Origin of the sequence: Pseudanabaena sp. UWO310 (genome assembly GCF_006861605.1) — a bacterium.
Lineage (GTDB): Bacteria > Cyanobacteriota > Cyanobacteriia > Pseudanabaenales > Pseudanabaenaceae > Pseudanabaena.
The window spans coordinates 1-57,671 of the sequence record NZ_SELU01000020.1 but is presented as its reverse complement, the minus strand read 5'-3'; the positions used below and the strand labels follow the sequence as shown (position 1 = coordinate 57,671).

At 44.0% G+C, this 57,671-nt stretch carries 46 protein-coding genes, 2 tRNA genes, 4 pseudogenes and 1 CRISPR repeat array (1 of these 53 running past the window's edge); of the genes and pseudogenes, 32 read left to right on the top strand and 20 right to left on the bottom strand.

The window, feature by feature from the left end; all coding sequences use genetic code 11:
• The 5 genes from PseudUWO310_RS08710 to PseudUWO310_RS08690 form a co-directional block, all read left to right on the top strand.
• Positions 1-409, top strand: partial view of an ABC transporter permease gene (locus tag PseudUWO310_RS08710; RefSeq protein WP_142600286.1) — the 3' portion only. Its footprint begins 500 nt before the window's first position; the window shows 409 of its 909 coding nt (coding positions 501-909); the start codon falls outside the window, past its left edge; the stop codon is at positions 407-409.
• Positions 399-1,199, top strand: coding sequence for an ABC transporter permease (locus tag PseudUWO310_RS08705; protein ID WP_009626012.1), 801 nt, complete (start codon positions 399-401; stop codon positions 1,197-1,199). Before PseudUWO310_RS08710 ends, PseudUWO310_RS08705 begins: the two co-directional genes overlap by 11 nt.
• Before the next feature lie 375 nt (positions 1,200-1,574).
• The gene (locus PseudUWO310_RS08700) at positions 1,575-2,018 is read left to right on the top strand and encodes an ATP-binding protein (RefSeq protein WP_009626013.1); all 444 of its coding nucleotides are present in this window, start codon (positions 1,575-1,577) and stop codon (positions 2,016-2,018) included.
• Positions 2,015-2,365, top strand: a complete 351-nt coding sequence (locus PseudUWO310_RS08695) for an STAS domain-containing protein (RefSeq protein WP_009626015.1) — start codon at positions 2,015-2,017, stop codon at positions 2,363-2,365. The genes PseudUWO310_RS08700 and PseudUWO310_RS08695 overlap by 4 nt, the downstream gene beginning before the upstream one ends.
• Positions 2,366-2,622: 257 nt before the next feature.
• A complete protein-coding gene (locus PseudUWO310_RS08690) occupies positions 2,623-4,002 on the top strand; it encodes an OB-fold nucleic acid binding domain-containing protein (protein ID WP_142600285.1) in 1,380 nt (459 codons plus the stop codon).
• Between the two features lie 60 nt (positions 4,003-4,062).
• On the opposite strand, the gene PseudUWO310_RS08685 is transcribed toward PseudUWO310_RS08690, so the two are convergent.
• Together PseudUWO310_RS08685 and PseudUWO310_RS08680 are read right to left on the bottom strand one after the other, a co-directional pair.
• Positions 4,063-4,512, bottom strand: coding sequence for a tRNA (cytidine(34)-2'-O)-methyltransferase (locus PseudUWO310_RS08685; RefSeq protein ID WP_142600284.1), 450 nt, complete (start codon positions 4,510-4,512; stop codon positions 4,063-4,065).
• Positions 4,513-4,672: 160 nt separating this feature from the next.
• On the bottom strand, positions 4,673-5,068 hold the full coding sequence (locus PseudUWO310_RS08680; protein ID WP_055077620.1) for a hypothetical protein: 396 nt from the start codon (positions 5,066-5,068) through the stop codon (positions 4,673-4,675).
• A 338-nt stretch (positions 5,069-5,406) separates the two neighbouring features.
• Between PseudUWO310_RS08680 and PseudUWO310_RS08675 the strand changes: the two genes are divergently transcribed.
• Positions 5,407-5,490 (top strand) — tRNA-Leu (locus PseudUWO310_RS08675).
• Between the two features lie 177 nt (positions 5,491-5,667).
• Here PseudUWO310_RS08675 and PseudUWO310_RS08670 read toward each other — a convergent pair.
• From PseudUWO310_RS08670 to PseudUWO310_RS08655, 4 genes are all read right to left on the bottom strand, one after another.
• The gene (locus PseudUWO310_RS08670; protein WP_142600283.1) at positions 5,668-6,567 is read right to left on the bottom strand and encodes a CoB--CoM heterodisulfide reductase iron-sulfur subunit B family protein; all 900 of its coding nucleotides are present in this window, start codon (positions 6,565-6,567) and stop codon (positions 5,668-5,670) included.
• 219 nt (positions 6,568-6,786) lie between these two features.
• Positions 6,787-7,452 carry a response regulator transcription factor gene (locus tag PseudUWO310_RS08665; RefSeq protein WP_142600282.1) on the bottom strand — a complete coding sequence of 222 codons (666 nt, stop codon included), beginning with the start codon at positions 7,450-7,452 and terminating at the stop codon, positions 6,787-6,789.
• Between the two features lie 555 nt (positions 7,453-8,007).
• A complete protein-coding gene (locus PseudUWO310_RS08660; protein ID WP_142600281.1) occupies positions 8,008-9,111 on the bottom strand; it encodes a sensor histidine kinase in 1,104 nt (367 codons plus the stop codon).
• Positions 9,112-9,198: 87 nt separating this feature from the next.
• Positions 9,199-10,533 carry a serine/threonine-protein kinase gene (locus PseudUWO310_RS08655; protein WP_142600280.1) on the bottom strand — a complete coding sequence of 445 codons (1,335 nt, stop codon included), beginning with the start codon at positions 10,531-10,533 and terminating at the stop codon, positions 9,199-9,201.
• Between the two features lie 362 nt (positions 10,534-10,895).
• Here PseudUWO310_RS08655 and kdpA point away from each other — a divergent pair, with 362 nt between their 5' ends.
• The 5 genes from kdpA (at position 10,896) to PseudUWO310_RS08630 (ending at position 16,869) form a co-directional block, all read left to right on the top strand.
• The gene (kdpA, locus tag PseudUWO310_RS08650; protein WP_142600302.1) at positions 10,896-12,617 is read left to right on the top strand and encodes a potassium-transporting ATPase subunit KdpA; all 1,722 of its coding nucleotides are present in this window, start codon (positions 10,896-10,898) and stop codon (positions 12,615-12,617) included.
• Positions 12,618-12,715: 98 nt separating this feature from the next.
• A complete protein-coding gene (gene kdpB / locus PseudUWO310_RS08645; protein WP_055077139.1) occupies positions 12,716-14,728 on the top strand; it encodes a potassium-transporting ATPase subunit KdpB in 2,013 nt (670 codons plus the stop codon).
• Positions 14,729-14,746: 18 nt separating this feature from the next.
• A complete protein-coding gene (locus tag PseudUWO310_RS08640) occupies positions 14,747-15,022 on the top strand; it encodes a potassium-transporting ATPase subunit F (RefSeq protein WP_190315956.1) in 276 nt (91 codons plus the stop codon).
• Positions 15,023-15,026: 4 nt separating this feature from the next.
• Positions 15,027-15,659, top strand: a complete 633-nt coding sequence (gene kdpC / locus PseudUWO310_RS08635; RefSeq protein WP_142600278.1) for a K(+)-transporting ATPase subunit C — start codon at positions 15,027-15,029, stop codon at positions 15,657-15,659.
• Between the two features lie 91 nt (positions 15,660-15,750).
• Positions 15,751-16,869 carry a universal stress protein gene (locus PseudUWO310_RS08630; protein WP_142600277.1) on the top strand — a complete coding sequence of 373 codons (1,119 nt, stop codon included), beginning with the start codon at positions 15,751-15,753 and terminating at the stop codon, positions 16,867-16,869.
• Positions 16,870-17,410: 541 nt separating this feature from the next.
• On the opposite strand, the gene PseudUWO310_RS08625 is transcribed toward PseudUWO310_RS08630, so the two are convergent.
• Positions 17,411-17,875: a low molecular weight protein-tyrosine-phosphatase gene (locus PseudUWO310_RS08625; RefSeq protein ID WP_055077142.1), complete on the bottom strand. Its 465-nt coding sequence runs from the start codon at positions 17,873-17,875 to the stop codon at positions 17,411-17,413.
• Between the two features lie 302 nt (positions 17,876-18,177).
• The gene (gene pyk, locus PseudUWO310_RS08620; RefSeq protein ID WP_142600276.1) at positions 18,178-19,950 is read right to left on the bottom strand and encodes a pyruvate kinase; all 1,773 of its coding nucleotides are present in this window, start codon (positions 19,948-19,950) and stop codon (positions 18,178-18,180) included.
• A gap of 329 nt (positions 19,951-20,279) precedes the next feature.
• Here pyk and PseudUWO310_RS08615 point away from each other — a divergent pair, with 329 nt between their 5' ends.
• Positions 20,280-21,215 carry a bifunctional riboflavin kinase/FAD synthetase gene (locus PseudUWO310_RS08615; RefSeq protein ID WP_142600275.1) on the top strand — a complete coding sequence of 312 codons (936 nt, stop codon included), beginning with the start codon at positions 20,280-20,282 and terminating at the stop codon, positions 21,213-21,215.
• 90 nt (positions 21,216-21,305) lie between these two features.
• Here the strand turns inward: PseudUWO310_RS08615 and PseudUWO310_RS08610 are convergent.
• Positions 21,306-21,710: pseudogene (locus PseudUWO310_RS08610) on the bottom strand (DUF697 domain-containing protein); the annotation flags it as partial.
• Between the two features lie 116 nt (positions 21,711-21,826).
• A complete protein-coding gene (locus PseudUWO310_RS08605; RefSeq protein ID WP_142600273.1) occupies positions 21,827-22,138 on the bottom strand; it encodes a hypothetical protein in 312 nt (103 codons plus the stop codon).
• Between the two features lie 291 nt (positions 22,139-22,429).
• Here PseudUWO310_RS08605 and PseudUWO310_RS08600 point away from each other — a divergent pair, with 291 nt between their 5' ends.
• Positions 22,430-22,729 (top strand): type II toxin-antitoxin system RelE/ParE family toxin, encoded by a 300-nt coding sequence (locus tag PseudUWO310_RS08600; RefSeq protein ID WP_142600272.1) that lies wholly within the window; start codon positions 22,430-22,432, stop codon positions 22,727-22,729.
• 13 nt (positions 22,730-22,742) lie between these two features.
• A complete protein-coding gene (locus PseudUWO310_RS08595; protein ID WP_142600271.1) occupies positions 22,743-23,834 on the top strand; it encodes a HigA family addiction module antitoxin in 1,092 nt (363 codons plus the stop codon).
• A gap of 12 nt (positions 23,835-23,846) precedes the next feature.
• Here the strand turns inward: PseudUWO310_RS08595 and PseudUWO310_RS08590 are convergent, their stop codons facing one another.
• On the bottom strand, positions 23,847-24,428 hold the full coding sequence (locus PseudUWO310_RS08590; RefSeq protein ID WP_142600270.1) for a GNAT family N-acetyltransferase: 582 nt from the start codon (positions 24,426-24,428) through the stop codon (positions 23,847-23,849).
• 268 nt (positions 24,429-24,696) lie between these two features.
• Here PseudUWO310_RS08590 and petB point away from each other — a divergent pair, with 268 nt between their 5' ends.
• From petB to PseudUWO310_RS08560, 6 genes and pseudogenes are all read left to right on the top strand, one after another.
• Positions 24,697-25,344, top strand: a complete 648-nt coding sequence (petB, locus tag PseudUWO310_RS08585; protein WP_142600269.1) for a cytochrome b6 — start codon at positions 24,697-24,699, stop codon at positions 25,342-25,344.
• A gap of 97 nt (positions 25,345-25,441) precedes the next feature.
• Positions 25,442-25,741 (top strand): annotated as a pseudogene (gene petD / locus PseudUWO310_RS08580) (cytochrome b6-f complex subunit IV); the annotation flags it as partial.
• Between the two features lie 175 nt (positions 25,742-25,916).
• Complete coding sequence (locus PseudUWO310_RS08575; RefSeq protein ID WP_009627563.1) at positions 25,917-26,510, top strand: LexA family protein; 594 nt, start codon at positions 25,917-25,919, stop codon at positions 26,508-26,510.
• Positions 26,511-26,878: 368 nt separating this feature from the next.
• Positions 26,879-27,409: a hypothetical protein gene (locus tag PseudUWO310_RS08570; protein ID WP_142600267.1), complete on the top strand. Its 531-nt coding sequence runs from the start codon at positions 26,879-26,881 to the stop codon at positions 27,407-27,409.
• Positions 27,410-27,678: 269 nt separating this feature from the next.
• Positions 27,679-28,977 (top strand): TldD/PmbA family protein, encoded by a 1,299-nt coding sequence (locus PseudUWO310_RS08565; protein ID WP_142600266.1) that lies wholly within the window; start codon positions 27,679-27,681, stop codon positions 28,975-28,977.
• Between the two features lie 169 nt (positions 28,978-29,146).
• Positions 29,147-29,220 (top strand) — tRNA-Arg (locus tag PseudUWO310_RS08560).
• 153 nt (positions 29,221-29,373) lie between these two features.
• On the opposite strand, the gene PseudUWO310_RS08555 is transcribed toward PseudUWO310_RS08560, so the two are convergent.
• On the bottom strand, positions 29,374-29,952 hold the full coding sequence (locus PseudUWO310_RS08555; protein ID WP_142600265.1) for a hypothetical protein: 579 nt from the start codon (positions 29,950-29,952) through the stop codon (positions 29,374-29,376).
• Between the two features lie 434 nt (positions 29,953-30,386).
• On the opposite strand from PseudUWO310_RS08555, the gene PseudUWO310_RS08550 reads away from it, so the two are divergent.
• Both PseudUWO310_RS08550 and psbV read left to right on the top strand, forming a co-directional pair.
• Positions 30,387-31,337: a FecR domain-containing protein gene (locus PseudUWO310_RS08550; protein ID WP_142600264.1), complete on the top strand. Its 951-nt coding sequence runs from the start codon at positions 30,387-30,389 to the stop codon at positions 31,335-31,337.
• Between the two features lie 241 nt (positions 31,338-31,578).
• Positions 31,579-33,008: direct repeats of the CRISPR family, unit length 36 nt; unit sequence TCCCCTACTCGCTAGGGGACGCGATCGATTGGAAAC.
• Between the two features lie 497 nt (positions 33,009-33,505).
• Positions 33,506-33,997, top strand: a complete 492-nt coding sequence (psbV, locus tag PseudUWO310_RS08545) for a photosystem II cytochrome c-550 (protein ID WP_142600263.1) — start codon at positions 33,506-33,508, stop codon at positions 33,995-33,997.
• Between the two features lie 158 nt (positions 33,998-34,155).
• On the opposite strand, the gene PseudUWO310_RS08540 is transcribed toward psbV, so the two are convergent.
• The 3 genes from PseudUWO310_RS08540 to PseudUWO310_RS08530 form a co-directional block, all read right to left on the bottom strand.
• A complete protein-coding gene (locus PseudUWO310_RS08540; protein WP_142600262.1) occupies positions 34,156-37,203 on the bottom strand; it encodes an ATP-binding protein in 3,048 nt (1,015 codons plus the stop codon).
• Between the two features lie 216 nt (positions 37,204-37,419).
• Positions 37,420-40,197, bottom strand: coding sequence for a hybrid sensor histidine kinase/response regulator (locus PseudUWO310_RS08535; RefSeq protein WP_142600261.1), 2,778 nt, complete (start codon positions 40,195-40,197; stop codon positions 37,420-37,422).
• A gap of 124 nt (positions 40,198-40,321) precedes the next feature.
• A complete protein-coding gene (locus tag PseudUWO310_RS08530; protein WP_142600260.1) occupies positions 40,322-43,105 on the bottom strand; it encodes a hybrid sensor histidine kinase/response regulator in 2,784 nt (927 codons plus the stop codon).
• Between the two features lie 639 nt (positions 43,106-43,744).
• Between PseudUWO310_RS08530 and PseudUWO310_RS08525 the strand changes: the two genes are divergently transcribed.
• From PseudUWO310_RS08525 to PseudUWO310_RS23900, 4 genes and pseudogenes are all read left to right on the top strand, one after another.
• Positions 43,745-44,446, top strand: coding sequence for a DUF1345 domain-containing protein (locus tag PseudUWO310_RS08525; protein WP_142600259.1), 702 nt, complete (start codon positions 43,745-43,747; stop codon positions 44,444-44,446).
• A 164-nt stretch (positions 44,447-44,610) separates the two neighbouring features.
• Positions 44,611-45,684: an LD-carboxypeptidase gene (locus PseudUWO310_RS08520; protein WP_142600258.1), complete on the top strand. Its 1,074-nt coding sequence runs from the start codon at positions 44,611-44,613 to the stop codon at positions 45,682-45,684.
• 85 nt (positions 45,685-45,769) lie between these two features.
• Positions 45,770-47,122, top strand: a complete 1,353-nt coding sequence (locus tag PseudUWO310_RS08515; protein WP_142600257.1) for an endo-1,4-beta-xylanase — start codon at positions 45,770-45,772, stop codon at positions 47,120-47,122.
• 158 nt (positions 47,123-47,280) lie between these two features.
• Positions 47,281-47,478: pseudogene (locus tag PseudUWO310_RS23900) on the top strand (hypothetical protein); the annotation flags it as partial.
• On the opposite strand, the pseudogene PseudUWO310_RS23895 reads toward PseudUWO310_RS23900, so the two are convergent.
• From PseudUWO310_RS23895 to PseudUWO310_RS08480, 5 genes and pseudogenes are all read right to left on the bottom strand, one after another.
• Positions 47,475-47,636: pseudogene (locus PseudUWO310_RS23895) on the bottom strand (cation transporter); the annotation flags it as partial. The pseudogenes PseudUWO310_RS23900 and PseudUWO310_RS23895 sit on opposite strands and share 4 nt — an antisense overlap.
• 47 nt (positions 47,637-47,683) lie before the next feature.
• Entirely contained in the window at positions 47,684-48,169 is a 486-nt protein-coding gene (locus tag PseudUWO310_RS08500) for a GNAT family N-acetyltransferase (RefSeq protein ID WP_142600256.1), read from the bottom strand.
• A gap of 245 nt (positions 48,170-48,414) precedes the next feature.
• A complete protein-coding gene (locus PseudUWO310_RS08495; RefSeq protein ID WP_142600255.1) occupies positions 48,415-48,912 on the bottom strand; it encodes a hypothetical protein in 498 nt (165 codons plus the stop codon).
• 176 nt (positions 48,913-49,088) lie between these two features.
• The gene (locus PseudUWO310_RS08490; protein WP_142600254.1) at positions 49,089-49,520 is read right to left on the bottom strand and encodes a Spy/CpxP family protein refolding chaperone; all 432 of its coding nucleotides are present in this window, start codon (positions 49,518-49,520) and stop codon (positions 49,089-49,091) included.
• Positions 49,521-49,853: 333 nt separating this feature from the next.
• The gene (locus PseudUWO310_RS08480) at positions 49,854-51,053 is read right to left on the bottom strand and encodes a helix-turn-helix transcriptional regulator (RefSeq protein WP_142600252.1); all 1,200 of its coding nucleotides are present in this window, start codon (positions 51,051-51,053) and stop codon (positions 49,854-49,856) included.
• Between the two features lie 178 nt (positions 51,054-51,231).
• Between PseudUWO310_RS08480 and PseudUWO310_RS08475 the strand changes: the two genes are divergently transcribed.
• The 6 genes from PseudUWO310_RS08475 to PseudUWO310_RS08450 all read left to right on the top strand — a co-directional run bounded on the left by PseudUWO310_RS08475 (position 51,232) and on the right by PseudUWO310_RS08450 (position 57,537).
• A complete protein-coding gene (locus PseudUWO310_RS08475; RefSeq protein ID WP_142600251.1) occupies positions 51,232-52,809 on the top strand; it encodes a Cas10/Cmr2 second palm domain-containing protein in 1,578 nt (525 codons plus the stop codon).
• Positions 52,794-53,879, top strand: a complete 1,086-nt coding sequence (locus PseudUWO310_RS08470) for a type III-B CRISPR module-associated Cmr3 family protein (protein ID WP_142600250.1) — start codon at positions 52,794-52,796, stop codon at positions 53,877-53,879. The genes PseudUWO310_RS08475 and PseudUWO310_RS08470 overlap by 16 nt, the downstream gene beginning before the upstream one ends.
• Positions 53,879-54,715: an RAMP superfamily CRISPR-associated protein gene (locus PseudUWO310_RS08465; protein ID WP_142600249.1), complete on the top strand. Its 837-nt coding sequence runs from the start codon at positions 53,879-53,881 to the stop codon at positions 54,713-54,715. The genes PseudUWO310_RS08470 and PseudUWO310_RS08465 overlap by 1 nt, the downstream gene beginning before the upstream one ends.
• Positions 54,715-55,110: a hypothetical protein gene (locus tag PseudUWO310_RS08460; protein WP_142600248.1), complete on the top strand. Its 396-nt coding sequence runs from the start codon at positions 54,715-54,717 to the stop codon at positions 55,108-55,110. The genes PseudUWO310_RS08465 and PseudUWO310_RS08460 overlap by 1 nt, the downstream gene beginning before the upstream one ends.
• Before the next feature lie 17 nt (positions 55,111-55,127).
• Positions 55,128-56,858 (top strand): RAMP superfamily CRISPR-associated protein, encoded by a 1,731-nt coding sequence (locus PseudUWO310_RS08455; RefSeq protein WP_142600247.1) that lies wholly within the window; start codon positions 55,128-55,130, stop codon positions 56,856-56,858.
• A 73-nt stretch (positions 56,859-56,931) separates the two neighbouring features.
• Complete coding sequence (locus PseudUWO310_RS08450) at positions 56,932-57,537, top strand: hypothetical protein (RefSeq protein ID WP_142600246.1); 606 nt, start codon at positions 56,932-56,934, stop codon at positions 57,535-57,537.
• The last annotated feature ends 134 nt before the right edge of the window (positions 57,538-57,671 follow it).

Genomic DNA, 57,671 nt, shown 5'->3' with positions numbered 1-57,671 from the left:
TGAGGGTGTAATTATTGGCATGATCTATACCTATCTGCCCTATATGGTTTTGGTGCTCTATACCTCGCTCGAACGCCTCGATCTGCGCTTATTAGAAGCCGCCGCCGATCTTGGTGCGAATTCGCGCCAAACTTTTTGGAAGATTACTATCCCCCAAGTATCGTCAGGAATTATTGCGGGACTTGCGTTAGTGTCGATTACTAGTTTTAGTGATTATATAAATCCTCAACTCTTGGGCGGGCCCGGAAGTCGGACGATCGCCTCGATTATAGAATTGCAATTTTTGGGGGCAAGTAGTAACAGGGGGTTTGGTTCCGCCTTGAGTATGGTCTTGATCCTTGCGGTGACAATTGTCATTGCTTTGCTACTCAAATATGGCGATCGCAGGGTGGTGAGTGATGGCGAATGAAATGAATGCGGCTCCCATTAAGCGTTGGCAAACTTGGTATGCCTTGATTGCCTTTCTGTATATGTACTTGCCGATTGCCGTTCTGACTATTTTTAGTTTTAATAAATCTCCTTCCCCATCACAATGGACGGGTTTTACTTGGGAATGGTATGCCAAGTTTCTGCAAAATCCTACCCTATTAGCAGCATTAAAAAATAGCCTAAGCGTTGCCTTAACGGCAGTATCCGTCGCCGCCGTCCTTGGGACGCTCACCGCCGTCGGATTGGCAAGGTATTATTTTCCAGGAAAAAATCTCTATCGCGGAGCCACCTACCTACCCTTAATTATTCCTGACATTGCGATCGCAGTGGCAACCCTTGTATTTTTTGCGGCGATCAAGATTCAACTCAGTCTGGTCACAATTGTGATTGCCCATATTGTTTTCTGCTTAGCCTATATTGCCGTAGTTGTCTCCAGCCGACTTGCGACGATCGATCCGAAACTAGAGGAGGCGGCGCTAGATCTGGGGGCTACTCCCGTCCAAGCATTTTTTCGAGTTTTACTCCCACAGCTTTTGCCAGGGATTTTGTCGGGCAGTCTCCTCGCATTTATCCTGAGTATGGACGACTTTGTGATTGCCTATTTTACCGCAGGCGTTGGTTCCACCACATTACCGATCGCAATTTTCTCCTCCCTCAGAAATGGGGGGGTAACACCAGAATTAAATGCCCTAAGCGTATTACTAATTATTGCCTCCGCCTCGATCGCCTCGATTGCTGAAGTGATTAGAAGTTCGGGAACGCATGACTGATATCACTTTTGTGAATTAAACCTCAATTCCAGTAAGGTTTTGAGATTCCCAAAATGGCGTTGCCATTTTGGGAATTGGTATTAGCGACAAATATGAGTAAATTTCTTAAATCATTTAGAATTGCTAGAGATATAAAAAATAGATGTTAAGCTAACTTTGAGAGAAATATTGCTTTAGCAATTTAGAGTTTTTTGCTAATATAAATCTGCAATTGTGATTTGAGAATTGACGATATCTGTAATCCTTAACCCAATTGGATTTGCGCAATTTTTTGTCAAAGCTTTATCAAAAAATAATTGGTTTTGCTAACATAGGCTAAAAACGTGTGGTATATTACATCTGGCAAAGCTAATCAAAGCTACAGAATGACTCCCCATGAGTGAGAAGCCTTTAAAGCTGCGAATCTCAATTCCACCCGTTGAGGGAATCGAGGACATTCCCATCGCAGCGGTCGAAGTACTCGCTACAAAAATGGGGTTTAGTCCCGATGCTGTGCAAGATGTCGTACAAGCTCTTACGGAAGCTTTAGTTAACGCAGTTCTTTACAGTACATCTGATCTTGACGTGGAAGTTGTAGTTTTCGCGGCACATACTAGCCTAGTTGTAGAAGTCCACGATCGTGGATCAGGTTTTGATGTTGATAGTGTGCCACCTCCTGATTTTGATTTGATATCCGAGATTGGTGTCAAAAACGGTGGTTTTGGTATACATATGATCAAAGCACTGGTTGATAAGGTCGAGATCGAGTCTACTAATCAAGGTACAACCGTTCGCATGAGTAAGTTTCTGTCTGTCCACAAACCCATTCTCCAATCATGACTCATTCCTCATTTTTACAAGATGAACTCAAGATCGTCGAACAAATTGACGGCGATCAAGTTATTCTCAAACTGAATGGTGCTTTGAGTGTAACCACAGTGCCCTATTTCCGACAAGCTGTACAACCGTTTATCGATCGTAAGCTAGTAGCGATAGTCTTAGATTTTGAAGGAGTGACCAAGATTGTCAGTAGAGGTGTAGGTGCGGCGATCGATATGGCCGTTCAAGCCAAAAAGCAAGGTGGTAAGTTGCGATTAGAGAATGTTGGTAAATATGGTCGTTCTCTTTACATTCAAGGCGTGCATTTAGTGGCGGAAGTGCCCGAACTAGAAGGCTTCGAGCCATAAATGCCCTAAAAAAATCCACTGAAAATCCACTAAAATCCATCAAATTATTAAGTTGGGTTGAATAATATATCTGCTGTTTGTAGAAGTTTTCAGGCAAGTGAGGTGTAGCGGGTTGAGGATACAACTCCTTATTTCATTAGATCGGGAAATGACTTAACGGCAGATATATTTTTGTTGAGGCTTACTTTTTGAGTCATAAAAAATAAGCCTCAACAAAAATAAGTCATAAAAAATAAGTTACAAAGTAAATCATCAAAATGAAAATTGTCAGTCGCAAATCGTTGGGGGGGCAATGTGTTTTCGATATTGGCTTAGCTCGTGATCATAATTTTTTATTAGCTAATGGTTACATCGCCTCAAATTGCTTTAACAAGTCTCACAGTGTAGCCTACGGATATGTAACTTACCAGACTGCCTATCTCAAGGCAAATTATCCTGTTGAATATATGGCGGCGCTGCTGTCCTCGGTCAGTGGTGACCAAGACAAGGTGCAGCGATATATCGCCAACTGCCGTAGCATGGGGATTCCTGTGGTTCCGCCTGATGTGAATAGTTCGGGGGAAGATTTTACCCCACGCGGGCAGCAAATTTTATTTGGTTTGGCGGCGATTAAAAATCTTGGTGCGGGACCGATCGCTGCGATTTTACAGGCTCGGCAAGACGGAGGAGCGTTTACTTCGCTTGCGGATCTATGTAGCCGTCTGGATTCGCGATCGCTTAACAAAAAAGCCTTAGAAGCATTAATTCAGACGGGAGCCCTCGACCTGCTCGAGCCCAATCGTCATCAATTGATGAATGATTTGGACATGACAATGGAATGGGCTTCGCGCCGTGCTAAGGAGCAAGCTTCGGGACAGGGTAATCTTTTTGATTTTTTTGGCGAAAGTAGTAATACTAAAACCTTTGATACCGCTCCCAAGTCTTCCCCCGTGCAGGACTATTCCTCCCAAGAAAAACTACGGCTCGAAAAGGAATTACTTGGCTTCTATATTTCCGATCATCCTCTGAATGGAGTTAGTCGTTCGGCAAAATTAATGGCTCCCATTAATCTTTGCGATATTCCTGACTCTTCAGAAACCAAAATGGTTACGGCGATCGCCTTAATTCTGGATATCAAAGAAGTCGTTACTAAAAAAGGCGATCGCATGGCAATCTTGCAGATTGAAGATCTGACGGGCAGTACGGAGGCTGTAGTTTTTCCGAAAACCTTTGATAAGGTGAAACATCTGCTTGAGAAAGACAAACGCTTGATGGTGTGGGGAAAAATCGATCGCCGCGACGAACAGACGCAATTGGTTGTGGATAATATGCAGCCAATTGAGTCGGTAAGGATGGTCAGAGTTGAGCTTACTCGCGAGCAGGCAAGGGATCGCCAAGTTTTAGAACAACTCAAACAGGCTTTAAATCCCAATCCGAATAATGGTAATTTCTCCCAAGGTAATTCCCATAATGGCAATTCTAGTTACAACAAAAACGAACCCGATCGGTCGGCTAAAATTCCCGTCATTGCTGCGATCGAATATATGCCCAAGCTAGTCCGCCTCGGCAATCAGTTCTGGGTCGAGGATGAAGAAACTGCCGTTAAGTCCTTACAGAATGCTGGATTTAAAGCAACTTATGATTCCTTAGTTACTTAAACCCTCAAAGTAAAAAAAAGTAAAAAAAGTAAAAATTGGTAACCCTTGGGGCTGAGCGTTCTAATTTAGTCCTAATTGTCTGCGGGCTTCAAATAATCCGAGGGCAGCGCTTACTGACAGGTTGAGGCTGCGGACTTTAGGATGTTCCATCGGAATATACACCGCAGGATTGTTGATGACGATTTCTTCGGGTAATCCCTTTGACTCACTACCAAATAGGAGCCAGTCCCCATCTTGAAATTGAAATTCACGAAAGTTTGTGGCTCCGCGAGTACTAAAGCAGATCCATCGAGCATCTTGAGATGCTTGGCGTAGAGATTCAATGTTTGGATGGACTGTAACGTTTACATATTCCCAATAATCTATACCCGCCCGCTTGAGTTGGCGATCGTTAATTTCAAAGCCTAAAGGCTCTACTAAATGGAGGTGTGTATTTGTAGCGGCGCAGGTACGAGCGATATTGCCAGTATTGGGCGGGATTTCGGGATAAATGAGGGCAACTTGTAGCATTGACTATGAGTATATTAAAAGACTGCGTAAACAACGCAGTCTTTTAATATAGCAGTCCTAAATCATTTATAGATTTTTGGGTTTGTGGAAGCGCACCCCGAAGGGGTGCGCTTCCACAAACCCTTTAGGATTGCTATATATAGCAACTTATCGCATTCAATTACTGTTTGGTACGTTCTTCAATATCTTCAATGGTCTGAAGTACGAGGCGTTTGGCTTGAAGTTGCCAACCCCATTTCTGTAAGGCGATCGCGATAATTGTGCCAATAATAGTGGCAATAAAATCGACGGGTTGATTCATTGATATCCCCAATAGTAGTCCTAGTCCCGCAATGCCCCAAAAAGGTAAGGAAACAGTTTGACGATTTTTTTCAACTATTTGGCTAATATCATTGGTGGGTAGGGTTGCCAGTAGTTCGGCTTTGACTTGCTTTTGTTCGGCAACATTTAGCAATAGACCGATCTTCTGACGCAGTTTTTCGATTTTACGGGCGGGAGTACTGTACTGCACTAGTTCATCTTCCGCCATCATAATGAGGCGCTCTAGCTTTGCCATAGGTCAATCTATCTCTTAGTTATTAGTGAAATTAGTAAATTATAGCGATCGCAATTACTATTAATTAACATATAAAACCCTAAAAGCTGCGGTGCACGTTGCGCGTGCACCGCAGCTTTTCTGAGTTATTTAGCTACAGTCATTTGATTTAGGACAAATCAAACCGTAAGAATTGACTGGCGGCGCTTCGCGCCGCCAGTCAATTCTTACGGTTTAGGTTCTCCACTGAGCGACAGCTATAGAAGTGCGAGCCTTTGGAAAAACATCAAAAAAATATTTGCAAAAATAGTTTGACAAGATGCGCCATCTTCAGTGTAAGATATAAATCTTGAAAAAAAGGGCGAATGGCGGAATTGGTAGACGCATCAGACTCAAAATCTGACGACAGCGATGTCATGAGAGTTCGATTCTCTCTTTGCCCATAAAAAATAACTACAAGAAACCTTTTAAAAATGCTGCAAAGCAACACTTTTGAAAACCTTCTTGATTTGGATTTGAGCACGAAGCGCTGTAGGGCAAATCAAATCTTGCTCAAAGCCCAAAAGTAGAAGCCTTGCTACGCAAGGCTTCTACTTTTGGGCTTTTAAAATTTTTCAGGGCTATAGCAAAGCGAGTTTTTGTAAAACAGAACTGGTAGAGACAATGTGACGATCTAGACCGAGAACTTTAGGATCGAGTCCGATCGCTAGTCCGATCAACTGGGGTAGGTGCAATATGGGAATTCCCAGTTTTTGACCGATCGCTTGTTCGACTTCGGGTTGTCGTGAGTCGAGATTGAGATGACATAGGGGACAGGGAGTCACGATACAGTCCGCGCCAGCCGCGATCGCGGCGGTAAGATGTCTGCCCGCCATCGAGAAAGATTCTTTAGGTGCATAGCTGGAGATCGGCCAGCCACAGCACTGGACACGACCTTCATAATAGACAGGAGTTGCTCCGACGGTACGAAAGACATTTTCCAAAGACTCAGGACGGAAAGGATCGTCAAAACGAGTAACCGTTTGAGATCGCAATAAATAGCAACCATAGAAAGCCGCACAGTTTAAATTGGCTAAGGATCGGCTTACTTTAGTTGCAAGTCTTTTCAATCCGTAATCGCGGATCAAAATCCAGAGTAAATGCAAAACTTCGGTGGAACCTTGGAAATGATGTCCTTGGGTGTTAAGGATTGCATTTACCTCTTCTTTGCGATCGGTATCGACGCTTTTGAGCCGATCATTGACGCGACCGAGTACTCCCTGACAGGTGCTGCATTGCGTCATTACCGTGAGATTTAATTCTTCGGCGAGGGCAATATTGCGGGCATTGATTACGTCCTCCATGAGTTCATCAGTTTCTTTGAAGGTTCCCGAACCACAACAGGTTGCTTTGTGCAGTTCTACTAGTTCAATACCTAAGGCTTGAGCGATCGCTGTGGTGGAGGCATGTAACTCTTTACATGCACCTTTAGCAACGCATCCAGAATAGTAGGCGTATGTCAATGCTTTAGTTTCTGTCATTATCTCTCGATTGCCAAAATCGGTCTCATTTTGCTTAATATAGCAACGTAAGGTTTGCTTAGAACATAAAACCCCAAAGATAGGTGGCAGCGCTCCGCGCTGCCACCTATCTTTGGGGTTTTGATTTTTCCTAGCCACTAGAGAAATAGGGGGGTAGTTTTGTATGGTAAGAATGGGCAGCGCAAAGCGCCGCCTATCCTTACCATATAAATTTTTTCCTTATAAATAATCGTTCTGAATAGCATAGGCAATCGCTTGTTTGCGATCGCTTACGCCAAATTTATGTAGGATCGCGTGAATATGCACGCGTACTGTGCCAGCAGAAATATAGAGCAGATTGGCAATTTCTTGGTTGGTTTTATGCTCAGAAATTAAGAGGAGAATTTCTTTTTCCCTGCGGGTTAAAAGATTTGCCCTCGCTCCAGATGTATCCTCTGAAGTTAGTTCGGAGGATTGGTTTTGAAAAATATTATGAATTTCAGCGGTGGCATTTGCGTCCCACCAAGAAGCCCCAGCAACTACCGATCGCATTGCCAGAATTAACGTTTCCGCAGCAACCCCTTTAAGACAATAGCCCTGTGCGCCTGCCGTGACTAAACGCGAAACCAGCGATCGCTCGTTACGAGAAGTTAGGGCTAAAATTGGTAAGCTGGGATGATTGAGTTTGAGTTGGCGACAGGTCTCCAAGCCACCTAGCCCTGGTAAGCCAATATCGAGAAGAACGAGATCGAAGGGCTGTTGTTTTGCAAGATCGATCGCCGTTTCTCCGTCGCTTGCCTCCACTAAAGAGGCTATTTGCCTTTCCTGTTGCAGTCGTACCTGTAGTCCGAGACGAAATAGTTCGTCATCTTCCACTAAAAGTATTCTCAGATGATCCAAGGTCATGTTTTTTCCTAAGGCTTGTTGGCAGGGGATGACGACAGGCTTTACAGTGCTTTTCTTTGTAAGTAGCTAGGCATAAGTAAACTTAAAACCTAGAAGAGCATACCGCCCGCTACGCGGGCGGTATGCTCTCTGGTTTTGGTTTTAATTATGCCGAACTACTTATTATTCCTACCAAAAATATTTTGCGGCTTTATGTAGTTAAATGGATGTCAATATTTAGGGGATTTTAGCGAATTAAGGAAAGACTTTAGACGATCAGGAAGGGTGGCGCTTTGCGCCACCCTTCCTGATCGTCTAACAATTCCCAAAATGGCAATGCCATCTTGGGAATCTCAAAATCTGTCAGGGTTTGATTTAGCTGTCGCCAAGGGTATTACCGTAATTTTCATCGCAATCCACGTAATACCAATTTCCAAAAGTGTAGCTACACTTTTGGAAATTGAAAAGCAAACCTAGTAAGGGTTTTAAAATCACAAAATGGCTACGCCATTTTGTGATTTGGTATAAGATGAATGGCGGCGCGAAGCGCCGCCATTCATCTTAACGTTTCCAGATTTACGTGGATTGCGATGAAAAGGGTAAGGCTGGTAAACGAAAGGCAAAGACAGCTCCGTGGGGCATACGGTTTTCTGCCCAGATCGTCCCGCCATGGGCTTCGATAATTTGACGGGTCAGGTATAGCCCAAGCCCAGAACCCGTAGCCAAGCGATCGCTTTGACCTTGGTAAAACCTTTCAAACAAATAGGGCTTTTCTTCGGGCTTAATCCCCGCGCCAAAATCAACAATATGAACGAGCTGATAGGATGACTGCGTTTCAAGTATTACTTCCACCTTAGCCCCTCTGGGGGAATGGTTAATCGCATTGGTCAGTAAATTTGTGAAAACCCTTCTTAATTGAAAAGCATCGCCATTTACCCATAGAAATTTGCGAAATTCGGAATCGCCATAGTGCAAATTCAAATAGACACTGCGACTGGTTGACAAATGCACCATTGATGCGGCAACTTCTTCCGCTAAAACTGCGAGGTTAGTCGGGCTTACTTTTAATTGCAATCCTTCGGTTTCATTGCGATAGACATCAAGGAGAGTTTCAACTAGCTTCAAACTATTTTGATGACTGCGAATCATCGTTTCTAAGACAGTTTTTTGTTTGAGACTAATATTGCCAAACAGCTCACGATCGAAGGCTTGTAGAGTTTCGATCGCGCCGAGTAATGGAGTTCGTAAATCATGCGCTAGCGTAGAGGCAAAATCTTCGCGCACATTCATAATTCTTTCTTGGGATTGCAGCTTTGACTGCTGCTGGAATAGAGTTTGTTGGATTTGACTATAGCGATCGCTCAAAAGCCCCGTTACGATTAGTGCAAAGATGGTGACTATGCGATTTACTACCATCGATCCATGAATTTCTGGATTATTGGGAATCCAAATATTTAGTAATGTCAAAATAACTGCGGCTGATATCAGTAGAAAAGAGGCTGTGCGGCTCAGTCGCGAATTGGCAATTAGAATCGGACTGATATATAGATAGCTCATCACATAGTCTGGCGGCGTAGCATACTCTAAGGCGAACACCATTGTAAACAATCCGCCAACCATCCAAAATGAAGGCGATCTCCAAGGGATAGATCGCTGATTAGATACTGGTGACGGTGACATAAAATCTCAAATAACTCTATAGCTTTTTCTAGTTTATAGCTACAGTCACTTGACTTAGGACAAATCAAACCCCAAGAGCTGAACTACTTAATCAATTTTGTCATTGGGAGGGATTGGGGCTTTGGTTAAAGTGGAAACTGGCTTGTTTCCCAATACTCCTAACCCGACTAAACCCATGATTCCGATCGCTCCCCAAAAGAAGTTACTCTTTGATTGGTTTGCACCATTAGATTGGAGCGGAACGAGTACAGAAAGGATTATGCTCAAACAAAATGCGATACAAGCGATCGCCAAACTGATCAAAGTAGACCCGATGCTCACAATTATCAACCGCTGCATGAAGGGAAGTGATGCAATCGAGGCTAGATCCTCTGCAAAAAGTTTTACTTCTGGTATTGGAGGAGGAGAAAGATCCGTTGCTTGCTCTGAAACTCTGGAATTAATATGATTAATATGACGGTTGCGGTCAAAACTATTAATCTCAAGGGATAGGCGATCGCCAGTTGATTTTACGGAATCAACCATTGAAGCATTTAGGTCGGTAAGGACTTCTGTTGCTGACTGATAGCGTTGCCTAATAGCAGGTTGCAATAATTTACAGAGAATATCCTTGAGGTTAGGGCTAATGGGTTGGCGCAAATATGCTTGCCATTTCCAATCATTCTCCCCAATGTCGTACAGATCGAAGGGATTGGTTTGCGTTAATAAATACAAACAGGTGACCCCTAGACTATATAAATCACTAGCGAACATCGCCTGTCCTCGAATTTGTTCGGGGGCTGCATATGCCACGCTCCCAATCAGCGTTCCCTGAGACATTGGACGGATATTGGCAACTTGCTTGGCAGCCCCAAAATCCACCAGTACCAATTGCCGATCGGATGATCGACGAATGATATTATCGGGTTTGATATCGCGATGAATGATCTGGCAATCGTGAAGATATTGCAGAATTGGGAGCAATCCTTGCAAAACTTGCCGCACTTCTATTTCATGGAATGGTTCATGAAATGTTTCGTGGAATGGAATCGCACCCCTAACCTCCTGTTCTAAAGTCCATCCATCAACCCACTCCTGCACGATAAAGAATTCTCCATCTTCCTCAAAACTGTCTAATAGCTTAGGAATTAGCGGATGTTCGCCGAGCCTTGCTAAATGTTGGACTTCTTGATTAAAGAGGATTAGGGCTGTAGAGCGATCAATTGCTCGATGTGGTAGAAGTTGCTTGAGGACACATTGAAGTGGAATTTGCAATTCATCAACCGCCAGAAATGTTTTTCCAAATCCCCCTTCACCAAGATGATAGAGAATGCGATAGCGGTTGTGCAAGAGCTGGTATGGCTTTAAATTAGCATGATGCTGTCTTCTAAAGGGATATGCAGATATCCCTTTAGAAGTACTAGAGGAGGGGTAGACATCCATGGCATAGATACATTAGGAATTGCCGAATTAGACTGACATACTCAATTAGCAGGCTTAAATCAATTGCCAAACTGTAACACCGACAATTTCTGTAAATCAATATATCCAAGATATAGAAAGTGTTTAGCTAGCCTAAACGCTTTCTAAACACCTTGGATTGAGAATGATAAGTTTTGAGATGAAACTTTGCATCTGAGGTTGTTCGGATATTGCGTGATTGAGCTTCTACTCTTGGGTTTGGGCTGCGAGCGGGTGTTTGGTAACGGGAAAAGAGATGCCTAAACGGAAAGTTATACCTATACAAAGTTCTGAAAATGCCTGATGATCTTTTCATCCAAGCTATTTCTAGATGGAATTTATCAATGCTACAAGGATGGATTCAAATTGGACTGACGCTGGTGCTGATTGTGGCGATCGCCCCAATTTTGGGCGGTTACATCGCACGGGTGTTTCTGGGACAAAAGACTTTACTGGACTCAGTTTTAAACCCATTAGAGAATTTGCTATTTAATCTCAGTGGTATTCAGAGTAATCGGCAAGTAGCTGCTCCGATGACGGGCTGGCAATATTCCCGCGCGATTTTGTATAGCAATTTGGCGATGGCGGTAATATTGGTGCTGATTATGAACTTTCAGGGCGTTCTCCCTCTCAACCCAACGGGAATGGGCGCTCCAAGCTGGGATACGATCTTACATACCACCATTTCGTTTATTACTAACACAGACCAACAGCATTACGCTGGTGAAACTACCCTGAGTTACTTTACGCAGACTTTGGGATTGGGATTTATGTTTTTTGTGTCTGCGGCTACGGGTATTGCGGTAGGTATCGCTTTTATTCGTGGGTTGACTGGGCGATCGCTTGGAAATTTCTATGTCGATCTGATTAAGTCAATTACGCGCATTCTTTTGCCGATTAGTATTATCGGTACGATCGCTTTGATTATTTCAGGTGTTCCTGAAACCCTATCGGCTCCAGTGGTTGTTCCCACTTTAGAGGATCCGAGCATCAGCCAAGCGATCGCCTTGGGCCCAGTTGCCCATTTCGAGTTCATCAAACAACTTGGCGAGAATGGCGGTGGATTCTTTGCCGCTAATTCGGCCCATCCCTTAGAAAATCCCAATGGATTTTCCAATCTTCTTCAGACATTAGCGATGATTTCCATTCCGACAGCGCTAATTTTTACCTATGGAGAAATTGCCAATAATCGCAAAATGTCGTGGTTATTGTTTGGCATGGTGTTTATTATCTTTGTGGGATTCATTATTGTTACAGGGATTGGCGAATATCAAGGTAATTCTCTGGTTAATGCCGTTCTAGGCAAACAGAGTCCGAACTTTGAAGGTAAAGAAATCAGGTTTGGCTGGGCACAGACGGCTTTGTTTTCAGTGACGACCACAGGAACGATGACTGGTGCTGTCAATGCGATGTTCGATTCGCTCATGCCCAGTGGCGCTTTTATTACGATGTCCAATCTGTTCTTGCAAATTATTTGGGGAGGGCAAGGCACGGGTACGGCTTACCTATTTGCCTATTCGATTTTAGCCGTATTCGTGACTGGGCTAATGGTTGGTAGAACTCCAGAATTTTTGGGGCGCAAGATTGAGAAGAATGAAGTGGTATTGACCAGTTTCTTGATTTTGTTGATCCATCCCATTTTTATACTTATTCCTGGCGCGATCGCCTTAGCATTTCCCGACCAGTTAGCAGGAATTAGCAATCCTGGGTTTCATGGATTGACGCAAGTCATCTATGAATATGCGTCGGCGGCGGCAAACAATGGTTCGGGCTTTGCTGGTTTGGGCAATAGCCAGCCTGCGCCTACGGCTTTGTGGTGGAACCTAAGTGCCTCGGTGAGCCTCTTAGGTGGACGCTATGTGCCGATTGTCGCATTGCTTTTATTAGCGGATGGTATGTCGCGCAAGCAACCCGTGGCAATGACCACAGGTACATTACGTACCGACACGGTTCTATTTACCAGTGTTACCGCAGGTGTGATTTTGATTATGGGCGCGTTAACTTTCTTTCCCGTATTGGCTCTCGGCTCCGTTGCTGAAGCTTTTCTCATCGCTAGAGGCGGCTAAAATCCATGAATAATAATTCAAGCATTAACTCATCTTCGTCAAAGAAGCAATCCCTCGGGAGCACCCGCGACTCGCGCCGCCATACTCCTAAGGCCTCTATGGCTGGACTGTATCAACGGGCGGTGCGGGATGCATTTCGGAAGCTCAATCCCCGTATAGCCGTGCGCAATCCCGTGATGTTCATGGTGTGGGTGGGGACGATTGTCACTCTATTAGTCACGATCGATCCCAACTTATTTGGAACTGTGGCAGCCGATCCTAACAAAGAGCGGGTTCTCAATGGCTTAATTACGGTTATTCTCTTCTTTACGGTCTTGTTTGCCAACTTTGCCGAGGCGATCGCTGAGGGTCGGGGTAAAGCGCAGGCGGACTCATTGCGGACGACGCGATCGGATACGATCGCTAGTAAGGTGCTACCCGATGGGGCGATCGAGCAAATTAGCTCTACGGAGCTACGCCGAGGCGATCTCGTTAAGGTCAAGATCGGCGAGATGATTCCCGCTGATGGAGAAGTGATCGCGGGTTTGGCTTCGGTAGATGAATCGGCAATTACGGGTGAATCCGCACCAGTACTCAAGCAACCAGGAACGGATATTGCAAGTTCGGTTACGGGTGGTACTCGGGTGGTTTCCGACGAATTGACCATTAAGATTACCGCCGATCCTGGACAGGGATTTATTGATCGCATGATTGCCCTTGTGGAGGGAGCCGAGCGGACAAAAACCCCTAACGAAATTGCCTTAACCGTTCTACTGACGGTGCTGACGCAGGTATTTTTGATTGTGGTGGCGACGGTCACACCCCTTGCCAATTATGTGCAAACACCGACGACGATCGCTATTCTCATTTCCCTATTGGTTGCCTTGATTCCGACGACGATTGGCGGATTGCTCAGTGCAATCGGGATTGCGGGTATGGATCGGGTTGCTCAATTTAACGTGATTGCGACATCGGGGCGAGCGGTTGAGGCTTGCGGAGATATCAATACCTTGGTGCTAGATAAAACGGGTACGATTACCCTTGGCAATCGCCTCGCCGATGAATTCATTCCTGTGAATGGACATTCGCTCGCCGAGATCGCTTCCGTAGCTTTAGCCGCCAGTATCTTTGATGAAACCCCTGAGGGGCGGTCAATTGTCCAGTTAGCTGAACAATCAGGAGCGGTGGTAAAGTTTGATCGGGAACAGTCCAAGGGCATTGAATTTTCTGCCCGTACCCGTATGAGTGGCACTGACCTCCCTGATGCGATCGAAGTTCGCAAAGGAGCCGTTGATGCGATCCGTGGCTTTGTGCGATCGCGCTCTGGCAATGTCCCCGAAGAGTTTGAAGCTGCCTACGAAAAAGTATCGAAACTCGGTGGTACGCCCCTAGGAGTATGTCAGGGGGGCGATTTGTATGGTGTGATCTATCTCAAAGATATCGTTAAGCCCGGACTGAGAGAGCGTTTCGATCAATTGCGGCGGATGGGTGTGCGCACGATTATGCTCACGGGAGATAACCAGATTACTGCCTCGGTAATTGCGGAAGAGGCGGGAGTCGATGACTTTATTGCCGAAGCGACCCCCGAAGATAAAATTGAAGTAATTCGCCGCGAACAGTCTCAGGGCAAGCTAGTTGCCATGACAGGTGATGGCACGAACGACGCACCTGCACTCGCGCAAGCCAATGTGGGCGTTGCCATGAATTCAGGAACACAGGCAGCAAAAGAGGCTGCGAATATGGTGGACTTAGATTCCGATCCGACCAAGTTGATCGATCTTGTAGCGATCGGCAAACAATTGCTGATTACCCGTGGCGCTTTGACCACCTTCTCGATCGCCAATGACATTGCGAAGTATTTCGCCATCATTCCTACCATATTTGCTGCCGCAGGGATTGGGGCTTTGAATGTTATGGGTTTAAAAAGTCCCCAGTCGGCAATTCTCTCCGCATTAATCTACAATGCCCTGATCATTCCAGCCCTAATTCCCTTGGCTCTTAAAGGCGTGAAGTTTCGTCCTCTCACTGCCGATCAACTCCTACAGCGCAATATTCTGCTCTATGGGCTAGGTGGCGTGATTGCTCCATTTATTGCCATTAAATTCATCGATATTCTCTTGCCCATCGCCTAATTTATCCCATTGAAAATCATGAAAAAATCCCCAAATTACTTTGCTAGAGATACGGATAGCGGCTTTCCCCTCGAAGATCTTGGGAGCCTTGGGCAACTTGTGATTAAGCGGAAATATCCAGTCTACTTATTTCTTGCCTTGTGTCTGAATCTCGTAGCTGCCCCTGCGGTCTTCGCCGCTAATGCCGATAGTTTTACCCGCTTTCAAGCCTATGCCCTAGGGCTGTTAGGGATCGCCACCGTTAGCTTTTCCATTTATCTCTTTGCCGTCATGTTCCAACCTGAGAAATTTTAATCCTATGAATGAAATTATCAAAGCTATTCGGACTACCCTCGTTCTTTGGTTGTTGGTTGCGGTAATTTATCCCTTTGCCATGATTGTGATCGCTCAAGGGGGCTTTCCTTATCAAGCAAATGGAAGTTTAATCCGCAATTCCCAAGGACAGGTGATCGGTTCGAGTCTCATTGGACAACCCTTTACCAGTGATAAATATTTTAATAGCCGACCCAGCACCATCAGCTACAGCTCGGCTGACCCTCAAAAGGATACGGCGGGGCTTCTCAAAACGGGCGTATCGGGCGCAAGTAACTTAGCACCAAGTAATCCCGATTTGCTCGGACGCATCAAGGGGAAAGCCGATGCCGATCCTAGTAAGGCGATCGAGGGAGATTTACCGAGATTGCAAAAAGCAGGTATTAATCCCACCGCCGATCTCATTTATACCTCTGGCTCTGGACTCGATCCCCATATCACCCCTGAAGCCGCTAAAGCCCAAATCCAGAAAGTGACTCTCGCAAGGAAAGTCGAGCCGAGTCAATTAGAAAAACTGATCGAACTAAGTACTGATCGTCGGTTTCTCGGCATTTTTGGAGAAGATGGGGTGAATGTATTAAAGTTAAATCTTGCATTAGACAATCTATCGAAAGCATAAGTAGCTGGGCGCAATTAAATATAAAACCCCAAAACCTGTAACGGATGTTGCGCATCCGTTACGGGTTTTAGCTCTATACGCAAAAAGAACTATGATTAGAACCCATCGTCGCGGTAAACATAAAATATTTATTGGCATGAGTCCTGGAGTTGGTAAAACCTATCGAATGCTAGAAGAGGCTCATCGACTGCGCTCGGAAGGTATTGATGTTGTTATTGGGTTGCTGGAAACCCATAATCGTGCTGAAACAAAAGCCAAAGCGATCGGTTTGGAATTAATCCCGCGCCAACAAATTAGTTGGGAGTCGGTGACGCTCACAGAAATGGATACTAATGCAATCCTTCAGAGACAGCCACAATTAGCGCTAGTGGATGAATTGGCGCATACTAACGTTCCCAATGCCGAACGCGAAAAACGCTATCAGGATGTGGAAGTGCTGCTAGAAGCGGGAATCGATGTCTATTCCACCGTTAATATTCAACATATCGAGAGCCTTAATGATACCGTTGCGAAAATAACGGGGGTAATTGTCAGAGAGCGCATTCCCGATCGCATTTTAGAAGATGCCGATGAGGTGGTTGTAGTCGATGTCACGCCTGAAACCTTGCAGGAAAGACTCCGTGATGGAAAAATCTATGCACCTGAAAAAATCGATCAATCCCTTAACAACTTTTTTCAGCGCCGTCATTTGATTGCCCTACGGGAGTTGGCGCTGAGAGAAATTGCCGATAATATTGAAGATGATCTTGAAGCCCATGATTCTACTAATTCGGCTAGCAATCTAATTTGTAACATTCACGAACGGGTGTTAGTTTGCGTTTCCACCTATCCTAATTCTTTGCAGTTATTGAGGCGGGGTGCGAGGATTGCAGGCTATATGCATGCGCAACTTTATGTGCTGTTTGTTGACGACCCCGAACGGTTTTTAACCAAGGCTGAAAGCCTCCATATAGAGACTTGCGAACGATTGTGCAAAGAATTTGAAGGCACTTTTATTCGGGTAAGCGATAGCAATGCTTTAAAGGCGATCGTGGATACGGCAAAAAATTATCGGGTTACCCAGATTGTGATGGGAGAAAGCCAAAAATCGCGGTGGCAAATTTTATTTAAGGGGTCGCTGACCCAAAGGATTTTACGATTACTTAAGAATGTCGATATTCATATTATTTCCACCAGTAAAATTGGCGATGAGGATGGAAGTAAAAAGTGAGAATTGTCTTCACTATGCTTTTATACCCCACATTCCGCTCGTAATGGAAGCCTAAAAATATTTAAAACGAGACAATGAGGGTTTCAGTGATTTTTGGAAAAATTAATGATATTAATTCCTATTAGTGCATCACTATTTAAAGTATTAAGATAGTGATATTTTTGCTGGCAAAGCTCAAAACACTTACTGTATAAGGATTTGTTTTCTAAATACTTTTTTCAGTAAAATAAGAGCGGAATGTGGGTTATACCAAACCTCTCAAGATAAATGGCGGCGCTTCGCGCCGCCACTCATCTTTAGGGGTTTATGTCCTAAGCAAACCTTACGTTGCTATAGGTTTTACAGCGCTTTGCGCTCAAATCCAAACCAAGGAAATTTTTAAAAGCGTTGCTGCGCAACGCTTTTAAAAATTTCCTTGTGGTTCGTTTGATCGATAATTGCTGTAAGTAGCTGAGCATAGTTAAAATCCAGTATCAAAACCTGTGGCGCACGCGCAGCGTGCGCCACAGGTTTTTGGGTTTTATATTCTGCGCCTAGCTACTTAACTTAAAGATTTGAGTAGCCCTTTACAGGCATCAAAAAGCAAATCAATCACATAATTAAATCCATCCGCTCCGCCGTAGTAAGGATCGGGTACTTCCTTATCGGGATAAGTTTCGCAATAATCACACATCATCTTTACCTTATGAGTAAATTTGCCTTGCGGATCAAGAGCGAGAATATTGCGATAGTTGTCTCGATCCATTGCCAAAATCAGATCGAATTCCCGCAAATCCATCGCCTCAAATTGTCTTGCTGAACCGACGAAGTCTAAACCTCTTTCCTTGGCAGCCGCTCTCATTCTGCGATCGGGTGGTGCGCCCACATGCCATCCACCCGTTCCCGCCGAGTCACATATAAAGCGATCGCTAATTCCTGCCCTTGCAATCAAGTGATTCATAATATTTTCCGCCGCAGGCGATCGGCAAATGTTTCCGAGACAGACAAATAGGAGCTTTTGGGTCATACCTATATAAATAAAAAATAAATAAAAAACTCTGTAATACCAATTCCCAAAAGTGTGGCTACACTTTTGGGAATTGAAAACCAAACCCATTAAGGCTTTGAGATTTCCAAAATGTAACGCCATTTTGGAAATTGGTATAAGACCATGCAACGCCGTTAGCTCATGACCGATCGCATGATTAGCCTAGTCTTGGGGAACGCCAGCACCGATCGATCCACTCAAAGCCATCGTGGCACATCACATCAAATTAGCGCGAGCTTCATAAATGTGTAAGTTCGCCTAGCGAACTTTACACACTATAGCTAAAACGTCAGATCGTCCGATCGCGAACCAGAGTAGATCATGCCTTTGCTAAAGTTTACGCTGAGGGGTTCGCCATCGCGGATAAAGCCCGTGGCATTATGCACGCCAATTAATACGGGAACGCCCAGCTTTCGTCCGATCGCTACGGCATGGGAGTCAAGGCTTGACTCTTCGGTGATTACTGCGGAAGCCTTGCGCATTACCTCGATATAATCGGCATCAGTGCGATCGATGACGAGGATTTCACCTTCGTTAAAGTCGCGCACATCGAGATGGTGGAAGGCGACCCTAGCTCGACCATGAACGATGCCCGAACCAATGCTTAAACCTTTACCGACCACCGATGACACAAACTCAACCTTGATCAGATCGGTCGATCCCGCTACATCCTGCAAAGTCCCTGCCGACATGACAACGAGATCGCCTGCGGAGAGCAATTTCATTTCTTGGGCGAGGTTGAGGGCTGCCTCAAAGTTTTGGCGAGCTGATGGTAAGGAGATTAATACCATCGGTTGTACGCCCCAAACCATTTGCAAGCGTCTCGCTACTTGCACATTGGGGGTAACCGCTAAAATGGGAATCGGTGGACGGAACTTGCTAACATTACGAGCCGTTGAACCCGTTTTCGTTAGGGTTACGATCGCTGCTGCCTTGAGTTGGATGGCAATATTACCTACGGCTTGACTGATTGCATTGGGAATAGCACGCCCCATACTTTCTAGGGGTTGCATTTTGAGATCCTGCTCTCTTTCGATGCGAACGGCAATTCTTGCCATGGTTTCCACTGCCAAAATGGGATATTTACCCACCGCAGTTTCGTTGGAGAGCATGACCGCATCGGTACCATCGATGATCGCATTGGCTACGTCGGAGATTTCTGCACGGGTGGCGCGAGGGTTGTTCACCATGCTATCGAGCATCTGTGTTGCCGTAATGACGGGAATGCCAAGGCGATTGGCAGTTTTAATCAGTTGCTTTTGGGCGATCGGTACATCTTCCGCAGGAATTTCCACCCCGAGATCTCCCCGCGCTACCATTACGCCATCGCAAACTGAGAGAATCGCTTCCATATTGGCGATCGCTTCATGCTTCTCGATTTTGGCGACGACGCTGGCTTTGCGTCCCGAAGCCGCAATTAAATCCTTAACTTCCAGTACATCTTCAGGTGTGCAGACAAAACTAAGGGCAACCCAGTCCACACCCTCAGAGAGTCCAAAGCGTAAATCTTCGCGGTCTTTGTCGGTCATGGCACTGACCGATAAATGCACGTTGGGGAAGTTTACCCCTTTATTATTTGAAAGTGTGCCACCAATGACGACACGACAATAGAGATCGCCTAATTCTGCATTGACATCTTCAACGACCATCTCGACCTTGCCATCATCGAGCATGATGACCGCGCCAATGGGCACTTCCTCCGCTAAGGTGTCGTAGGTAATGCAACTAATTTCAGAATTGCCGTCAACCTTGCGACTAGTCAGTGTAAATTTATCGCCCTTATTTAGGGTAATCGGTCCTTCTTTGAAGACTCCAAGGCGAATTTTGGGACCTTGCAAATCCTGCAAAATGCCAACGGGTTGATTTAATTCACTGGATACCTGACGAATATTGCAAATGCTGCGATGGTGATCGGCATGGGTACCGTGGGAAAAGTTGAGGCGAAAAGTACTAGCGCCTGCTTCAATAAGCTGGCGAATCATATCGGGGCTACTGGTCGCGGGTCCAATAGTAGCAACAATTTTTGTGCGACGAAAAGTTTCTCTAACGGTCATGGATTGTCAGCTAACGGCGAACCTCAAACATACCAGAATCTCATGACAATTCTTCATGCGATGTCATTCTCTGGGGCAAGAGGATCGTTCGCCCCCTAGACAAGCCATTTTGTACGGCTATAGCCAGAAAAACAAAGCCCAGAAGAGTGTTGCGCTGCACCCCAAAGAGAGTTGCCGCTCTCCGAGCGGCAACTCTCTTTGAGGTTTTATGTCCTGATACAGTTGGCGGTAGCTATAAAAAACAAAAGACGCATCGCGTCGCGATGCGTCTTTTGTTTTTTATGCCCTAAGCAAACCTTGCATTACTATATTGTGTCAAAATATTAAGCGTGAGAGTAATTTTTGACCCAACCCAAATTTCTCGACCTACTGCGATCGCCCTTGGTAATTTTGATGGCGTACATGTAGGTCATTGTCGTGTGATTGCACCTATTTTGCCGAAGGCGCTACGCGATCCAAGTTTAACCAGCACTGTTGTTTCTTTTTCACCCCATCCTCAAGAATTTTTTAGCCAAAAGCAGCGATTACTCCTCGCCCCCTTCGATGAAAAAGTCGCCCTGTTAAAGTTGCTGGGGGTCGAGCAGTTAGTTTTGCTGCCCTTTGACGCAGATCTTGCCAAACTTACGGCGGCGGAATTTATTCAGAAAATTTTGATTGATTCTCTCCAAGTTGAACTCATTAGTGTGGGCTTTGATTTTCACTTCGGACAAAAACGTCAGGGCAATGTCACCGATTTACATAATATTTGGGGCGATCGCTTGACGGTCATTCCAGAGCAGACAATGCAGATTAACGATCCATCACCAATTAGGATCAGTAGCTCCAATATTCGTGTTGCCCTAGCCAAGGGTGAAGTCGATCTTGCCAATGCTCTGCTCGGTCGTCCTTATAATCTGGTGGGCAAAGTCATCCAAGGCAAGCAGTTAGGGCGCACTATCGGCTTCCCGACTGCAAATCTTGATCTCCCTCCTCAAAAGTGTTTGCCCCGCGATGGGGTTTATGCTGTACGGGTAAATATTAGCTCTAGCTCTAAGCCCATATTTGGGGTAATGAATATTGGCTTAAGACCCACAGTAAATGGCGATCGGCGATCGGTGGAAGTGCATCTATTCGATTGGCAAGGGGATCTATACAATCAAGAGCTAAATGTAGATCTCGTCAAATTTATTCGCCCCGAACAGAAATTCGCGTCACTGGATGCACTTAAAGATCAAATTAAAGCCGACTGTCAGACTGCCTTAAATCATTTGGCAGTTTTGACCTAACCCATTAATAAAAAGCCTCAGACAAATCAAAAAGGTGCATTTCATTAACTTACCTTAAGCAGCGATCGCACTAGGGTAGTCGTTACTCGTTTAGTGGGGATTCATTTTTGCTTGGTTCATTCCTTCCTTGCGTGCTGCTGCAAGATCTTCGTTAGTGGCAGTCATACCGCTCTGAAAGTAAAGTTCTGCTGCATTACCAATACCATGTGTCCAGAAAAATACAAATGCAGCACCCCCAAAACCTCCAGCCCCCGGCAAACCAATTTTGAATAACGCAAGACAAATCTGTTGACCAAGCATTCCGCCTCCAACAACTGCAAGCATTTCTTTGACTGTTTTAGCGTCAAGTTTGTACCCGTAAATATTACCAATAGCGCGAACCATAAGCATCTGCACAGGTGTAATTGTCCAGATGTCGGCAAACGGTATCGGCATAGGCGCAATAGCTGCCGCAGCTATTGCACTAATTTGGCGTGCTTCTCTAGCCATTTCCCGACGTTGAGATTCATACGTTGCTGAAGTTTTCGCCTAGAAATTGCCTCATGCGAACACCATGTTTACCAAGATGCTGAAGTAGCTGAACTGGAATATCACTCATTTGCAAATAATCCTCATACTAAATGCGGTGGATAGTTGATGCGTAAATCTTCCTTAACGGCTGAAGCAAGGTGATTTCTTGTTTGCTCAATTACCTTTACGCTTAATGGGTCATAAATCTCTACACCATTACATTTCAAACAAATACTAACGGCTATTTGTGAGACTCTGTTCACGATACCTACTGCTATAAATTGGCTACAATTCTCATTCCGCACCCAAATTTCATATTTGTCGCTAAACTCAAGTGACAACCTTTCAAAGTAAGCTTGAAATGGAGCTTCCTCAAAAGAAACTTTATTGGCATCATACAAATGATCGCTCATGAAATCATACTATCCCATTCAAATCTAGATTTATCTGTTTACATCCTAACTAATGTCTCAGCAAGGCAATAAAAAACAACTTTACAAAACTTTACAAATTTATTTAGGGTTCTCAAGAGTTATGCAAACACTCTAGACACTATATGTAGTAATTGAACCTGTATCCAATTAGTTGGTATCAGACTGATACATCATTTTTATTTTAAAAATAGTAATGTAGTCATTATGCCATTCACCCTCTAGATGAATCAACTGTTATAATTAACCCCAAATAAAGATTTGAGGTTAATTATGCGACTCTTATTTAAAAGTAAAAGGCTGGAGGCTTTATATACTGAACTAAAAGGAGAAGATAAGTATGAAGCAGGCGTGGTTGAAGCTTTCTTTAATGTTATGTCTCGAATAGTTGCGGCATCAAATGAACAGGATTTACGTGAGCCAAAAAGTAGGCGATTAGAAAAATTGGTGGGAGATAAAAAAGGTAAATACTCAATGCGCCTCAATAAGCAATGGCGACTAATTTTGACAATTGAAGAAGATAAGCAAGGTAAGTATATACAAGTTCTAGAAATTAGCGATCACTACAAGTAAAAGGCGCAAAACTATGATTAAACAACTTAAACCAGCAAGAGTTCCCTCTCCTGGCACTATTTTGAGCGAAGAAATAGATGCGCGGGGATGGACACAAAAAGATTTAGCCGAAATTATAGACAGACCTGCTCAAGCTATTAATGAAATTGTTAAGGGGACAAAGCAAATAACTCCTGAAACTGCTATAGAATTGTCTGCTGCTTTTGGGACTTCCGCTCAATTTTGGACTAACTTAGAAGCAAACTACCGTCTACATCTTGCCCAAAAAGAAACAGCAGAACAAGAAATAAGTCGCAAAAGTAAGCTCTATAGTATTACTCCTGTATCAGAAATTATTAGGCGTGGATGGATTCAAGCATCTGATTCGATTGAAGATCTAGAAAAAAATGTATGTCAATTTTTAGGCATCACATCTCCGAATGAAACACCTAAATTAGCAGCTAATCTGCGTTGTAATCCTGACCAAGAATCAGAGGTTAATGCTCGGATTGCTTGGGCAAAGCGTGTTGAAAATATCTCTAAAACGCAAAAAGTTAGCAAATTTGATCATGACAAACTGCAATTTGCGATTCCTACTCTGCTTTCCTATGCTGAACGAGAAGAAGATATTTCTAAAGTTCCTGACCTATTGCTTAGCTTAGGGATTCACTTTGTGATCGTTCCTCATCTCAACAAAACTCACTTAGATGGTGCAGCTTTCTATGTTGATGCTCATCCAGTAATTGCGCTGACACTAAGACATGATCGCATTGATTGGTTTTGGTTTACGCTCATGCACGAACTGGCGCACATCATTCTTAAGCATGAGGGATTTTACTTAGATAACCTTGACGAAGGCGACATTACCCCCCAAGAGCAAGAGGCTAATCAAAAAGCAAGAGACTGGCTTCTTAAACCAACAGCTTTTAGTTTGTTTTTCCAAAGAACTAAACCATACTTTTCTAAGTCTGCGATCGCCCAGTTTGCTGCTAGTCAAAATCGCCATGTGGGGATTGTCCTCGGACGTATTCATCATGAGACTAACGATTACACAAAACTGCGATCGTTATTAGTCAAAGTCAGTCCTTTTCTCAAGAAATGGATTGATGCCCCATACAAACTTTAAACAAAATTAAATTTAAGTACGGCGGCGCGATCGCGGACGGTTGCGCTCGGCTTTATCCCGTTCGTAATTAATCAATCTACCGTAATATTCATGTTTGGCGAGATTTAGCGACAGGAAAACATGCTCTCTGGCATTGCCGAAACCTTTGCGAGTAAAGAAATTAATGGCGGGGGTATTGGCGGGGTCGGTATCAACGAGCATAAACCTGACGTTATCCTCGATCATCCGCTCCACGATCTTATCGACAAGGCGATCGGCAATCCCCTTGCGCTGAAAGTTGGGGCTAATCCCTAACCAAGTGATATAGCCATATTTCCATGAAGCCTTAATAATAATTGTGCCGAGAATAAACCCTGCTAGTTGATCGTCAACTTCGGCAACCAAGCAATATTCGGAGTCCGTATTGTACATGCCGATTACCTCCCATTCGTCCCATGTCCGATAGAGGTATGGATAGAGATCGCTAGTAAATAATTGCTCGCCTAAGTGAAAAATTGGGGCGATATCATCGATATTCATCTCGCGGATAATGGCGCTATGGCTTTCGGGGCGATCGCTATCTTTATCCGTGGATTTATCTGGTAAATCGTTCATGGTCATGATTTTTAGGTGATTAATAGGGTGATTGATGTGAAAACTGGTCAAAGAATCCTCAAACTCAAGCCAATCAAACAAGTATTTGCTTTATTTGCTTGGAGTTAGCGCTTAAAGCTCGATATGCACTGGGGAAATCTGATATAAGTTTTTAAAGCCTGTTAAAAAACTATGTTTAGCTTTGCTTACATCTGTCAAAAGCATTAAAATATATTACAGCTATCAAAAAATTGTTAACTAGTTCAGCAATCTTGGGTTTTTCAATTACATGAGTAAAGTTTACGATTGGTTTAACGATCGCCTTGAAGTCGGGGCGCTTGCAGAGGACGTTACGAGTAAGTACGTTCCTCCTCACGTTAATATTTTTTACTGTCTTGGCGGCATCACCCTCACCTGCTTCCTGATTCAGTTTGCGACAGGTTTCGCGATGACCTTTTACTACAAGCCATCCGTCACGGAAGCCTTTGAATCTGTCCGCTACATCATGACTGATGTTAACTTCGGCTGGTTAATCCGCTCGATTCACCGTTGGTCGGCAAGCATGATGGTTTTGATGATGATCTTGCACGTATTCCGCGTTTATTTGACTGGTGGTTTCAAAAAGCCCCGTGAATTGACATGGATCACTGGCGTAATCCTTGCCGTTATCACCGTTACCTTTGGCGTAACTGGCTATTCTCTACCTTGGGATCAGGTCGGCTACTGGGCGGTAAAGATCGTATCTGGCGTACCTGATGCCATTCCTGTTGTCGGCGGAACCTTAGTAGAACTACTCCGTGGCGGTCAAAGCGTCGGACAAGCAACCCTTACCCGTTTCTACAGCTTGCATACCTTTGTATTACCTTGGTTGATTGCTGTGTTCATGCTTGCCCACTTCTTGATGATTCGCAAGCAAGGCATTTCTGGTCCCTTGTAAACCTTCGTTTGTAAGGTTTCTTGTATTTGCCTCCCCCCTACGATTTCCGTACTACATAATTTTAGAAAACCATTACTCCATAACATAGAGCGATAAAATGGCAAAGACTGAAAAGCTTCCCGATTTGAACGATCCAATTTTGCGGGCAAAGTTGGAAAAGAACATGGGTCACAATTATTATGGCGAACCAGCTTGGCCAAATGACCTCCTGTACATGTTCCCCGTAGTTATTACTGGCACGATCGCTTTGATTACTGGTTTGGCAGTGCTTGATCCGACGATGGTTGGCGAACCTGCTAATCCCTTTGCAACTCCTTTGGAAATCCTCCCTGAGTGGTTCCTCTATCCTGCATTCCAAATTTTGCGGATCGTCCCTAACAAGCTTTTGGGTTTTATAGCTTGACGGCAGCTATAAAAATAATCGCTAATTCTTGCAAATTATCTTTGTTAGCGTACGATATTCATATAATCGCATTCTTATATCTGTGGCGATAATTAAGGCGATCGCCTTAATTATCATCGTCATGATATGCGGGCAACTTAATTAATTTAAATAGCGAGAGAGAAAGACTATGCCGCGTGGTGGGAAGCGTCAGGGTGCAGGCCGTCCTGTAGGTACTGGCAAATATAATGAAACGACTAAAGCTGTGCGCTTGCCAGTAAGTATTGCCGATGAGATTTTAGAAGCCTTAGCGAGAATTCCCCAAAACTTACAAAACCCCCAAAAGATAGAGCCATCAACTATTGTCGCGTCGATATTTTCGACCAATAGCGATACTAGATGCAGGATACCTCTTTATCTTAATCCAGTTGCCGCAGGCTTGCCCGCCCCGACTGAAGACTATATAGAGGGAAAAATCGACCTCAATCGCCATCTGGTGAAGCATCCAGAATCGACCTTTTTAGTGCGGGTTATCGGTGATTCGATGCTGGATGCTGGTATTCATCCCAGCGACTTGTTAGTGGTCGATCGCGCAATTGAACCCATTAGCGGCAAGGTCGTGATCGCAGTTGTGAATGGAGAGCTAACGGTAAAGCGCTTGCGCAAGCATCGGAATAAACTGTGGTTAATGCCCGAAAATCCAAATTTTCAACCCATTGAAATCGATGAAAATGTTGATTTGCATATTTGGGGAGTGGTCACCAATGTGATTCATGCGCTCTAGGCATAGCTATAGTCAGTAATCAAACCCAATAGAGAGTTGCGGCGCTTCGCGCCGCAACTCTCTATTGGGTTTTTAAGTGAATATATAGCTACCGCCAGTCTTATGAGGACAAAATTAAAACCCAAAATCATGTTGTCGCGCTCCGCACGACAACATGATTTTGGGTTTTATGTCCTGATCCATTTGGCGATAGCTATAGCTATAACATGCCATTAATGGGCGACGGATCAAGAGCTTGAATCTGTAAGAATTAGTAAAATATTTGCCAAGCTATTTTTTGCCTGTTTTTGCATCTTTTTACCTATAAATGGGGGGTGACTTTTTTCTTTGATTATCGTACATTAATCAAAGAGTTTTTGGTCTCCTCTATGACGCGCTTTCCTGATTCATCTGCTCCAATCCTCAGTTTATCGGCTTCTAAGGCACGCTCTTTTGGCATTTCAGAAAATGTTGTCGGTCAAAACGAGTCTTCGGAATTCTTTACGGTTTGGCAAATGCTTTGTTCGCGCCTAGATGCTCATAAGGATAATTGGCAGGTAAGCTTTTCCTCGCCTGTGGCTGTATCGGACTACATCACCATGCGCTGTCTGCTGACTGTCGGTGGGATTACCCGCGAGGCAACGGGCAGTGACAAAGGCTGCTTGATTCAAGTGGGAGAGACTGCCATTGGCGTTCATGCTCCTGAACGGGCGATGCTCAATGCTTTTTGCAATGCCGCTCTTCATTTTGGGATCACGCTACCTTTCAAACATCTTCGTGCCAAGAAGCCTCCAGATGATAACCATGACTTAGAGGCTGTGGTTAATATTCTTCGCAAGATGCAGCGCAAGCAAAAAATGAAACGCGGTTTTACTGCTCTAGCTAATCTTGCTGGTTTAATGGGTCGCCATGCTACCTAAACTCAATTCAAAAAATGGCATTGCCATTTTTTGAATTGGTATTCACGTCAGTTCAGGTTAAGCTGGCAAATTTTTAAATTCCAAAAGTAAAAGCCTTGCTAAGCAAGGCTTTTACTTTTGGAATTTGAGAAAGGGTTTGCATAGCAAACCCTTTCTCAAATCTCGAATAAAATCCCAGAAGAGAATGGTGGTGATTTGCGCCGCCATTCTATATCTGGAGGTTGTCGCTATTTGGTAGCATCTAGGTTGAGAAATCCTTAGCGATCGCCATGACCATTGACCCCGAACAATTACTAGAACTTGCCCTCAAATCAGGAGCGGAAGCTGCGGAAGTATATGTCTCGAATTCAGTTTCGCATCCTGTTTTTTTTGAGGCAAATCGCCTGAAACAGCTTGAAAGTATTGACTCTGAAGGGGTGGGACTGCGCGTTTGGCAAGGGGGGAGAGTGGGTTTAGCGATCGCCTATGGATCGGTCGAACCCTCTGACTTGGTCGCGCAAGCGATCGCCTTGAGTGGGCTGAACGAGCCTGAAGAGATCCGATTGCGGGAAACTACCGTTGCTGATTACCCCAAACTCTATGGAAAGGAGATTAATGTCGAACAGATGGTTGATTGGGGGCGCGAGGCGATCGCGCAGGTATTGGCAAGTTATCCTGAGGCAATTTGTAGTGCGGATTGGGATTGTAGTCGCGAGACGGTACGTATTCTGAATAGTCGGGGCTTGGACTGCGGCTACACTGATATTACGGTGGATGGCTCTCTGAGTGCGGAGTTGACGCGGGGCGATGATTTTCTCAATGTTTGGTATGGGCGATCGGAGCGGGGAAACTTGTCGCCTGAGGCGATCGCCCAAAAGGTACGGCAATATTTAGACTGGGCGAAGAAAAATGCGCCTGCGCCATCGGGGAAAGTACCTGTGATCTTTACGAGCAAGGCTGCTGATCTGCTCTGGGGAATAGTGGCGATGGCGATGAGTGGCAGGCAGGTGCTGCAAAAAGCTACCCCTTGGCAAGATAAGGTCGGACAGCCAGTAATTGCTGATATGTTTAGCGTGACGCAACATCCCGATTTTGGGGTTTATAGCTCGCCCTTTGATGATGAAGGCACGCCAACTCAAGAAATTAAATGGATCGATCGCGGTACTTTACAGGGGTTTTATGGCGATCTCAAGACTTGCGATGAGTTAAATATTGCGGCTACGGGGAACGGTTTTCGCGGGGATTTGGGCAATTATCCTAGTCCGGGACTATTTAATTTAGCAATCTCCGCCAGTCAAACTATTCAAGGCGATATTTTAGAATTGGCGGCAACTTTAAAAAATGGATTGATCGTCGATCAAGTTCTCGGTGACGATATGGACTTGTCGGGGGATTTTTCGATTAATGTCGATTTGGGCTATCGCGTTAAAAATGGCAAAATCATCGGCAGGGTGAAGGATACGATGCTGTCGGGAAATGCTTATACTGCACTCAATCAGGTGGTTGCCGTGGCTAGCGATCGCCAATGGCATGGTTCTCTGTATGTATCGGCAATGATTGTTGAGGGCTTATCGGTTACTAGTCATTGATACTTCTACTGATACTCATTTGGTATAAAGCCCAAGAGAGGATTGCTACGCTCTGCGTAGCAATCCTCTCTTGGGCTTTAATATTTTTTACAGGTGCTTGCTATAATGTCTATGTTGCTTTTTGAGCTTTTTTAAAATTACTTTTTAAAAGCGATCTTGTAACGGTTTTGGGGCTGTGGCTCAGTTGGATAGAGCAAGCGCCTCCTAAGCGCTAGGTCATCGGTTCGATCCCGATCAGTCCCGTCATTTTGAAGTTGCTGTTAGCTAAATTACAGCGCTTCGCGCTCAAATCCAGACCAAGGAAATTTTTGAAAGCTTTGCAAAGCAAAGCTTTCAAAAATTTCCTTAGGAGAGTAGTGGCGCGAAGCGTTACCAATTTCTTAAGGAATTGGACAGCTAGGGGAGGACGATATGCAACCAAGCTCCTTTCTTTTGGCTATCGGGAGCATCTAGTAAGTACTGAGCTTTTGCGGTCTCAAATTTTCCATCGTCTGCGACGCAAGCTGAATATATCAAATTCTTGGAATACAATCCTGCAAAGCAATCCTCGGCTAGATTGGGATAGGAGAAGCTTGCGCCATCGAATTCACTCCACGAATCGAAAACATGGAAATTTTGGATGATGCCAGTGTCATCGGTATCAACGGCGTTTATCGAGATCACATGTCCGCTGATAGTCAGGCTGGTATGGATGATTAAGAATGCTCCTAAATCTCTAATTGCGGCAAGCATATCGAGTAGGCTGGCATTGCCGTTATAGCGGTACTTGTCGCCAATGACACTTTTGAGATAAGCCCCCATGACGGTAGGGTCGCCCGCCGTTCCCAAGCCGAGTAAGGCTGTTCGTACTGTTTCGATATCTGCAGCTGGTTTCCCAAGGGCTTCACAAATTGCGGCGCTTTGGCAGGTACTGGCATCGGGTTGCACTAAGGCTGATCGATCTACGGATTGTCGCTTTGTTGTATAGGTAATCATGGAATTAACCCTGTGTTTTAGTTACAAAAACAAACTTGCCGATCGCGATTTTAAGGTGAGATCGTGGGAGCGATCAAGGATACGTGGCATCGCTGCTCATCGCTACTCATCTTTTGCTAAAAAATATTCATAAAAAATATTCATAGCGTTGTGGGTTGGAGTACGGCAACTCTGGGAATGGATTTTATGTCTTAATTTACATGCTTGGATAGCAGTCCCAAATTATTTATGAAAAAATAATATTTTTATGGGAAAAATGGGGCTTCGGCTTCGCTCCACTAACTTATAAATAGCTAGGCATAAGTAAACTTAAAACCTAGAAGAGCATACCGCCCGCTGCGCAGGCGGTATGCTCTCTGGTTTTGGTTTTAGGATTGCTATAGCTATCAATTTAGAGCTGTCAAGATACGAAAACCTTGTGAGGTCTTGTAAATATGAAAAAAGCGCTATTCCTAATTTTGATTTCGTTACTTGCTAGCTGTAGTAACAATGAGCCTTCGCCAAATTCTGCGCCAAATTCTTTATCTAGTTCTGCGCCCAGTCCTGTGTCTAGCTCCGTGTCAAGTTCTGCTGCGCCGACAGTTGCTACTCCAACGGCTTCGCCTGCCAGTCAACTGAATGTTGATGGTCAATCGGCTAAGGTGACGGAAATTCTTGATGGGGATGAGGTTTTTATTCGCGATCGCAAGGCGGCGGTTAATGATGTGGCGAAGTCGCAGGAGCAGGTCAGGACGGGTGAGTCTAGGGCTGAGATAGAGTTTAATAATAATGCGATCGCGCGTCTTAGTAAGAATTCGCTTTTGACGGTGGGTAAGTGTGGTGCTCAATTACAAAAGGGTAGTGTGTTAATTAATGGTGCTGTCTCGGCTTGTACTTCTTCTATCAGTGCGGCGGTGCGTGGTACGACTTATCTATTGGAAGTTGATGAGCAGGGTAATGATCAGATTCAAGTTTTGGAGGGTGAGGTGGCGGTCACGCGCAATGAGCCGAATCCGCAGGTGCAGTTGGTTAGGAGTGGTGAAAGGCTCCGTAATTTTAGGAAAGAGCGAAAACTGGAGTTGCAAAAGATTTCGCAGTCGGAGTATGAGCGGTTGTTGAGTAGTCCTGCTGTAAAGGGTTTTAGAAGGGATCTGCCAAGTTTGGGTAAGGTTCAAGCTAAGTTTGAAGCGCTTTTCCCAAGTGCTAAGGTGATTCTGGATAAAAAAAATAATGTGAAAGAGGATGTCAAAAAGGAGATTAAAAATTTGGAGCAGCGTGGTAAGGATGAGGTCAATAAGGAAATCAAGAAGTTAGAACCGCGAGATCTAGATAGAAAAGAGTTGGATAAATTGCCAATCCGCGAACCGATTAGGGATGTTTTACCAAAACTACCTCCCCGTCCATAGTCGTTGTTTGATCGCTGATGCTTTGCTCTGCCTCGATCTGAGCCGTTTTGTATCATGGTTTTGCGATGGGTTGGCGTTTGGGGCTGAAATGACGTTTTTGCGTGTTAGCCCTCGATGCTTTGCTGGGCATGGGTTTCAAGGCTTTTTTGTGTTTGTATTTTTTGTTTTTCACCTGTTTTTTGCGGAGGGTTCGCAAATGATGTCTAGACTCGAGGCGGTGTAAGGGTGCTAATATGGGTACTCCCCTACTCGCTAGGGGACGCGATCGATTGGAAACTGAGTAGTCATTGCCGTGTTCTCTGTTGTTTGTTTTACTCCCCTACTCGCTAGGGGACGCGATCGATTGGAAACTTTTACACCCAAACTGTAAGCCCTTTGGCAAATCTCTTCTAAGTCCCCTACTCGCTAGGGGACGCGATCGATTGGAAACTCTCTTCTATGTTGGGCGGAATGCGATGGTTGGGTATTCCCCTACTCGCTAGGGGACGCGATCGATTGGAAACTCGCCACCGCGGCACGCCCGTCCGCGACCGCGGTGATTCCCCTACTCGCTAGGGGACGCGATCGATTGGAAACCTAGCGTCAAACGATTTTTTTTCAAGCTCAATTTTTCCCCTACTCGCTAGGGGACGCGATCGATTGGAAACCGTTCTGGATGGTTCTTGCAGGTTCGCATTACATAAATCCCCTACTCGCTAGGGGACGCGATCGATTGGAAACAAAAACTCTAGGCAGTCAACAGTTTTAGACTTTCTGATCCCCTACTCGCTAGGGGACGCGATCGATTGGAAACAAAGGAAAATCAGAAACAGTCGCGTTATTGTCTGTGTTCCCCTACTCGCTAGGGGACGCGATCGATTGGAAACATTCTCTTTAATCTCTTTAGAAAGAGAATCGATTAGATCCCCTACTCGCTAGGGGACGCGATCGATTGGAAACTACATAACTTTTAACCTTTAACTCCGAACTATTTTAGTTCCCCTACTCGCTAGGGGACGCGATCGATTGTAAACTCATCTGTTGTTATGTCTGGCATAAATTTAAGGTTTAGATCCCCTACTCGCTAGGGGACGCGATCGATTGTAAACCCCGTTTTACGAGTCTGATACGTTTAATTTGCTCGATCTTCCCCTACTCGCTAGGGGACGCGATCGATTGGAAACACAAACTGAGTGTAACCATCAATAGTTACTTCTTTAACTCCCCTACTCGCTAGGGGACGCGATCGATTGGAAACATTCGCTCGTATTTGTCCAGTGTATTCAGCTTTGCTCCCCCTACTCGCTAGGGGACGCGATCGATTGGAAACGTCCCAAGCTGATACTTGATTGCCTCTGTGTTGTTCATCCCCTACTCGCTAGGGGACGCGATCGATTGGAAACCACTCTTCAAAATCCCAAGCGCCATAGTATCTGTCTTTCCCCTACTCGCTAGGGGACGTGATCGATTGGAAACGATTGGACAAAGGTGGCTCCTGAGATTGTCTCCGTCCCCTACTCGCTAGGGGACGAGATCGATTGGAAACCGATCTGTGCGGGGGTAAGGGTGACAAGTGAGGCGATTCCCCTACTCGCTAGGGGACGCGATCGATTGGAAACTTTTCGGGCGCATCTATCCCGCAAAACCGAATCTTTATCCCCTACTCGCTAGGGGACGCGATCGATTGGAAACACCTTAATAATTACCTTTGAATTAAGTATAAAAGAGTCCCCTACTCGCTAGGGGACTCTTTTTCTTTGAGAATATCGCTCACTAGTAATGCTCCCAGTCTCGAGCATTTTTCAGAACAATATCGGAAATCTTTTCTTTGAAAGACAGCTTTTTCATACCCATACTCTAGTCATGATACTTACAGCGATCGCTTTGCAAACACCCTATTGTTTTATGCGTTAAACATAATTATTTCAGCATAATTAAAACTAAAGCTAGAGGGCGTACCAATCGCTATGCGATCGGTACAATCTTCTAAGTTTGAAGTTTACTTATGCTTAGCTACTGAGTATTATTTGAAATAATGCCAAAGCTCAAAATGGCTATACCATTTTGAGCTTGGAAACCCCTACGGGGTTTAGTTTTTAATTCACAAAATTGTGATCACACTTTCGTGAATTGGGATAAAGCATAGAGCGATCGCCCTTTGGCAAATTTGAAATTCTTGTGGGAAAAATATGCTAAAAAAATGCATCAGTTTAATTTTGGCTACCTTGCTATTCTCATTGCAAATATTTGTGAGTGAAGCTTCAGCTCTCGAACTGAATGAAGCAACCCGCACAGTTCCTTTGAATGATAGAGGAGACACAATTGTTATAAGTTTGACTCAAGTTAAAGAAGGTAAACGGCTTTTTAATTATGCTTGCGCTCAATGTCATGCTGGAGGTATAACCAAAACTAACCAAAACGTCGGACTTTCACCAGAAGATTTATCAGGAGCCTTACCTAACCGCAATAATCTTAAAGGTTTGGTAGACTATCTCAAAAATCCTACTACCTATGATGGTGCGATAGAAATCTCCGAACTTCACCCAAGCATCAAGAGTTCCGATATTTTTCCGCAAATGAGAAATCTCAGTGATGAAGATCTGGAAAGCATTGCAGGGCATATTCTACTTCAGCCTAAAATTGTTGGTATCAAATGGGGTGGTGGCAAAATATATTATTAATTGGCTGAGTATTTAACGCGATCGGGCTATAGCAAGGTAAGGAACCTCCGAAGATGAGTAGCGGCGCTTCGCGCCGCTACTCATCTTCGGGGGAGTGATACTAGCTAAGGCTAGCAGAGAGTAGCGCTCGCTACGCGAGCGTTACTCTCTGGTTTTGGTTACTTATCATGTAGGTGTTTTTGAATCAATTCTTCGATCTGCTCTGACTGAAACTTCTTAGCCAATTGCAAGATCTTTTGGATAAAAGGTTGATAGCGAGCATCCTTTTGCTCAATTTCCTTTGCCACCTGCGTCACTTTTTTGATTAAGCCATCGCGTACTAACTCTAATAAAATTTGTAAATCCGCAGGATCGGGAGCAATTATTTCTCGCTCGGCATCGTTAACCTCTGTTGCCGTTTCTTCATAATTCCAAGTGAGTTGGAGATGGGTGGCTAAAGCATTGAATAGATCTTCAGCATGAACGGGCTTAGCGAGGAAATCATCGCCCCCCGCTTCGAGACTCAACTGGCGATCGATATTGGATACGGAAGCCGATGAAACAATAACCTTTAGGTGACGCAAGCTCTGATCATTCCGCAAATGTTTCAATAGCTCAAACCCATTCATGACGGGCATCGATAAATCGAGAATAACCAGATCGGGCAAATCCATCCGTATTTTCTCTAAGCCATCCAGTCCATTTTCGGCTTCGGTGATCATAAAACCTAACGGCTCCAATAGAGATAGAATTACGCCCCGATTTTCCCAGCGATCGTCCACCACCAAAATCTTTTTCCTTTCCCCCTGATAGCTGACGATATTTCCCGCACTAATATTCTGCTGTTGATTCCAATCATTTGCTAAGGGCAGCACTATCTCAAAGAAGAAGGTGCTGCCGATACCCAGTTGACTCTCGACCTGAATCTGTCCGCCCATCAACTGAACAATCTGCTGGCTGATGGCAAGTCCTAAGCCCGTACCTTCGGCTTGACGGGAGCGATCGCCCACCTGCTCAAAGGCTCGAAATAGTTTCTGCAAGTCATCGGGGGCGATGCCCACCCCAGTATCGGTGACAGCAAAGCGCAGATGTGTATTATTTTCATTGATTTCTAAAGGCTCGACCTTTAAGATCACGCTACCTTTGTCGGTAAATTTGATCGCGTTCCCCACAAGATTAATCAAGACTTGACGCAAGCGCTTCTCGTCGGTAATGATTCCCATGGGTAAATGGCGATCGGCTTCGTAGATGAAATCGAGGCGTTTTTGGTCAGCGCGGATTTGGGAGATTTCCACTACACCTTGGATGAGGGCAGGTAGATAGATGGCTTTGGGATCGAGTTCAAGTTTACGAGCTTCGATTTTCGCAATATCCAGCACATCGTTAATTAAGGTCAACAGATGGGAACCACATTGGTGAATAATATGGACTCCTTGGTTGACTTTTTCAGGAAGTGCGTCCATCCTTCCCAAAATCTGAGCGTAACCCAGAATCCCATTCAAAGGCGTGCGGAGTTCATGGCTCATATTGGCAAGGAATTCACTTTTGGCTTGATTCGCATTATCTGCGGCTTGTTTGGCAGCCTGTAGTTCTATTTCCGTAACTTTGCGATCGCTAATATCAGTATGGGAACCTACTAATCTTAGGGGCTGCCCCATCCCATCCCACGCCACTACCTTCGCCCGCGACAAAATCCAGCGATAGTCGCCATCCTTGTGGCGCATCCGAAATTCTAAGTGATAGGTAGAAGTTAAGCCCTTTAGGTGCGCATGGATACCTGCATAAGCTGATCCCAAGTCTTCGGGATGTGTCAGCTCTTCCCAAGTGCTAAGCTTGTTGACCAATTCATCATCAGCGTAGCCCAGTATGAGTTTCCACTGGGGAGAAAAATAGACTTGATTGGTATCAAGATACCAATCCCAAATACCGTCATTGACGCTCTGCATCGTTAACTGGAAGCGTTCTTCACTGATTCTAAGAGCCTCAGTCCGTTCTTCCACTCGATCTTCGAGGTCGGCATTGACTTTTTCTAGAGCCCGAAAGGAATCTTGTAACTGGTTAGCCATGAGATTAAAAGAGTTTCCCAACTCTCCTAATTCGTCCGAGCGATTAATTGCCACCACCTGTTCCCATTGTCCTTCCGAGAGAAGTTTGGAGGCTCGGCTTAATAGCAGAATAGGCTGTGTAATCCAACGGGATAGGAAATAGGAAGCGGACAGACCAATGGTGAGAACCACAATAGTTAAGGCAAGGGCTAGTTTTAGTTGATCATTGAGCGCATCCTGTACTGATTCTAAGGATAAATAAACCATCGCTGCACCTCGGACATGACCCTCGGTATCGGGCAGGGGGGCGACAACTTTAAGAAACTTACCATCGATCTGACTGAAAATCTGATTGCTAGCGATCGCATTCTGAAGGCTGGATAAATCCGTTACCCCTAGATCTAGAGCTGCATCGGAATCTGTCGATTTTGCGATGCGATCGGCCGCCAGCACTTTCAGCTTAGAATCTACCACCCAAATTGCGCGGACATTTTCTCCCTTGAGGAGATGATTGACTAGGGGCTTGATCCCGACTTTTTGGCGAATACTCTCGAGAAGTTGGGCGTTATAGCCCACTTGCACGATCCGAGGTTTGTCGAGACCTGCCACCGCAACATACTTGAAAATTTGATTGTCCACCTCACGTCGTCGCGCTTCCTGCACCACGGTCTTTTTACTGCCTTGGAGGATTTGCCAAAAGATGTGAGCCTGCGGCTGTTTTTGGGGATCGGGGCTAAAGGTGAAATCAACACCAGTATTAGTGAGGTAGGCTTTCCCCTTTTCGTCGGTAATCCAAAACTCATCTAGGACGCTAGCCTTGACGATCGCCTTCAGCCGATTGTTTATTTGCTCTGGACTTAGCCCACTAGCCTCCGCAATCCCTACGAGATGAGCCGTAATGGTTGCCGAAACAATCATCTGATCCTCAAGGACTTTCTCGACATCTTGGGGGATTTTCTCGACTACCCCAGCACTGAGTGCCAACACCTGAGCAATACGAACCCCTTCCGCTTGGGTGCGCTCCAAAAGCGATCGCCTTGCCGTCCAAGTCAGCAGGGCAATGGTTGGGAGTAGGGCAATTAATAATAGACTCGATACCGTAATTAGAATTTGCTTTTGTAGAGAAGTTTTAGAGTTTAATAGATGTCTGAAGTTTAAATTGAAAGTTTGATTCGGCTGCATAAATAATTAGTCCATAATAATTAGTCCATGAGTTGAGATTTAGCCGAATCCTAAAACCTGCGGTGTAGGCTGCGGGTGCGCCGCAGGTTTTAGATCTGGATTTTAATTATGCTGAACTGCTGAATAAAGCAATTCACAAAAAATTATTCACGAAAAATTATTCACGAAAATTATTCACGAAAATTATTCACAAAAAAATAGTTTTGAAATGGTAATTTATGAACTATTTTTAGGATCATGGGTTAGGTATTGCTGTATTATCTGCTCAATTCTTTCTGATTGAAATTCTTTGGCTAGCTTTAGGATTACTTGCGTAAAAGGTTGATAGCGGGCATCCCTTTGGGCGATTTCCTTCGCTACTTGCGTCATTTTTCTCAGTAACCCATCTTCTACTAACTCTAATAAAGTTTGTAAATCCGCAGGATCGGGAGCAATTACTTCTAGTTGGCTATCCTTAGCCTGTGTTGTAGTTTCTTCATAATTCCAAGTGATTTGGAGATGGGTGGCTAAAGCATTGAATAGATCTTCAGCATGGAGTGGCTTGGTGAGGAAATCATCGCCCCCCGCCTCGAGACTCAACTGGCGATCGATATTGGATACGGAAGCCGATGAAACAATAACCTTTAGGTGACGGAAGTTCTGATCATTCCGCAAATGTTGCAATAGCTCAAAGCCATTCATGACGGGCATCGATAAATCAAGAATGACCAGATCGGGCAAATCCATCCGTATTTTCTCTAAACCATCCAGTCCATTTTCGGCTTCGGTGATCATAAAATCTAACGGCTCCAATAGAGATAGAATTACGCCCCGATTTTCCCAGCGATCGTCCACCACCAAAATCTTTTTCCTTTCTCCCTGATAGCTGACAATATTTCCCGCGCTAATAGTCTGCTGCTGATTCCAATCATTCGCTAAGGGAAGTACAATCTCAAAGAAGAAGGTGCTACCGATACCCAATTGGCTCTCGACCTGAATCTGTCCGCCCATCAACTGAACGATCTGCTGGCTGATGGCAAGTCCTAAGCCCGTACCTTCGGCTTGACGGGAGCGATCGCCCACCTGCTCAAAGGCTCGAAATAGCTTCTGTAAGTCATCGGGGGCGATGCCCACCCCAGTATCAGTGACGGCAAAGCGCAGATGTGTATTATTTTCATTGATTTCTAAAGGTTCGACCTTTAGGATCACGCTACCTTTGTCAGTAAATTTGATCGCGTTACCCACAAGATTAATCAAGACTTGACGCAAGTACTTCTCATCGGTAACGATTCCCATGGGTAAATGGCGATCGGCTTCGTAGATGAAGTCGAGGCGTTTTTGGTCAGCGCGGATTTGGGAGATTTCCACTACACCTTGGATGAGGGCGGGTAGATAGATGGCTTTGGGAGCGAGTTCGAGTTTACGGGCTTCGATTTTCGCAATATCCAGTACATCATTAATTAAGGTCAACAGATGGGAACCGCATTGGTGAATAATATGGACTCCTTGGCTGACTTTTTCGGGAAGTGCGTCCATCCTTCCCAAAATCTGGGCGTAACCTAGAATTCCATTTAAAGGCGTGCGGAGTTCGTGGCTCATATTGGCAAGGAATTCACTTTTAGCCTGATTGGCGTTATCCGCTTTTTTCTTGGCTTCGACCAGTTCAGCGGTACGTTCTTCCACCCTTTGTTCTAGTTGAATGTTGGCTTGAGCTAAAGTGTGAAAAGAGGTTTGGAGTTGGTTGCTCATCTCATTGAAGGTTTGCCCCAGTTTATCCAATTCGCGGATCGCTTCTGGTTGGATCTGTTGGTCGAGATTTCCTTTCGTGATTTCTTCGGAGGCTTGATTCAGTCTCGTAATGGGTTGGGAAATCCAACGGGATGTATAGAAGCCAGAGATTGCCGCTAGAGCCAAGGCTCCCAAACATAGCATAATCGTGGTATTGGTGTTGGCATCGATTTGTTCCATAAAATCAGATTCGGGAATGGCAATCACAATCAGCCAGTCTAGATTTAAGTTCTTAAATGGCACTACTTGGATATACTCCTTCTTGCCTTGCAGATTAAAGTCAAATTGCTCGATCTGGTTTAGGCTGGGAAAGCGATCGCCCAAAAACTGAGCCGTAGCTCTAATAATGGGATTAGGGCTATCCACGGCTGCTAAACGCGTAGTATTATCTCCTGTACCCTTGAACATCGGTTCCTGAGCAGAAGTTGCCACTAATTTACCAGAGCGCTCCACAATAAAGACTTTGCCTGTTTTGCCAATATTCAAACCTTGCAGAAACTTTGATAGTTCTTGAGACAAATAGAGATTGGTAGCACAAACCCCAATTAAGGATTTATCAATTGGGCTATAGACAGGTACACTAGCCGTGATCATTGGAGATAGGAGCGTGAAATGCAGGTAAATCTCGCTCCAGACATTTTGCCCCGCCGCCTTTGCGGCTTTGTACCAAGGTCGAACGCGAGGATCGTAGATTTTTTTGCCAAAATTAATCTGCTCAGTACGATTACCCTCAAAATCTAAAGTGACATATTGAAAGATAAATTTGGTTGACGAATTGCTAAAGGCTAGAGATAGCTTGGAACGATCTTTTTCTGAAAGCCTATCAACACCAAGAAAGTTCCCATTTTCATCACCACATAGGACTTCGCCAATGTCTGGATAAATCTGCATTTGCTCCCACATTTGTGATTCACCCTTGACTCCACTCACATCAATTATCCCTCTAGTAAAGTCAGAGGCATTGAGGCGGTTGATGGCATGGGGAATTTCGGTATAGGTTTTTAGTTTTTCCTCAATTCGCTGCGATAATTCCACGCGCAATTGGCTGGCAACTTCATTGACGGCTTTTTGACCATTGCGTAAAGATAGCCATCCTGTTATCCCAACCGCCGCAAATACTTGTAAGGTAAAGGGTGCGACTAATATTAATCTTAAGGGAAGCGATCGACGGTTCTGCGTTCTATCTGATTTACTTGGATCTATTTGCTTAGCTCGCTTAGTTCCCATGACATAATTACTTATTAATTAGTTAGCTTCTCATACGCATTGGGTAGATGTGGCGCAGGCAAGCCCGCGCCACATCTACCCAAAAGCCAGTAAAATTGTTAGCATGGCGTAAGTCCTATTTTAGCTACTTAGTTGAGATGAGATGGCTTTGAATCAATTCTTCGATCTGCTCTGACTGAAATTTCTTAGCCAATTGCAGGATTTTTTGGATAAAAGGTTGATAACGAGCATCCTTTTGCTCGATTTCCTTTGCCACCTGCGTCACTTTTTTGATTAAGCCATCGCGTACTAACTCTAATAAAATTTGTAAATCCGCAGGGTCGGGAGCGATTATTTCTCGCTCAGCATCGTTAACCTCTGTTACCGTTTCTTCATAATTCCAAGTGAGTTGGAGATGGGTAGCTAAAGCATTGAATAAATCCCCAGCATGAACGGGCTTGGCGAGGAAATCATCGCCCCCCGCCTTGAGACTCATCTGGCGATCGATATTGGATACGGAAGCCGATGAAACAATAACCCTTAAGTGGTACAAGTTCTGATCACTCCGCAAATGTTTCAATAGTTCAAACCCATTCATGACGGGCATCGATAAATCGAGAATGACCAGATCGGGCAAATCCATCCGTATTTTCTCTAAGCCATCCAGTCCATTTTCGGCTTCGGCGGTAATGAAACCTAACGGCTCCAATAGAGATAGAATTACGCCCCGATTTTCCCAGCGATCGTCCACCACTAAAATCTTTTTCCTTTCCCCCTGATAGCTGACGATATTTCCCGCGCTAATAGTCTGCTGTTGATTCCAATCAGTTGCTAAGGGCAGCACTATCTCAAAGAAGAAAGTGCTGCCGACACCCAGTTGGCTCTCGACCTGAATCTGTCCGCCCATCAACTGAATGATCTGCTGGCTGATGGCAAGTCCTAAGCCCGTACCTTCGGCTTGACGGGAGCGATCGCCCACCTGCTCAAAGGCTCGAAATAGTTTCTGCAAGTCATCGGGGGCGATGCCGACCCCAGTATCGGTGACAGCAAAGCGCAGATGCGTATTATTTTCATTGATTTTTAAAGGGGTGACTGTTAGGGTGATGCTACCTTTGTTAGTAAATTTGATCGCATTCCCCAATAGATTAATCAAGACTTGACGCAAGCGCTTCTCATCGGCAATGATTCCCATGGGTAAATTGCGATCGGCTTCATAGATAAAGTCGAGGCGTTTTTGGTCAGCGCGGATTTGGGAGATTTCCACTACGCCTTGGATAAGCGCAGGTAGATAGATGGCTTTAGGAGCGAGTTCAAGTTTACGGGCTTCGATTTTCGCAATATCCAGCACATCGTTAATTAAGGTCAACAGATGGGAACCACATTGATGAATAATATTGACTCCTTGGGTAGCTTTTTCTGGGAGTGATTTCATCCTTCCCAAAATCTGAGCGTAACCTAAAATTCCATTTAAAGGCGTGCGGAGTTCATGGCTCATATTGGCAAGGAATTCACTTTTCGCCTGATTGGCATTATCCGCTTTCTTCATAGCTTCGACCAGTTCGGCGGTACGTTCTTCTACCCTTTGCTCTAGTTGAATGTTGGCTTGAGCTAAAGTGTGAAAAGAGGCTTGGAGTTGGTTGCTCATCTCATTGAAGGTTTGTCCCAGTTTATCCAATTCGCGAATCGCTTCTGGTTGGATCTGTTGGTCGAGATTTCCTTTCGTGATTTCTTCGGAGGCATGATTCAGTCTTGTAATGGGTTGAGAAATCCAACGGGATGTATAGAAGCCAGAGATAACGGCTAGGAATAAGGCTCCTATACATAACATAATCGTGGTATTGGTATTGGCATTAATCTGCTCCATGAACTCAGATTCGGGGACAACAATCACAATCAGCCAATCTAATCCATACTTGTCCTTGAAGGGAGTAACTTGAAGAAACTGACGTTCGCCTTGCTGATAAAACTCATCTTTCGTGGGGGTGTTGATTAATGAAAATTTCTGATATTTATTTTGCAAGAATTGAGTGGCTTCTTTAATGATAGGTTGGGAACTCGCAGAAGCGGCTAAACGTTGAGCAGGCTGTTTAGGGTCAGTAGTTATAAAGGGATTTTCATTGGTAGAACTAGCAACCATATTGGCATTACGCTCAACAATGAAAATCTTGCCTGACTTTCCTAGGCTAACAGTACTGACAAATTTATTAATGTCTGTGAGAGAAATATCTACCGCAATAACTGCCAATAAACCGCCTTGACTATCGAATACTGGACGACTAGCCGTAATTACTGGTTTATTAGTTGTGGAACTGGGATAAATTTCTGACCATACAGCTATTTGGGCTTGAACTGCTTTTTTGTACCAAGGTCTCGTGCGAGCATCATAAGTATTAGGTCGAACATCGGTTAAATTAGCCCGTTCCCCTCGTTCGTTTATGGTAAATTCCGATCTTTTATATCCCGTACTCTCATTGGCTGTAAAAATTTTTATTTCTTTTTCGCTCTGATTTTTTGCCCCCAAAAAAGCACCTCGGTCGGGAGTTCCTATAGAAAGACTAGTTATTGCCTTAAATAGTCGTACATCCTGAACTAAAAACAGATCGTTTTGCGGATCGTTTTCCTCTAGATTAAGATTAAATCTTCCTTGATGGATAGCGTCAGCAACTATTTGGTTTGCCACCCAAGGTTTTTCTACAAAAGAGGTTATATGCTGTTCCACTCTGGCATCAACCTCTTCTCGCAGTCGGTTAGCTAAATCATTGACTGCTTTTTGCCCATTGCGGATCGAAATATAGCTGGTCAAGCTCACAGCGGCAAAGATTTGAATGATAAAGGGGGCAATTAGTATTAGCCGTAAAGGAATCGATCGACGTTGCTGTGTTCTAGCTGGCTTATGCGTATCGATTGGGCTAGCTTCCTTAGTTACCATGACATAGTTCCTTATTAACCTTATTAATGAGTCAGTTTTTTCTAAATAGCTAGGCATGACTAAAATCATGATTAAAATATAGACTAAAAATCTGGGACTTACGCGCAGCCTATGACACAGATTTTTGGGTTTTATATTTAATTATACCTAGCTACTTAGCAGAGGAGAAATATTGAAATTAGAATTGCTATTTTAATCTATACAATATTAATTAAAAAATAAATATTTAGGTTGTTCGGCATAATTAAAAACTAAAACTAGAGATTGTATTGCCCACGCAGCAGGCGGTATGCTCTTCTCAGTTTTAAATTTACTTATGCTTAGCTACTTAGTTGTTATTATCATAGGGCGACAGAGTTATTGGATTTTAGAAAGTGTGAATTAATACATGAATTAATACATATAATTTACTGAGATTTTCTTGTAGTGGCTTGGATAATAATTTCAGTAATTTCAATCAATCTAGTTAGAAATAGGATATCTTGAGTCATTTTTCTTCGCAAACCATCACGAACTAATACCAATTCCCAAAACGGCGTTACCATTTTGGGAATTGGTATAACTCCAGTAAAATTTATAAATCCACAGGATCGGGAGAGATTATTTCTAGAATCGCTCCCTTGACAGCCCTAAACAACCATGACATTACCCCAAGAACCTAAACCAACAACGGTCAAACATCAACTGCACTCTCGATGGCGAATTCGTTCTCGCCTATTTTTATCCAGTATATTTGCCTTAATCGCGTCGGTTCTACTTCCATCTTGGTTTAATTTATCTACTCGGATTCTCTGTATTTGGGATACTGGAATGCTCTGTTTTTTGGTTTCAACTTGGTTCCTAATGTTGAAAGTAACGCCAAAAACAATGCGCCGTAACGCTCAAAGTCAAGATGAAGGACGCTTTGTGATTTTGAGCTTAATTACCGCTGCTGCCTGTGCTAGTTTTTTAGCGATCGCTTTTACCTTGCGAGATACAAAAGGAGGAGCGTTAAATGTAGTACTGCTCCATTTATTGCTTGCAGGGGCGACAATTATTGGGTCATGGCTGCTCGTTCACACTATTTTTGCAATGCACTATGCTCACGAATACTATCAAGACCATAAGACCCAGAGTAATGCCTATGCTGGAGGATTAGCCTTTCCTGAAGATATCGAGCCAGACTATTGGGACTTTTTATACTTTTCTTTTGTGATTGGGATGACTAGCCAAGTTTCCGATGTGGCAATTACCTCACAATCTCTGAGACGATTGGCTTTAGCCCATGGAGTTCTCTCCTTTTTCTTTAATACGGCCATTGTGGCGATGAGCATTAATATGATTGCGGGTTTAATTCAGTAAATATAGCTATATTCAGTAATGTTAGGACAAAAATCAAACCCAATAGAGAGTTGCGGCGCTTCGCGCCGCAACTCTCTATTGGGTTTGATGTCCTGACTTAAGTGACTATAGCTATATCTATTACTTCATCGTTTTGAACCGATAATTTTTGACCTATTTTGACCATGAACTACCAAGCCTCCCGCCGCCAATTTTTAGCTAGTGCTTCTGGGGCGATCGCTCTAGCAACCAGTCTCATTACTGCCAAGGAATCTTCGGCACAGTTGTCGGAAAATGCCGATCGCAAAATCATCAAACCCGCAGCATTAAAAAAAGGCGATAAAGTGGGACTGGTAGCCCCTGCCAGTTATAGCTTTGAGCCAGAAGACATCAAAATTGCCAAAGAAATTGTCGAGCAGTATGGCTTTCAAGTGGAACTGGGTTCACATATTACTTCTCAGTATGGATATTTAGCAGGAAAAGATGCGGAACGAGCATCGGATATTAATGAGATGTTTCACCGTCCCGATATTCGTGGTGTTTTTACCTTTTCGGGTGGCTATGGCAGTACTAGATTGCTGGATTTATTAGATTACGAAATGATTCGCCAAAATCCCAAAGTATTTATCGGACATAGTGATGTCACGGCTTTGGTATTGGCAATCCATCAAAAAACAGGGCTAGTTACCTTTCACGGATCGTCAGGTTTAAGTGCCGTTGGTGACTATGCGATCGCACATTTTCGTCGCGCAGTCATGGCTAATCAAAGCATTGGAGAAATTGCCAAGTCTCCCTACAGAGGCACAGATGATGAAGCTCGCAAACATCGTCTAGTCACTATTGTTTCAGGACAAGCCACAGGTGAACTTGTTGGCGGTAATCTCAGTTTGGTGGTGAGTCTTTTGGGAACCCCCTATGAAATCGACACAAGGGGCAAGATTCTTTTCTTAGAAGATATTAGTGAAGAACCCTATCGGATCGATCGGATGTTAACGCAACTATTTCTCGCTGGGAAATTACAAGCAGCGGCAGGTTTTGCCTTGGGACATTTCTCGGACTGTCAAGCCAAGGATGGTGGCTTAAGAAGCTTTAGTCTAGAAGAAGTCCTACGCGATCGCTTTGAACCCTTGGGAAAACCAACTTTATACAATCTGATGTTCGGTCATATTCTGGAAAATGCGGTGTTGCCTCTTGGTGTCAAGGCAATACTCGATGCTACAGGTAAAAAATTAGCGATTAATGAAAGTGCTGTAGTTTAATTGCCTGATGCTATCGCAATACCAGTTCTAACCTACTTATTTCCAAGACTTTAAGCATTCGAGCATCACTGATTAAAAAAGAGCTATGAAATGGAACCGTCGGCAATTTTTTAGAGCAATTAGCACGTTAGGAATCAGTACAGTTCTATCGGTATTTTTTGGGCAAAAATATAGTGGAGCAGAAAACTGGCAAGCGATAAATGAAGAAAGCGATCGCCGAATTCAAAAATTAAGGACGGCAAATTTAGAAGTAAGATTGCTCGATCTCGCTGGTCAACCCATTGCCAATCAAATTGTAAAAATAGAGCATTGGCGACACCTATTTAACTTTGGAGCCGCTTATCACACAAATCTCAATTTTAAAGATAATGAGAGTACAAGCGATCGCCTTCATCGTGAATATTTCCTTCAGCTTTTCAACGCAGCAACAGTAACTTTCTATTGGCGCTATTACGAACCACAGGAAAATCAATATGCCGATGCCGCATTACTTCAGCAAATTGCTTGGCTAAAGCACCATAACTTCTATCTGCGCGGACATCCTTTATTTTGGAATCATAATCCAGCTTGTTTGCCCCTATGGCTAGAGAATCGGGAACTGACATCTCAAGAAGTCCGCTTGTACATGGATAAAGTTATCCAACATATGTCCGAATTTATTTTCCCGCTACTTGATGAGGTAGATGTATTTAATGAATTAGTGACTTGGGATAATTACGATCACCCTTTTACGGATTTATTCAAAGAGCAGGGAAAGATCAATATTGTTAAAGAATATCTAACTAAATTCAAGCAGCTTAACCCCAAAACTAGAGCTGTGATTAATGACTTTATTTCAAATTCTCGTTATCCCCAAATACTACAGGAGTTCCAAAAAGCTCAAGTTCCATTTGATAGTATCGGTCAGCAAGCTCATATGTTTGGCGGAAATTGGACAATCGAGCGACTAAAAACTACTATTGAGAATCTCTCTAGTTTGGGTAAACCAATTGTTTTTACTGAAGTTAGTGTCCTATCAGGAGCTACGATCCCCAACCTTGACTTTAGCCGTACCTATACGGATTGGCAAAGCGATCGCGATCACGAACTAATACAAGCTGATTATCTCGAATTATTGTATCGACTTGCTTATAGCTATCCCCATATATCAGGCATTTTTCTCTGGTCATATAGCGATCGCGGGGCTTGGCTGGGCGCACCTACGGGGATTCTTAATAAGGATGGTATTCCTAAACCTGCTTTTACAAGATTAAATCGTCTCATTAACCAAACATGGCGCACCAATGTCGAATTAAAAACCGATAGTAATGGCTACGCAATCATCGCTAATGCCTACGAAGGTATTTATAAAATTGTGATTGGAAACCAGACGTTTGTAAATAAACACACCTCAAGTCAACCACTTAAAAAACACATTCCCATTAATCATTCCCATTAAGTACCTCAGCATAATTAAAAACCAAAACCAGAGAGCGTACCGCCCGCGCAGCGGGCGGTACGCTCTTCTAGGTTTTAAGTTTACTTATGCTTAGCTACTTAAGTACCTCAGCATAGTTAAAATCCAGAGCTAAAACCTGCGACCTTAGAACAAGATATCTGCCTCGCTCCCCTTGCGTAATTGTCTGGGGTGTAGCTAGTTTGCTCCAACTGATTGTTACCACAGGTAAAGTGAATTCGGGGTTAAGCCTATTGGCTTTTGGCGCTTTGTTTACTTGGGCATGGTTAGAACTATTTGATGGAGTCAATTATTTTCGGAGATTGCTCGGTTTATTGGTACTTCTCTTGGCAATCGCTAACAGTGCCATCGAACCAAAAACGATTCCAGATCCAATTTCCGCCATCATAGTGACGACGGTTAGTAGTAGTACGATTTTGGTTTTACTTTCTGCTTCATGACGATCTACAGAAAAATTATGCGAGTGCTGCCATTGGTCGAGAGTATGAATGTGCATGAATTTTTTCGTAAAGAAGTTTGTCTTGATACTTGAGATAATAACAGTTAGTCAATATTGCACTTGAGTAGCATCTCAAAGGTGCTGGGGCGAAAGCCACAGGAAGAATAGAGTTTAAAGGCAGCAGCGTTATTTACTAAGGAATTTAAGCGAATTTGAGGGATTCCCAATTGCTGAAAATGTTCTCGAGTTTTCATTAGCATCTGACGCGCAATTCCTTGGCGGCGATAGGATTCTTCAACCCAGAGATCGTGGATATAGCCATATTCCTTGAGGTGATAGATCGGAATTTCCGATTCTACCGTTGCAATGAGATAGGCAACCAGTTGAGAGGATTCTGCTTCGCTTGCATCAACAACCAAACAAAGATGACGAGAATCCAATAATAATTTGTGCAACCATTTTTCGTAGAGCTTGCCCTGATTGGGTAAGAAATTATAGCGATCTATATCCAAGGACTTATGAAAATCACTGACTTTTTCGATCAGATGAAACAAGTTGGGAATATCGGCAGGTTGGGCTGAACGTATCATCGTATTATGGTGTTCCATGAAAGTTAGAATTCTTACTTTAATATTAAATATAAAATCCTAAAACCTGCGGCGCATACTGCGCGTGCGCCGCAGGTTTTAGCTCTAGATTTTAATTATGCTGAGGTACTTAGCTGGGCATAAGTAAAATTAAAAACCGAAAAGAGAGTAACGCTCGCTACGCGAGCGTTACTCTCTTTTCGGTTTGAGCGCAAAGCGCTGTAATTATGCTGAACTACTTAACGATCTTAACGATCTGAGCGTCGGTTATTATTAGCGGAATTATTATTTTGCCAGTTATTAGAGTTGTAATTATGGCTCGAACTCCGATCGGCAACACGTTGTTCGTTTTGCCTCCAATTCGCCGCACGTTCGCGCTCCCTTCTTTCGGCTAAACGTTGTTGTTCCCGTCTTTCCTCCGCACGTTCACGCTCCCTTCTTTCGGCTAAACGCTGTTGTTCTTGTCTCTCAGCAAAACGTTCACGTTCTCTTTGTTCGGCGATGCGACGCTCTTCCCTGAGACGCTCTTCTTCTCTGCGATGCCATTCTGAATTGCGTTGTTCGACGATTACGGGACGTTGTTCGACAATTACTTGGGGTTGGTAGATTGGGGTGGGATTGCCGATGCTTATGCTAGTGCCTTGACTGCCAGTGTTAAACGTTACATCGGCGGAGGCTGCCGTGGGATGAAAAGCGATCGCACCGATCGTCGTGGCACATAGTAATACTATAGTTGAGAGTTTCATGATTGATGCCAATGAGGAGATTTACAGCAGTTTAGACTTGCAGCGGATGAAAAGGTTCAAATTTACATTCTTCTGGATAGTTAGGACAAATCAAAAACCAAATAAATAAAGGCGGCGCTTCGCGCCGCCTTTATTTATTTGGTTTTTATGTCCTAAGTAAAACTTTCACTGCTATATTAGCCCTGATGATGGTTGGCTTTCATTTGTTGTAGTTGGGTGCGTTGTTCTGGAGTCAAAATTGCAAGGCTTTGGTCTCTAGAACTCTTGTGAATATTCTTGATTTGTTGTTTTTGGTCGGCGGTGAGGTTCAGTGATTTCCATGCTCCTTTGCGATCGCCAGATTGTTTTGCAGTCGCGATTTGAGCGCGTTGAGCGTCCGTTAAAACAGCCTGTACCTGCTGTTTGGTGTTGGTATGAATCGTTTTCAGTTGTTGTTTTTGGTCGTCGTTCAAATTAAGCTTTTTCCATCCACCGTCATGATGCTTCTGGGTGGTTTGTGCGCCTTGGTTGGGACTCGTTTGTGCGGAAACAATGCTAGGAATGGCGATTCCTCCTAGGGTTGTCGATAACATTGCAACGGCGAGAACACGCTTGAAATTGTTAAACATAATGAATATTCCTAATTTAGTTGATTTTGCGATCGCTTACATAGGCTTAGACCTTGGCGATGTTACTCAAGGTTCAATATTTTTACCGATCTCATGCTTTCGGGTGGGACAATTACTATAGCTACAGTCACTTGAATTAGGACAAATCAAACCCCAAGAATTGACTGGCGGCGCTTCGCGCCGCCAGTCAATTCTTGGGGTTTATGTCCTAGTACATTTGGCGATAGCTATAGTTTTTGAACTTGCTCTTGGTAAGATTTGCTTAGGACATACAGCGCTTTGCGCTCAAACCCAAACCAAGAAAAATTTTGAAAGCGTTGCTTCGCAACGCTTTCAAAATTTTTCTTGTGGTTCGTTATCTCTTGCATTGCCATATAACTCTGTCAGTTTAAGAGCTATGGACTGATAACGTTCGACTAAATGCGGAGGTTCAAGCACCTTAGCATTATGTACAAACTGATTAACCCAGCGACAAAATTCATTGAGCGATCGCTCTGGTAGTGCCACACTGTAATCGATATAATTGGGTTTTCCTCGCTTATCAATGGATTGGGAAATATGCCTTTTATCTCCTTCTTCGATAAAAGCAATTACAGGTGTAAAAAAACGCACCTTGACTTTAATGTATTCCAGATTTCCCGCTATCTCCTGCGCTTGCTCAATGGGTTTGCCCAGAAACAAGCCCCAACCTTTTTTAAACAGATTCATTGCCACAGTTAAACTTGCTTTTTGCAGTTCAGTTCCTCTGGCTTGATTGAGGGATTGAATATGATCGGTAAAGCGATCGATTCGTTCGATTTCTAAATGACCTTTATCGATATATTCGTAGAGTAAGTACCAAGCAATATCATGGTAAATCAATTGCAAAGGGAAAACTTGTAAATATCCCGTTTTCTGGCTATAGGGATCGGCATATCGAAAGATCTCGATCGCTTGTCCGTTTGTAATTGCTGATTCCAATCGATCCAAGCAGTGATAGAGATTGTAGCGAGTCTTTTTGTGTTCGATCATCTCATTGATATCGGTATATACGATCGCTCGATCTATTTGCGATCGCAATGGATAGAGAAAATCTGTAGATACTAAATCTGTAGATGCTAAATCTTGCTTAGTACGCAGCTTTTGGGATAGATCGTCATAAATGCGAATAGCCTGTGGCGATCGCTGATATTTTGCCATAGAAGCAAGGGCATTGATGGCTACTTGCAAGTCTCGGAAGGACATCATTCCTGTTCCCAGAAAATAGCCCCAACGATAAATACGCTGTTCTAGAATTCCATATTTACGCAGAGTTACTAAATCCTTGCGTAAGGTGGGGATGGAATATTTAGATAGAGAGATATCGTATTGTTTGGCTACTTCATCGACTTTTTCTTTGACTGCCTCTAGAGATTCATGGGCGGTTTGCGAACTTTTACCCTCGCGATCGGGGCAACCGATTCCAGGATAGTGAATGAATGTGGCAATTAAAAGCATGAGTCGCTCAAAGGCTTGGCGATCGCTATAAGAATGAAGATCGTTAGTCTTAGGCATAGGGCTATGTCAAGTAAATGACAATATTTATTAAAGATTATGAATGTACTTAAAAGCTAGTTTGTGAAGACAATTTAACTTATATAGATGTTTTGTAAAAATATCTTGATTGAATTGCAATGTATGACAAAATACTGATAGATTGCTTATATAAATATGTGCGGGAGGTAAGGCGATCGTGACGACATTATTGCAGGCTGAGGAAGATTCTCAAACACAGGAAACTAAAACTGCAAAATACACTGTGATTACTTTTGCGCCTGTGCAAGGCTTTATCGAAAAGTCCCGCAAGTTACGCGATCTCTATGGTGCGTCGCAAATTCTCTCGTACTTAAGTTGGAAGATCGTCTGTGTAGCTAACAGTAAAAACTGTGAAGTGATTTCACCTGCGATCGCGATCGATGATGTCTCTGAGATGGCAAATGTTGATATTGTGCAGGGTATGCCCAATCGAATTTTAATATTGGGAGATTTCTCGCATAACGATGCTCAGAAAGCTTTAACTGAAGGCTGGAAAGAAATTGTAACGGCTTGTCGTGGTTGGCTGAGAGATAATTTGCAAATTGATGATGAGGGTTGGTTTAACTCTTGGACAAGATGGCAAATTCACGCTTGGGAGGTGTTTTGGGGTAGTGGAGCAGATATCGAGTCAGCAATGCGCGATCTCGAAACTCGGAAGTTGCGGCGGGCTTGGACTGTGCCGAATTGGAATGGTGAAAGTTCGAGTTTATCGGGGCATGATGCGATCGCGCATCCAAATATGGATAGTTTGGGAACGAATGAAGTAGAAATCAAAAAGTTTTACAAGAGGATTGCTGAAGTTCTCGATCCTTCAGGTGATGAGAATGATCGCGCTTATATCAACGAAAATGAGCGATTGAGTATTCCCGAATTAATCAAAAGATTGGTTACTTATGAGGCGATCTCTAGAAATATCCATCGCGATCTTTATGCGCCGACTTTTCGAGAAGTGCTTCGCAAAGATGATAAATCTGGTGCGACCTATTGGACTGGCTGGTTTATGGGTGATGGCGATAAGGTCGGCGATCACCTCAAGAGGCTTACAGATAAGGCTAGCGTTACTCAATTTAGCCAGTCTTTGAGGGCTTGGGGTAAGCAATTCCAAACAGATTTTGATAAAAAAGGTCGTATAGTTTATGCGGGAGGAGATGATTTTCTCGGTGTGATGTATGGGGACAAACAGACTCCTAAATTAGATAGCCGTGAAGTGATTGAATGGTTACTGGATTTACGTGATAGTTGGGAACAAGGAAACCTTGGGATTACGATCAGTGTGGGTTTTGTGTGGGCGGGGCATAGTGTACCGCAGCGTGATGTGTTGCAGCATTGCCGCGAGGCGGAGAAGTTGGCTAAGAATTTGGGGCGCGATCGCTTGACAATTCGAGTCCTGTTTAATAATGGGCAGTTTGTACAGTGGACTACGCCTTGGAAGTGTTTGGAATGGTTGAAGGATTATCGCGATCGCAATGATAATTCTGGCAAAGATGCGAATTGGAGCCATGTATATACCGATCTGGCACAACTCAAGGCACGTCATGCGATACCACCTGCTACTGCTGAAACAGCTAATGATGCGATCGCGCTTGAGTTGTTTGGATTGTATTTCGGCAAAGATAAGCAGGAAATGCTCTCTCAACAACGTAGACAAATCACAGGGTCTGAAGATCCCAAATCAATGATCGAATGGATTGACGGCATGATTAAAGTGGGGTGGCAGTTATGTTCAAATTCCTAATTGTGATCCGTCCGTTGGGCTTGCTCTATGGCAGTGCTGGCGCATTTCTGTCTCCTGAAAACTTAGTTGGGCGCTCTGGTGCAAAATTTCCGCCTGATGCGGGAACGCTTTCGGGGTTGATTTTGGCGACAAATCAAGAGCAGAGGTTTACCGATCATCAAGAGCTAAAAACTAATCTGGCTGTGGCTGGAGCATTTTGGGCAGAGTCAGATCATCCTGAAAACTTCTTTGTACCAATTCCTCGATCGCGCATTGTCGGCGAGAAAAATAAGGATTTTGATGAATGGGCGCTAATCAATCACAAATGGGAGCGTCAACATCCCGATCTCGATCCTGAATATCAATGGCAGAGCATCAACTCTTGGCATAAACAAACCTCACAGCTAAAGCGCCCTGACAAAGGCAAGTTGAATGATGTTGGTAAAACTCCTTGGGAATTCATGCCGATTTTGCATCCCTATCTCAAGGATGATGAGAAACATGTGCGCGATCGCGATGGATTGTTTTTAGAGAATGCTGTGCAGATGCGTGAAGATAGCTGTTTGGTGTATCTCTCGACGCATAAACTGCCTGACGGTTGGTATCGCTTTGGTGGTGAAAATCACATTGTCGAAATCACTAGTCAAGCCCTGATAGAGCATAGTTCGATCTGCAAATTACTGAAGCAAAAAATCGGGCGGAGTTTTGCGCTGATTACGCCTGCGGTGTGGGGAAGTAACAATCTCTCAACTCGCTATCCTAACGATGTGCGCTTTAGCAATAAGCGTCCTGAGATGCTGACCGATCGCCCTGAGCCTTGGCGTTATCGTGTGGGTAAAGGTGAGACGCAAAACAAACGGGCAAGTAAGCTGAGCATTGGTCGCTATGCTGTGCCTGCGGGAACGGTTTATGTAGTCAAACATCCCCTCGATCTCACTTGGTGGGATTTCCCGCCTGAGTGGTTTGCATCGGGTGAGGGGCTACCGTTGCGGCAGTTTGGTTGTGGTTTGTGCTTACCTGTAGAAATCAAAATCGAGCCTAAAGTTGAGCCTAAAGCTGACCAAAAAATTAAACAAAAAGGAGAGGATTAATGTACAAAAAAGCCTATGGAATTATTGAAACCCTTGCCCCTTTGCATGTTGGCGCTGCCGCAGGTGAGGAGTCTGGTAATCTCAATTTGATTTTTCGCGATCAATTTACACAGACAGGGATTATTGCTGGGAGTTCGATTCGGGGACGCTTTCGGGCGGATATGCGCGAGACGGAAAAGGGCTTGGAGAATACATGGTACGGACATGAATCTGTGGAGGGTAGACCTGATGGCGGAACTACGGAAGCGATCGTTAAATTTGAATATGCTTCGCTGGTTTGGTTGCCTGTTTTTTGTCCCGGACAGCCTGTAGTTTGGATTAGCTGCCCAAGATTGCTTAAGCGATACAAACTGATTACGGGATCTACAGATGCTATTCCAAAACCTTACACGGCGGCGAAAACTTTACGAGGTCGGCAAATTAGCGATCGCGGTATTGCTAAACAAATCCTATTTTTCAACCTTGGATTTATGGAAATTGAGCATCAAGTTGATGCCGCAGTAATGCAGAAATGGATTCCTCAAGGTGTAGATTTGTCGGTTGAGAGTTTGGTGGTGGTTGGTGATAACGATATTGCGATGTTGCATGACATGGCTTTGTATCGCCAGAGTCGCATCAAGATGATGGACGAAATGAAAAAAGTCGATACTGAAAAAGGGGCATTTTTTAATGTTGAGGCTTTGCCAGAGGGAAGCGTTTTAATATTTCCGATCGCTTTGAAGCAATCAGGCTGGAAACCTTTTGGCGATGACCCTTCGCAGGATATGTATTTTGGTGGTTTGGAGTCGGTTGGCTTTGGTCGTTGTAATGTCACACTTGCAGGAGATTATCAGTAATGGCTTGGAAAACCTATGATTTGGATCGCATTGCTCAGAAGCTAGTTCTGGATGCGAAAGAACGCGATAAGGATTCTTTGGGGCAAGCCTTTAAGATGCGTGTAGCTGTGGCTTATGGCTTGGAGCGCTTCTGGGGTGAACATTTGCGTTTGCAAGGCACTCCTAAAGGTGCTTACTGGAAAGAGACATGGGAACAACTTGTGGCGGTAATGGCAAAAGCAGGGGTGAAAATTCCTAACGATCCTGTAAAAGCTGAAGATGCTAAAGCTGTCCGAGCGATGGCAGAAAGACTGTGGAAAGAGGTAGACATTCAAGATCAACGGGTGGCGATGGCTGTGCTGACGCAGCTTTGTGACTGTTTGGTTTGGTGGACTCAGCGCTATAAGAAAAAATAGTTTTTAGGGACTAAAAAATGTCAAATATTCCCGATGCTTATAAAAAAGTGCCGATGATGTTTCAAGCACAGACTAAAGGTCGGTGTCAATTACAGTTTCTCGATCAAGCCCGTAAAGCAGATCCCAAACACAATAAACCTAGAGAGTCTCAAGATGCTGAGATCTGGTGTGAAGAGTGGACAAGTGAAACTTATCCTGTTGCTCCGATATTTGATGAGCCAGTCAAAAAGCAAGAATATACGATTAGTTGGCGATTTGTGACGAATTCAGGTCAGGATGATGGTGTGATTCGTCCTGTCATTGGTGCGTCTGGCTATCCCTTTTACCCTGGTTCGAGTATGAAGGGAGCTTTTCGTCAGGCTTGCAAGCGGCTATTTCGCGATCGCCTTGGTAAATATTGCGGACAGGAGATTTCTAAAGGCGACTTCTCCCCAGGAATTTTGCGCTTTCATGGTGGTTATCCTGTAGATAGCAGTTGGACTGATGGGTTAGTTGATCTCATTCATCCACAGCAAAAGTTACAGGTAATGAATAGTGAAAAAGAAGGAGCTAAAGTCCAAATTTCGCTCTATCAACCCACAATTCAGTTTGGAATTTCGGCTTCAGAGGAACTTGATGAATCTGAGTGGGAGGAGATCTGGCAAATTTGGGAAGCGGCGCTGGGGCGTGGGATTGGTTGTCGGGTTTCCGCAGGTTATGGTCATCGCGATCAATTAAAGGGTGAGTTGTTGTATCCGCCGCATCTGTTGAAGGGGCAAGGGATGGCATCAAAGCGTTTAGATGAATCGGGCGAGTTTCGTCCCAATATTTTTCGGGCGGCGATTCGTGGTCATGCGTTGCGGATTTTTGGTGGTTTGATAGATGCAGACACTGCTGAGAAACAAGTTGAGAAAATTTTTGGCGGTGTCTCAGGGCATGGTGTATGGGGTTTATTGATGATGAACTTTGTCACAACCAGCTTTGAGCCCAAATTATTTGGTAATGGTCAATGGGAAGTACCTAGCTATAAGGTAGAAGGCGAACTCGGTTGGCTATTGTCACAAGAGATTTCAGAAGAACATAAGGCGGCTTTAAAAAATCTGATTTTGCATCTGAATCAGTTTGCGATGATTTTTGGTGGCTTCGGTAAGTCATGGCGTAGAGCCGATCATCGTTTGTTTTATGAGGAGTATTACGAAAAGAATAACGACAGGAAGCCGCTAATTGGTTGTCATTGGCAATGGAAGAAGGGGCGTTATGCTCGCGATATTAAGGTTTATGGCTCAAAATATGTAACTAGCTTTTTAGATAAATTACAGGAAGCGGCTAGAGTTTGGTTACAACTGCAAGGTGTCAAGTTGACTGCAAATTATGCTACTGGTTGGCGAGAGGCTTGGCATCCTGACAAGGTAATGGTTTGGGGCAGAATTGCGAGTAACAAAGAAAGTTCTGAAGCAATTCAATGGTTACATGGAGCTTATCAAAAGAGAGACAATAAAGCCAAAATTTCCGAACTATCCATTTATAAATCTTCTGTAACTGGAAGAGTGGGACAGATTGGGCGGCTGTGGCATCGGATGTATCCTTTGATGAAGTTGGAGCCAGATCCTAATGATTCAACTAAAAAGATTCCTAAGCCAACTGCTAGTTATCTTGAGTTATTAACGATCTTTCCAGATGGTTCTGAAGATTGTTTGAACTTTCTTAAGTTTCTTGCAGATGATGGACAGTTCAAACAGCTATGGGGAAAGCCTTGGAAAATAGAATAGTTGATGAAGATGATGGGTTACGCGATCGCTAACCCATCCTACGTTTGATTCACTATAGAGAAAGAATAAAACTATGGCTTACAGTGATTTTACAGTTGAACAGGTTATAGATAAGTTCTCTCTTGATTTTGTTGAGCAGGACTTGTTTTCATCTCCAGAAAGTACGATTCAGGTTAGTAGTTGGTTATTGGAAACCCTTGCGAAGGGTAAGAAATTTGCGCTCACAACTAGCAGCGAAAAGGCAAAATCTGAGTTTATTATTGCGCCAATTTTGTTGGAAGTAGAGGCACATTTTTCGACACAGTTGGCTATTTATTCGGGCAAAAACCTTGATAGCGATCGCGAGGCGGGACTGGTAGGAGAATGTGATTTTATTCTTGGCAAGGGTACGACTTCAACTTTTATTAGTACGCCAATTATGGCGATCGTGGAGGCGAAGCGCGATAACTTGGAGAATGGGTTAGGGCAATGTGCTGCTCAAATGTATGGGGCAATTCGCTATAACCAAAAGCATGGTGAAACCTTGGATAAAGTTTATGGATGTGTGACAACGGGCAATTTATGGCAGTTTTTGAAACTAGAAAATAAGTTGCTGACTCTTGATAGTAATGTTTTCTATCTCAATGAGCTTGAGCGTATTTTGAGTTGTTTTAGTACGATTATTACTGAGTTTCTGTAGTCTTTTTTGGCGTTGCACATATTCATAATGATAAATAATAATAGTATGTTAGAAAATAAGAGTTGGAGTTGTTCAATGACAAAAAATGCAATGCCCAAATTGTAAAGGAGAAAAAGTAGTAAAAAATGGACATC

Excerpts from the sequence above, each read along its gene's own strand:
- PseudUWO310_RS08705 (WP_009626012.1), top strand. The coding sequence starts at position 399 with ATGGCGAATGAAATGAATGCGGCTCCCATTAAGCGTTGGCAAACTTGG.
- PseudUWO310_RS08700 (WP_009626013.1), top strand. The coding sequence starts at position 1,575 with ATGAGTGAGAAGCCTTTAAAGCTGCGAATCTCAATTCCACCCGTTGAG.
- PseudUWO310_RS08695 (WP_009626015.1), top strand. The coding sequence starts at position 2,015 with ATGACTCATTCCTCATTTTTACAAGATGAACTCAAGATCGTCGAACAA.
- PseudUWO310_RS08690 (WP_142600285.1), top strand. The coding sequence starts at position 2,623 with ATGAAAATTGTCAGTCGCAAATCGTTGGGGGGGCAATGTGTTTTCGAT.
- PseudUWO310_RS08685 (WP_142600284.1), bottom strand. The coding sequence starts at position 4,512 with ATGCTACAAGTTGCCCTCATTTATCCCGAAATCCCGCCCAATACTGGC.
- PseudUWO310_RS08680 (WP_055077620.1), bottom strand. The coding sequence starts at position 5,068 with ATGGCAAAGCTAGAGCGCCTCATTATGATGGCGGAAGATGAACTAGTG.
- PseudUWO310_RS08670 (WP_142600283.1), bottom strand. The coding sequence starts at position 6,567 with ATGACAGAAACTAAAGCATTGACATACGCCTACTATTCTGGATGCGTT.
- PseudUWO310_RS08665 (WP_142600282.1), bottom strand. The coding sequence starts at position 7,452 with ATGACCTTGGATCATCTGAGAATACTTTTAGTGGAAGATGACGAACTA.
- PseudUWO310_RS08660 (WP_142600281.1), bottom strand. The coding sequence starts at position 9,111 with ATGTCACCGTCACCAGTATCTAATCAGCGATCTATCCCTTGGAGATCG.
- PseudUWO310_RS08655 (WP_142600280.1), bottom strand. The coding sequence starts at position 10,533 with ATGGATGTCTACCCCTCCTCTAGTACTTCTAAAGGGATATCTGCATAT.
- kdpA (WP_142600302.1), top strand. The coding sequence starts at position 10,896 with ATGCTACAAGGATGGATTCAAATTGGACTGACGCTGGTGCTGATTGTG.
- kdpB (WP_055077139.1), top strand. The coding sequence starts at position 12,716 with ATGGCTGGACTGTATCAACGGGCGGTGCGGGATGCATTTCGGAAGCTC.
- PseudUWO310_RS08640 (WP_190315956.1), top strand. The coding sequence starts at position 14,747 with ATGAAAAAATCCCCAAATTACTTTGCTAGAGATACGGATAGCGGCTTT.
- kdpC (WP_142600278.1), top strand. The coding sequence starts at position 15,027 with ATGAATGAAATTATCAAAGCTATTCGGACTACCCTCGTTCTTTGGTTG.
- PseudUWO310_RS08630 (WP_142600277.1), top strand. The coding sequence starts at position 15,751 with ATGATTAGAACCCATCGTCGCGGTAAACATAAAATATTTATTGGCATG.
- PseudUWO310_RS08625 (WP_055077142.1), bottom strand. The coding sequence starts at position 17,875 with ATGACCCAAAAGCTCCTATTTGTCTGTCTCGGAAACATTTGCCGATCG.
- pyk (WP_142600276.1), bottom strand. The coding sequence starts at position 19,950 with ATGACCGTTAGAGAAACTTTTCGTCGCACAAAAATTGTTGCTACTATT.
- PseudUWO310_RS08605 (WP_142600273.1), bottom strand. The coding sequence starts at position 22,138 with ATGAGCGATCATTTGTATGATGCCAATAAAGTTTCTTTTGAGGAAGCT.
- PseudUWO310_RS08600 (WP_142600272.1), top strand. The coding sequence starts at position 22,430 with ATGCGACTCTTATTTAAAAGTAAAAGGCTGGAGGCTTTATATACTGAA.
- PseudUWO310_RS08595 (WP_142600271.1), top strand. The coding sequence starts at position 22,743 with ATGATTAAACAACTTAAACCAGCAAGAGTTCCCTCTCCTGGCACTATT.
- PseudUWO310_RS08590 (WP_142600270.1), bottom strand. The coding sequence starts at position 24,428 with ATGAACGATTTACCAGATAAATCCACGGATAAAGATAGCGATCGCCCC.
- petB (WP_142600269.1), top strand. The coding sequence starts at position 24,697 with ATGAGTAAAGTTTACGATTGGTTTAACGATCGCCTTGAAGTCGGGGCG.
- PseudUWO310_RS08575 (WP_009627563.1), top strand. The coding sequence starts at position 25,917 with ATGCCGCGTGGTGGGAAGCGTCAGGGTGCAGGCCGTCCTGTAGGTACT.
- PseudUWO310_RS08570 (WP_142600267.1), top strand. The coding sequence starts at position 26,879 with ATGACGCGCTTTCCTGATTCATCTGCTCCAATCCTCAGTTTATCGGCT.
- PseudUWO310_RS08565 (WP_142600266.1), top strand. The coding sequence starts at position 27,679 with ATGACCATTGACCCCGAACAATTACTAGAACTTGCCCTCAAATCAGGA.
- PseudUWO310_RS08555 (WP_142600265.1), bottom strand. The coding sequence starts at position 29,952 with ATGATTACCTATACAACAAAGCGACAATCCGTAGATCGATCAGCCTTA.
- PseudUWO310_RS08550 (WP_142600264.1), top strand. The coding sequence starts at position 30,387 with ATGAAAAAAGCGCTATTCCTAATTTTGATTTCGTTACTTGCTAGCTGT.
- psbV (WP_142600263.1), top strand. The coding sequence starts at position 33,506 with ATGCTAAAAAAATGCATCAGTTTAATTTTGGCTACCTTGCTATTCTCA.
- PseudUWO310_RS08540 (WP_142600262.1), bottom strand. The coding sequence starts at position 37,203 with ATGCAGCCGAATCAAACTTTCAATTTAAACTTCAGACATCTATTAAAC.
- PseudUWO310_RS08535 (WP_142600261.1), bottom strand. The coding sequence starts at position 40,197 with ATGGGAACTAAGCGAGCTAAGCAAATAGATCCAAGTAAATCAGATAGA.
- PseudUWO310_RS08530 (WP_142600260.1), bottom strand. The coding sequence starts at position 43,105 with ATGGTAACTAAGGAAGCTAGCCCAATCGATACGCATAAGCCAGCTAGA.
- PseudUWO310_RS08525 (WP_142600259.1), top strand. The coding sequence starts at position 43,745 with ATGACATTACCCCAAGAACCTAAACCAACAACGGTCAAACATCAACTG.
- PseudUWO310_RS08520 (WP_142600258.1), top strand. The coding sequence starts at position 44,611 with ATGAACTACCAAGCCTCCCGCCGCCAATTTTTAGCTAGTGCTTCTGGG.
- PseudUWO310_RS08515 (WP_142600257.1), top strand. The coding sequence starts at position 45,770 with ATGAAATGGAACCGTCGGCAATTTTTTAGAGCAATTAGCACGTTAGGA.
- PseudUWO310_RS08500 (WP_142600256.1), bottom strand. The coding sequence starts at position 48,169 with ATGATACGTTCAGCCCAACCTGCCGATATTCCCAACTTGTTTCATCTG.
- PseudUWO310_RS08495 (WP_142600255.1), bottom strand. The coding sequence starts at position 48,912 with ATGAAACTCTCAACTATAGTATTACTATGTGCCACGACGATCGGTGCG.
- PseudUWO310_RS08490 (WP_142600254.1), bottom strand. The coding sequence starts at position 49,520 with ATGTTTAACAATTTCAAGCGTGTTCTCGCCGTTGCAATGTTATCGACA.
- PseudUWO310_RS08480 (WP_142600252.1), bottom strand. The coding sequence starts at position 51,053 with ATGCCTAAGACTAACGATCTTCATTCTTATAGCGATCGCCAAGCCTTT.
- PseudUWO310_RS08470 (WP_142600250.1), top strand. The coding sequence starts at position 52,794 with ATGTTCAAATTCCTAATTGTGATCCGTCCGTTGGGCTTGCTCTATGGC.
- PseudUWO310_RS08465 (WP_142600249.1), top strand. The coding sequence starts at position 53,879 with ATGTACAAAAAAGCCTATGGAATTATTGAAACCCTTGCCCCTTTGCAT.
- PseudUWO310_RS08460 (WP_142600248.1), top strand. The coding sequence starts at position 54,715 with ATGGCTTGGAAAACCTATGATTTGGATCGCATTGCTCAGAAGCTAGTT.
- PseudUWO310_RS08455 (WP_142600247.1), top strand. The coding sequence starts at position 55,128 with ATGTCAAATATTCCCGATGCTTATAAAAAAGTGCCGATGATGTTTCAA.
- PseudUWO310_RS08450 (WP_142600246.1), top strand. The coding sequence starts at position 56,932 with ATGGCTTACAGTGATTTTACAGTTGAACAGGTTATAGATAAGTTCTCT.